This is a genomic window from Cryobacterium melibiosiphilum, assembly GCF_003602235.1.
In the GTDB taxonomy this organism is placed as follows: Bacteria; Actinomycetota; Actinomycetes; order Actinomycetales; family Microbacteriaceae; genus Cryobacterium; species Cryobacterium melibiosiphilum.
In genome coordinates this window covers 1-56,238 of record NZ_QZVS01000070.1, presented here as the reverse complement: position 1 = coordinate 56,238, position 56,238 = coordinate 1, and the positions used below count along the sequence as shown (strand labels likewise).

54 protein-coding genes are annotated in these 56,238 nt (G+C 68.8%); 33 read left to right on the top strand and 21 right to left on the bottom strand.

Annotated features, from left to right (window positions below):
* Positions 1–159: 159 nt before the first annotated feature.
* Positions 160–1,209 (bottom strand): iron ABC transporter substrate-binding protein, encoded by a 1,050-nt coding sequence (locus tag D6T64_RS06230; protein WP_233550866.1) that lies wholly within the window; start codon positions 1,207–1,209, stop codon positions 160–162.
* Between the two features lie 120 nt (positions 1,210–1,329).
* On the opposite strand from D6T64_RS06230, the gene D6T64_RS06225 reads away from it, so the two are divergent.
* The 6 genes from D6T64_RS06225 to D6T64_RS06200 all read left to right on the top strand — a co-directional run bounded on the left by D6T64_RS06225 (position 1,330) and on the right by D6T64_RS06200 (position 7,396).
* On the top strand, positions 1,330–2,571 hold the full coding sequence (locus D6T64_RS06225; RefSeq protein ID WP_119973223.1) for an MFS transporter: 1,242 nt from the start codon (positions 1,330–1,332) through the stop codon (positions 2,569–2,571).
* Between the two features lie 95 nt (positions 2,572–2,666).
* A complete protein-coding gene (locus tag D6T64_RS06220; protein WP_119973221.1) occupies positions 2,667–2,927 on the top strand; it encodes a ribbon-helix-helix protein, CopG family in 261 nt (86 codons plus the stop codon).
* Positions 2,909–3,163, top strand: a complete 255-nt coding sequence (locus tag D6T64_RS06215; protein WP_119973219.1) for a hypothetical protein — start codon at positions 2,909–2,911, stop codon at positions 3,161–3,163. The genes D6T64_RS06220 and D6T64_RS06215 overlap by 19 nt, the downstream gene beginning before the upstream one ends.
* A gap of 65 nt (positions 3,164–3,228) precedes the next feature.
* Positions 3,229–3,924 carry an endonuclease NucS gene (gene nucS, locus D6T64_RS06210; protein WP_119973216.1) on the top strand — a complete coding sequence of 232 codons (696 nt, stop codon included), beginning with the start codon at positions 3,229–3,231 and terminating at the stop codon, positions 3,922–3,924.
* A 577-nt stretch (positions 3,925–4,501) separates the two neighbouring features.
* Positions 4,502–6,613: a glycogen debranching N-terminal domain-containing protein gene (locus D6T64_RS06205; RefSeq protein WP_119973214.1), complete on the top strand. Its 2,112-nt coding sequence runs from the start codon at positions 4,502–4,504 to the stop codon at positions 6,611–6,613.
* A gap of 114 nt (positions 6,614–6,727) precedes the next feature.
* Positions 6,728–7,396: an HAD hydrolase-like protein gene (locus tag D6T64_RS06200; RefSeq protein ID WP_233550865.1), complete on the top strand. Its 669-nt coding sequence runs from the start codon at positions 6,728–6,730 to the stop codon at positions 7,394–7,396.
* 41 nt (positions 7,397–7,437) lie between these two features.
* Here the strand turns inward: D6T64_RS06200 and D6T64_RS06195 are convergent, their stop codons facing one another.
* From D6T64_RS06195 to D6T64_RS06165, 7 genes are all read right to left on the bottom strand, one after another.
* Positions 7,438–8,436, bottom strand: coding sequence for a sugar phosphate isomerase/epimerase family protein (locus D6T64_RS06195; protein WP_119973212.1), 999 nt, complete (start codon positions 8,434–8,436; stop codon positions 7,438–7,440).
* 42 nt (positions 8,437–8,478) lie between these two features.
* A complete protein-coding gene (locus tag D6T64_RS06190) occupies positions 8,479–9,642 on the bottom strand; it encodes a Gfo/Idh/MocA family protein (RefSeq protein WP_119973209.1) in 1,164 nt (387 codons plus the stop codon).
* 1 nt (position 9,643) lies between these two features.
* The gene (locus D6T64_RS06185; RefSeq protein WP_119973207.1) at positions 9,644–10,483 is read right to left on the bottom strand and encodes a carbohydrate ABC transporter permease; all 840 of its coding nucleotides are present in this window, start codon (positions 10,481–10,483) and stop codon (positions 9,644–9,646) included.
* Entirely contained in the window at positions 10,476–11,474 is a 999-nt protein-coding gene (locus tag D6T64_RS06180; protein WP_119973205.1) for a carbohydrate ABC transporter permease, read from the bottom strand. Before D6T64_RS06180 ends, D6T64_RS06185 begins: the two co-directional genes overlap by 8 nt.
* A 141-nt stretch (positions 11,475–11,615) precedes the next feature.
* Entirely contained in the window at positions 11,616–12,938 is a 1,323-nt protein-coding gene (locus D6T64_RS06175; RefSeq protein WP_119973203.1) for an extracellular solute-binding protein, read from the bottom strand.
* Positions 12,939–13,003: 65 nt separating this feature from the next.
* Entirely contained in the window at positions 13,004–14,131 is a 1,128-nt protein-coding gene (locus D6T64_RS06170) for a Gfo/Idh/MocA family protein (RefSeq protein WP_119973201.1), read from the bottom strand.
* Positions 14,128–14,904, bottom strand: a complete 777-nt coding sequence (locus D6T64_RS06165) for a sugar phosphate isomerase/epimerase family protein (RefSeq protein ID WP_119973199.1) — start codon at positions 14,902–14,904, stop codon at positions 14,128–14,130. The genes D6T64_RS06170 and D6T64_RS06165 overlap by 4 nt, the downstream gene beginning before the upstream one ends.
* Before the next feature lie 189 nt (positions 14,905–15,093).
* Here D6T64_RS06165 and D6T64_RS06160 point away from each other — a divergent pair, with 189 nt between their 5' ends.
* Together D6T64_RS06160 and D6T64_RS22555 are read left to right on the top strand one after the other, a co-directional pair.
* Positions 15,094–16,332: an ROK family transcriptional regulator gene (locus D6T64_RS06160; RefSeq protein ID WP_119973197.1), complete on the top strand. Its 1,239-nt coding sequence runs from the start codon at positions 15,094–15,096 to the stop codon at positions 16,330–16,332.
* Positions 16,333–16,508: 176 nt separating this feature from the next.
* Entirely contained in the window at positions 16,509–18,182 is a 1,674-nt protein-coding gene (locus D6T64_RS22555; RefSeq protein ID WP_158594832.1) for a hypothetical protein, read from the top strand.
* A 75-nt stretch (positions 18,183–18,257) separates the two neighbouring features.
* Here D6T64_RS22555 and hxlA read toward each other — a convergent pair whose 3' ends face one another.
* Entirely contained in the window at positions 18,258–18,881 is a 624-nt protein-coding gene (gene hxlA, locus D6T64_RS06150; protein ID WP_119973195.1) for a 3-hexulose-6-phosphate synthase, read from the bottom strand.
* Between the two features lie 63 nt (positions 18,882–18,944).
* Complete coding sequence (gene hxlB, locus D6T64_RS06145) at positions 18,945–19,571, bottom strand: 6-phospho-3-hexuloisomerase (protein ID WP_233550864.1); 627 nt, start codon at positions 19,569–19,571, stop codon at positions 18,945–18,947.
* Between the two features lie 137 nt (positions 19,572–19,708).
* On the opposite strand from hxlB, the gene D6T64_RS06140 reads away from it, so the two are divergent.
* On the top strand, positions 19,709–20,554 hold the full coding sequence (locus D6T64_RS06140) for a LuxR C-terminal-related transcriptional regulator (protein WP_119973193.1): 846 nt from the start codon (positions 19,709–19,711) through the stop codon (positions 20,552–20,554).
* Positions 20,555–20,629: 75 nt separating this feature from the next.
* Entirely contained in the window at positions 20,630–21,073 is a 444-nt protein-coding gene (locus tag D6T64_RS06135; RefSeq protein WP_119973191.1) for a hypothetical protein, read from the top strand.
* 55 nt (positions 21,074–21,128) lie between these two features.
* On the opposite strand, the gene D6T64_RS06130 is transcribed toward D6T64_RS06135, so the two are convergent.
* On the bottom strand, positions 21,129–21,962 hold the full coding sequence (locus D6T64_RS06130) for an SDR family NAD(P)-dependent oxidoreductase (protein WP_119973189.1): 834 nt from the start codon (positions 21,960–21,962) through the stop codon (positions 21,129–21,131).
* A 178-nt stretch (positions 21,963–22,140) separates the two neighbouring features.
* Here D6T64_RS06130 and D6T64_RS06125 point away from each other — a divergent pair, with 178 nt between their 5' ends.
* The 5 genes from D6T64_RS06125 to D6T64_RS06105 all read left to right on the top strand — a co-directional run bounded on the left by D6T64_RS06125 (position 22,141) and on the right by D6T64_RS06105 (position 28,504).
* Complete coding sequence (locus tag D6T64_RS06125) at positions 22,141–23,076, top strand: ABC transporter ATP-binding protein (protein ID WP_233550863.1); 936 nt, start codon at positions 22,141–22,143, stop codon at positions 23,074–23,076.
* Between the two features lie 50 nt (positions 23,077–23,126).
* Positions 23,127–24,170, top strand: coding sequence for an aliphatic sulfonate ABC transporter substrate-binding protein (locus D6T64_RS06120; protein ID WP_119973187.1), 1,044 nt, complete (start codon positions 23,127–23,129; stop codon positions 24,168–24,170).
* Between the two features lie 89 nt (positions 24,171–24,259).
* Entirely contained in the window at positions 24,260–25,087 is an 828-nt protein-coding gene (locus tag D6T64_RS06115; protein ID WP_119973185.1) for an ABC transporter permease, read from the top strand.
* 5 nt (positions 25,088–25,092) lie between these two features.
* Positions 25,093–27,219, top strand: a complete 2,127-nt coding sequence (acs, locus tag D6T64_RS06110) for an acetate--CoA ligase (protein WP_119973182.1) — start codon at positions 25,093–25,095, stop codon at positions 27,217–27,219.
* A 118-nt stretch (positions 27,220–27,337) separates the two neighbouring features.
* On the top strand, positions 27,338–28,504 hold the full coding sequence (locus D6T64_RS06105) for a cation:proton antiporter (RefSeq protein ID WP_119973180.1): 1,167 nt from the start codon (positions 27,338–27,340) through the stop codon (positions 28,502–28,504).
* Here the strand turns inward: D6T64_RS06105 and D6T64_RS06100 are convergent.
* Positions 28,501–28,911 carry a DUF3592 domain-containing protein gene (locus D6T64_RS06100; protein ID WP_119973178.1) on the bottom strand — a complete coding sequence of 137 codons (411 nt, stop codon included), beginning with the start codon at positions 28,909–28,911 and terminating at the stop codon, positions 28,501–28,503. The genes D6T64_RS06105 and D6T64_RS06100 overlap by 4 nt on opposite strands.
* Before the next feature lie 242 nt (positions 28,912–29,153).
* Here D6T64_RS06100 and D6T64_RS06095 point away from each other — a divergent pair, with 242 nt between their 5' ends.
* From D6T64_RS06095 to D6T64_RS06085, 3 genes are read left to right on the top strand one after another with little or no spacing between them, the layout of a single operon-like run.
* Positions 29,154–29,954 carry a DUF222 domain-containing protein gene (locus D6T64_RS06095; RefSeq protein ID WP_119973176.1) on the top strand — a complete coding sequence of 267 codons (801 nt, stop codon included), beginning with the start codon at positions 29,154–29,156 and terminating at the stop codon, positions 29,952–29,954.
* Positions 29,854–30,606 (top strand): HNH endonuclease signature motif containing protein, encoded by a 753-nt coding sequence (locus D6T64_RS06090; protein ID WP_158594831.1) that lies wholly within the window; start codon positions 29,854–29,856, stop codon positions 30,604–30,606. Before D6T64_RS06095 ends, D6T64_RS06090 begins: the two co-directional genes overlap by 101 nt.
* Positions 30,607–30,651: 45 nt before the next feature.
* Positions 30,652–31,644: an LLM class F420-dependent oxidoreductase gene (locus D6T64_RS06085; protein ID WP_119973171.1), complete on the top strand. Its 993-nt coding sequence runs from the start codon at positions 30,652–30,654 to the stop codon at positions 31,642–31,644.
* A 104-nt stretch (positions 31,645–31,748) separates the two neighbouring features.
* Here the strand turns inward: D6T64_RS06085 and D6T64_RS06080 are convergent, their stop codons facing one another.
* Both D6T64_RS06080 and D6T64_RS06075 read right to left on the bottom strand, forming a co-directional pair.
* Positions 31,749–32,252: an SRPBCC family protein gene (locus D6T64_RS06080; protein WP_119973168.1), complete on the bottom strand. Its 504-nt coding sequence runs from the start codon at positions 32,250–32,252 to the stop codon at positions 31,749–31,751.
* 17 nt (positions 32,253–32,269) lie between these two features.
* The gene (locus D6T64_RS06075) at positions 32,270–32,653 is read right to left on the bottom strand and encodes an ArsR/SmtB family transcription factor (protein ID WP_119973166.1); all 384 of its coding nucleotides are present in this window, start codon (positions 32,651–32,653) and stop codon (positions 32,270–32,272) included.
* An 82-nt stretch (positions 32,654–32,735) separates the two neighbouring features.
* Here D6T64_RS06075 and D6T64_RS06070 point away from each other — a divergent pair, with 82 nt between their 5' ends.
* Entirely contained in the window at positions 32,736–33,917 is a 1,182-nt protein-coding gene (locus tag D6T64_RS06070) for a methyltransferase (RefSeq protein WP_119973163.1), read from the top strand.
* Here the strand turns inward: D6T64_RS06070 and D6T64_RS06065 are convergent.
* From D6T64_RS06065 to D6T64_RS06055, 3 genes are all read right to left on the bottom strand, one after another.
* Positions 33,904–34,893 carry an endonuclease/exonuclease/phosphatase family protein gene (locus D6T64_RS06065; protein WP_158594830.1) on the bottom strand — a complete coding sequence of 330 codons (990 nt, stop codon included), beginning with the start codon at positions 34,891–34,893 and terminating at the stop codon, positions 33,904–33,906. The genes D6T64_RS06070 and D6T64_RS06065 overlap by 14 nt on opposite strands.
* A gap of 49 nt (positions 34,894–34,942) precedes the next feature.
* A complete protein-coding gene (locus D6T64_RS06060; protein WP_119973158.1) occupies positions 34,943–35,437 on the bottom strand; it encodes a rhodanese-like domain-containing protein in 495 nt (164 codons plus the stop codon).
* Positions 35,438–35,642: 205 nt separating this feature from the next.
* On the bottom strand, positions 35,643–37,256 hold the full coding sequence (locus D6T64_RS06055; protein ID WP_147364494.1) for a hypothetical protein: 1,614 nt from the start codon (positions 37,254–37,256) through the stop codon (positions 35,643–35,645).
* 317 nt (positions 37,257–37,573) lie between these two features.
* Here D6T64_RS06055 and D6T64_RS06050 point away from each other — a divergent pair, with 317 nt between their 5' ends.
* The 11 genes from D6T64_RS06050 to D6T64_RS06000 all read left to right on the top strand — a co-directional run bounded on the left by D6T64_RS06050 (position 37,574) and on the right by D6T64_RS06000 (position 49,851).
* The gene (locus D6T64_RS06050; protein WP_119973153.1) at positions 37,574–39,004 is read left to right on the top strand and encodes a DUF6421 family protein; all 1,431 of its coding nucleotides are present in this window, start codon (positions 37,574–37,576) and stop codon (positions 39,002–39,004) included.
* Positions 38,997–39,662: an SDR family oxidoreductase gene (locus tag D6T64_RS06045; RefSeq protein ID WP_119973150.1), complete on the top strand. Its 666-nt coding sequence runs from the start codon at positions 38,997–38,999 to the stop codon at positions 39,660–39,662. The genes D6T64_RS06050 and D6T64_RS06045 overlap by 8 nt, the downstream gene beginning before the upstream one ends.
* A gap of 67 nt (positions 39,663–39,729) precedes the next feature.
* Positions 39,730–41,094, top strand: a complete 1,365-nt coding sequence (locus D6T64_RS06040; protein ID WP_119973148.1) for a sensor histidine kinase — start codon at positions 39,730–39,732, stop codon at positions 41,092–41,094.
* Positions 41,091–41,789: a response regulator gene (locus tag D6T64_RS06035; RefSeq protein WP_233550862.1), complete on the top strand. Its 699-nt coding sequence runs from the start codon at positions 41,091–41,093 to the stop codon at positions 41,787–41,789. The genes D6T64_RS06040 and D6T64_RS06035 overlap by 4 nt, the downstream gene beginning before the upstream one ends.
* 101 nt (positions 41,790–41,890) lie before the next feature.
* Entirely contained in the window at positions 41,891–42,775 is an 885-nt protein-coding gene (locus D6T64_RS06030) for an ABC transporter ATP-binding protein (RefSeq protein ID WP_119973230.1), read from the top strand.
* The gene (locus D6T64_RS06025; RefSeq protein ID WP_377011221.1) at positions 42,772–43,923 is read left to right on the top strand and encodes an ABC transporter permease; all 1,152 of its coding nucleotides are present in this window, start codon (positions 42,772–42,774) and stop codon (positions 43,921–43,923) included. Before D6T64_RS06030 ends, D6T64_RS06025 begins: the two co-directional genes overlap by 4 nt.
* Before the next feature lie 78 nt (positions 43,924–44,001).
* Positions 44,002–44,898: an ABC transporter ATP-binding protein gene (locus tag D6T64_RS06020; protein WP_119973146.1), complete on the top strand. Its 897-nt coding sequence runs from the start codon at positions 44,002–44,004 to the stop codon at positions 44,896–44,898.
* A 116-nt stretch (positions 44,899–45,014) separates the two neighbouring features.
* Entirely contained in the window at positions 45,015–46,118 is a 1,104-nt protein-coding gene (locus tag D6T64_RS06015; protein WP_119973225.1) for an ABC transporter permease, read from the top strand.
* Positions 46,119–46,164: 46 nt separating this feature from the next.
* The gene (locus D6T64_RS06010) at positions 46,165–47,235 is read left to right on the top strand and encodes a threonine aldolase family protein (RefSeq protein ID WP_119973144.1); all 1,071 of its coding nucleotides are present in this window, start codon (positions 46,165–46,167) and stop codon (positions 47,233–47,235) included.
* Positions 47,232–48,998: a long-chain-fatty-acid--CoA ligase gene (locus D6T64_RS06005; RefSeq protein WP_119973142.1), complete on the top strand. Its 1,767-nt coding sequence runs from the start codon at positions 47,232–47,234 to the stop codon at positions 48,996–48,998. Before D6T64_RS06010 ends, D6T64_RS06005 begins: the two co-directional genes overlap by 4 nt.
* A gap of 238 nt (positions 48,999–49,236) precedes the next feature.
* Entirely contained in the window at positions 49,237–49,851 is a 615-nt protein-coding gene (locus D6T64_RS06000; protein WP_119973140.1) for a nitroreductase family protein, read from the top strand.
* A gap of 368 nt (positions 49,852–50,219) precedes the next feature.
* Here D6T64_RS06000 and D6T64_RS05995 read toward each other — a convergent pair whose 3' ends face one another.
* The 4 genes from D6T64_RS05995 to D6T64_RS05980 all read right to left on the bottom strand — a co-directional run bounded on the left by D6T64_RS05995 (position 50,220) and on the right by D6T64_RS05980 (position 54,262).
* Complete coding sequence (locus D6T64_RS05995) at positions 50,220–50,450, bottom strand: hypothetical protein (RefSeq protein WP_119973138.1); 231 nt, start codon at positions 50,448–50,450, stop codon at positions 50,220–50,222.
* 24 nt (positions 50,451–50,474) lie between these two features.
* Positions 50,475–50,954 (bottom strand): hypothetical protein, encoded by a 480-nt coding sequence (locus tag D6T64_RS05990; RefSeq protein WP_119973136.1) that lies wholly within the window; start codon positions 50,952–50,954, stop codon positions 50,475–50,477.
* Between the two features lie 9 nt (positions 50,955–50,963).
* Positions 50,964–52,013: a zinc-dependent alcohol dehydrogenase family protein gene (locus tag D6T64_RS05985; protein WP_119973134.1), complete on the bottom strand. Its 1,050-nt coding sequence runs from the start codon at positions 52,011–52,013 to the stop codon at positions 50,964–50,966.
* A 65-nt stretch (positions 52,014–52,078) separates the two neighbouring features.
* Positions 52,079–54,262, bottom strand: coding sequence for an ATP-dependent Clp protease ATP-binding subunit (locus tag D6T64_RS05980; RefSeq protein ID WP_119973132.1), 2,184 nt, complete (start codon positions 54,260–54,262; stop codon positions 52,079–52,081).
* Positions 54,263–54,439: 177 nt separating this feature from the next.
* Between D6T64_RS05980 and D6T64_RS05975 the strand changes: the two genes are divergently transcribed.
* The 3 genes from D6T64_RS05975 to D6T64_RS05965 all read left to right on the top strand — a co-directional run.
* Positions 54,440–55,264, top strand: a complete 825-nt coding sequence (locus D6T64_RS05975; RefSeq protein WP_119973130.1) for a hypothetical protein — start codon at positions 54,440–54,442, stop codon at positions 55,262–55,264.
* 13 nt (positions 55,265–55,277) lie between these two features.
* The gene (locus tag D6T64_RS05970; RefSeq protein ID WP_119973128.1) at positions 55,278–55,673 is read left to right on the top strand and encodes a hypothetical protein; all 396 of its coding nucleotides are present in this window, start codon (positions 55,278–55,280) and stop codon (positions 55,671–55,673) included.
* Between the two features lie 97 nt (positions 55,674–55,770).
* Positions 55,771–56,238: SWIM zinc finger family protein (locus D6T64_RS05965; RefSeq protein WP_199719081.1), on the top strand; the 468-nt coding region annotated here is incomplete at its 3' end.

Sequence of the window (56,238 nt, the reverse complement as noted above, 5' to 3'; positions counted from 1 at the left end):
CCGGCGGCGCGGGCGGGCAGCGGTCGCGCTGGTCGGCGCAACCCAACCGCCGGGGCCGGCGGGCTTGCGGGCACCCGCGGGCACACCAGCCCCCCGCGACCCCTCGCGGGGAGCGCGTTCGATGCGGGGTGCGCCCACGGCTGCCGTTGTCGGAGACCTCTAGATCAGGCCGTGCTTGCCGAGCAGCGCCTGGGTGGTCTCGAGCGATTCGAGGTCGGCGAGGTCGAGCTCGGAGTTGACGAGCGAGTCGAGGGGCGGCACGCCCTCGGGAGCGTCGATGCCCTCGATGAGCGGGTACTCGAAGGTCTCATCGACGAAGTACTGCTGGGCTTCGGCGGAGACCAGGAAGTCGATGAAGGTGAGCGCGTCGGCATCCGTCGCCCCGCTCTGCAGCAGACCGGCGCCGGTCACGTTGACGATCGACCCGGCATCGCCGGCTTCGGGGTAGCTGAGCTGGGCGCGCATGTTCTCGGCGCCGGTTTCGGCGGCCTGGGCGAACCAGTAATAGTGGTTGAGCAGGCCGACGTCGATGACACCCTCGTCGACCGCGGCGAGGATGGCGCGGTTGTTGTCGAAGATCTGCGGATCGTTCGCGGCGATCGCTTCGACCCAGGCGTCGGCGGCGTCTTCGCCGTTCAGCACCCGGTAGGCGGTGACGAAGCTCTGAAAGCTCGCGTTGGTGGGGGCGACGCCGAGGCGTCCGGCCCATTCGGGCTCGGTGAAGGCGTCGACGGATGCCGGCACCTCGTCGGCCGTCATTTCCTGGCCGTCGTAGGCGATCACTCGGGCACGGCCCGTGACGCCGACCCAGGTGTCGTCGGTCGAGGTGAAGCCGGCGGGAACCTTGCTCGTCGTGGCGTCGGGGAGCGTCGCGAACAGGTCGGCGTTGCTGAGCGCGCCGAGGGCGCCGGCGTCCTGGGCGAGGAACACCTGGGCCGGGGTCGCGTCGCCCTCTTCGAGCAGCAGCGCGCCGAGTTCGGCGGTGTTGCCGTAGCGCACCTCGACCTCGATGCCGCTCTTCTCTTCGAACTGGTCGATGAGGGGCTGCACGAGCACCTCGTCGCGGCCCGAGTAGAGGGTGAAGGCCCCGTCTTCCTCTGGGGCCGAGGTGCCGGCCGCATCGTCGGTGTCGGCCGGGGCGGTGCAGCCGGTGAGGGCGAGCACGGAGATTCCGGCGGCAAGGGCGAGAAAGCGGGGTGACATGCGCATGGACGGTCTCCAGAAGGGTGGGTACGAGTGCGGGTGTAAGTACTAAGGTAAGCCTAACTTAAGTGGCGGGGCAGTGCATCCGCTCGCCGACGAGACATGGGAACGTCGTAGGCTTAACGGATGCCTCCCGCAACCCTTCGAGCCTGGCGCAACGCCGTCTTCGCGATCTTCTTTCTGAGCGGCCTGGGGCTGGCGAGTTGGGTGTCGCGCGTGCCCGCCGTGCGGGACAGCCTCGACCTCTCGACCGCCGACGTGGGCATCGTCATCTTCGGGCTGTCCGGTGGATCCGTGCTCGGCCTCGTGATTGCCACACCGATGCTCGCCCGTTTCGGCGCCCGGCGCGCCATGGTGCTCGGCATCGGGGGCGCGGCGCTCGGACTCGTGGTCGTCGGACTCGGCACCAGCGTGCTGCCGGCGGCCGCGGTCGTCATCGTCGGGCTCGCCCTGTTCGGGCTCGGCACCGGATCGGTCGACGTGATCATGAACGTCGAGGGCGCCGCCGCGGAACGCGCCATCGGCAAGACGCTGATGCCCCTCATGCACGCCTGCTTCAGCCTCGGAACCGTCGTCGGCGCGCTGCTCGGCGCCGGTGCTTCCCACCTCGAACTCTCGGTGCTCGCCCACCTCGTGATCATGGCCGTGCTCGTCTTCGGCACGGTTCTCGTCGCGGTTCGCTTCATCCCCGTGATCCCCGAGCTCGGCGACGAAGGGCCCACGCACACCGGCGCCATTCCGGTGGCGAAGCCGGTGAGCGGATGGCGCGACCGCCTGCGCGAGAACCTCACCGTCTGGCGCGACATGAAACTGCTGCTGATCGGGGTGATCGTGCTCGGCATGACCTTCGCCGAGGGGTCGGCGAACGACTGGCTGGCCCTCGCCGCCGTCGACGGCCACGGCCTGAGCAACACGCTCGCGGCGATCGTCTTCGGCGTCTTCGTCGCCGCGATGACCGTGGGCCGCGTGCTCGGCGGCCCGCTGCTCGACCGGTTCGGACGGGTAGCCGTGCTGCGCGCGTGCGCTGTCACGGGCGTCGCGGGCCTCGTGCTCTTCATCTTCGCGCCGAACGACGGGCTGCTTTTCGTGGGCACCGTACTCTGGGGCCTCGGCGCCTCGCTCGGGTTCCCGGTGGGCATGTCGGCCGCCGCCGACGACACCAGGCACGCCGCCGCCCGGGTCAGCGCGGTGGCCATGATCGGCTATTTCGCCTTTCTCGTGGGCCCTCCGGTGCTCGGCCTGCTCGGCGAGGCCTGGGGCATCCTGAACGCCCTGCTCGTGATCCTGGTGCTCATGGTGCTCGCCGGTTTCGCCGCGCCGGCCGCCCGCAAGCCCGTCGCAGCGCCCGCGCCCGCGCACACCTCGTAGCGGCCGGGGGGGGGTGAAGTCCTCCGAGGGTCCTCCGAGCGACGAGGCAACATGTCGCGTTGAGTAAGCGAAGAGTTTCGTATGACGATGAGCGCATGAAGCGGATCATTCAGGGTCGCGAAGTCAAGGAACCGCAAATCGACGAGTGGGTTGCCGAGGCCGAGACAGGTTACGACGTCGAACAGCTCCGTTCCCGCTGGGGTCGCGCACCTCGGGGCACGGAAGCCGCTCAAGTCATTCCCGTGCGTCTGACGCCGGCTGAGCTCGCCGCGGTCATGGCCCGCGCCGAGCGCGAAGGGCTGAACCGCTCGGAGGCAATCCGCGCGGCACTCGACGCTTGGGCACACGTCGCGTGATCGTTCGGGCGTCGGCCCGCAAACACGGCATCGGTGACGAGGATGCCATTGCGGCGGCCGAGTCGCCATTGGTTTCGGGCCCGCTCGACGATGGGCACCCGCAGCGTCAGTTGCGGGTCGGTTGCGATTCCCGGGCGCGGCTCCTCGAAACCGTTGTGCTCGTCTGGGACGACGGCACCGAGGAAATCATCCACGCAATGACGTTCCGGCCGCAGTACCTCGGTCTGCTCCACTAGTCCACGAACGTCACGAACGAGGGTCGGGCGCGACCGCATCGACCTCGAGCGATTAGGCTGCTCGAGTGCGCCTTGTGATTGCCGAATGTTCCGTTGACTATGCCGGTCGCCTCAGCGCGCATCTGCCGCTGGCCACCCGCCTGCTGATGATCAAGGCCGACGGCAGCCTGCTCGTGCACTCCGACGGCGGCTCGTACAAGCCGCTCAACTGGATGAGCCCGCCGTGCAGCATCTCCCTCAGTGAGCCCGATTCCGATCAGACGGATGCCGGCGTCACCGCCCTCTGGACGGTCACCCACCTGAAAACCCTGGACCAGCTCGTCGTGAGCATCTTCGAGGTATTCCACGACTCCGCGCACGAGCTCGGAATCGACCCGGGACTGATCAAAGACGGCGCCGAGTCGCACCTGCAGAAACTGCTGGCCGAACAGATCCACCTGCTCGGCGAGGGCTTCAGCTTCGTCAAGCGCGAGTACATGACCGCGATCGGGCCGGTCGACATTCTCGCGCAGGACGCAAGCGGTGCCAGCGTGGCCGTCGAGCTCAAGCGCAACGGCGACATCGACGGCGTCGAGCAGCTCACCCGCTACCTCGAGCTGATGAATCGCGACCCGCACATCGCCCCGGTCTCGGGCGTCTTCGCCGCGCAGACCATCAAGCCGCAGGCCCGCAAGCTGGCCGAGGACCGCGGCATCCGCTGCCTTCTGCTCGACTACGACGCCATGCGCGGCGCCGACGACACCGCGACCCGCCTCTTCTAGTCCGGCGCGCGGCCCGAACGATCCCCTATCAGGGCGCGGCCGCGAAAAGTTCTCCACAGATGACGCGGATGCCGCCCGCACCGTCGCATCCGCTGCCACTCGTGCCGCCATGGACCCTCTCGAGCTCGCCCGCCAGTCCCTGATCTTCACCTGCGACTCCGTCGCCATCGGGCGCGATGACGTGCACGAGTTACCTCGTCGACCCGGCCCGGCTGCTGCGCCTGCTGACTCAGGCCGGGCTCGTCCCCGTGCGGGCGACCCGCAGCATCCGTCGCCACTGGCTGTGATGCGGCCCTCGTCCAGGCCCGGTCGCCGCGGGTCGGGTCCGTCATGCGCCCACAACCTGCTGCTGCGCCCAAACCCTGCACCCGCCGGTGCGCCCAGACGCTGCACGTGCGCCCAGAACCTGCACGCCGCTGCGGTCATGCGCCCTGCACGGCACAGGACACACCAGCCGCTATTCGCCGTCCGCGGTAGTGTTCTTGATGCGCTGCCGAAAGAAGAGGACCAGCACGGCGACCGGGATCGTCACCGCCGTCGGTTCCGTCACCGACCAATGAGGAGTCGGGACCAACCCATGACCGCAGAAACCATCGTCGCCGAAGCCCCCACCGCCCCGCGCCAGCCGCTCATTCACGGCGAGACCCTCGTGCTGCGCGCCCCGACCCAGGCCTGGTCCTCCGCCGACGGCAGCATGGGTGCCTCGCCCATTCACGGCTACTTTTTCTCGGATACCCGACTGGTCGCATCCGTCGCCGTGCGCGTGGGCGCCGAAGCCGGCGAGCTCATCGCGACCGTGCCGCGCGGCGCCGATTCCGTGACGTTCGTGAGCCTGCAGCGCCACCTCGACGACGCGCTGCCCGACGCGCGGGTGCGCACCCTGCACACCCGCACCGCCACCATCACGGGGGTGACGGATGCCATCGTGGTCTCGAGCGACCGGCGGGAGCCGATCGATACGGTGATCGAGGTGACGCTCACCGCCGACCTCAGCACCATGGACCACATCAAGAGCGGGCTGCCGGCACTGCCGATGCCCGTGGTCACGCTGAACGACGACCGGGCGACCTGGGCGAGCGACACGCTGACCGTGAACCTGACCGCAGACCCTGGGGCCACCCTGTCCCAGCTGCCCACCGGCGAACTGCTGCTGAGCTGGCCCACGACCGTTCCCACCCGCGGCGAGATCATCGTCGGCTGGCAGCTCGACGCCACCGACACCCGCGCGGTCGTGCGCGGTGTCGAGGGCGCACCGAGCTGGAGCGTGCCGGCCGTCACCTGCGCCGACGACCGGCTGACCCGCTGGGTCAGCACCGCGCTCGGCGACCTCGACGCCCTGCGGCTGACCACGACCGCGCACCCCGACGAGGTCTTTCTCGCCGCCGGGGCGCCCTGGTTCTTCACCCTGTTCGGCCGGGATTCGATCTGGGCCGCCCGCATGATGCTGCCCCTCGGCACCGAACTGGCCGGCGGCACCCTGCGCGTGCTCGCCGCCCTGCAGGGCCAGGCGGCCGTGCCGGAAACCGCCGAACAGCCCGGCAAGATCATGCACGAACTGCGCCGCGACACCCTCGAAATCCACGGCGAGGGCCTGCACCTGCCGCCCCTCTATTACGGCACGGTCGACGCGACGCCGCTCTGGGTCTGCCTGCTTCACGACGCATGGAAGTGGGGCCTGCCGGAGGACGAGGTGCGCGCCCTGCTGCCGAACCTCACCGCCGCGCTCGGCTGGATGCGCGACTTCGGCGACGCCGACGGCGACGGGCTGCTGGAAGACCGGCCCCTGAACTGCGCCGACGAAACCGGCCAGGGCCTCTCGAACCAGGGCTGGAAGGATTCCGACGACTCGGTGCAGTGGCAGGACGGTTCGCTCGCCGAGGGTCCGATCGCACTCTGCGAGGTGCAGGCCTACGCCTTCGAGGCCGCCATGCACGGCGCCGACCTGCTCGACCACTTCGCCCGAATCGATGGCACCGCGCCCGGCGGCGCGGAGTGGCGAGCGTGGGCATCCGCCCTGCAGAAACGCTTCAACGAGGCCTTCTGGGTCGATTCGCCGCAGGGCGCCTATCCGGCAATCGCCCTCGACGCCGCCAAGCGCCCGGTCGACACGCTCACGAGCAACCTCGGCCACCTGCTCGGCACCGGCCTGCTGACGGCGCAGCAGGCCGCGCTCGTCGCCCGCCGCCTGGTCAGCCCCGAGATGAGCAGCGGCTTCGGGCTGCGCACCCTGAGCACCGATTCGGTCGGCTACTGGCCGCTCAGCTACCACGGCGGCAGCGTCTGGACCCACGACACCGCGATCGCCATCACCGGGCTCGCCCGCGACGGCTTCACGGCCGAGGCGAATACCCTGATCAGCGGCCTGCTCGCCGCCGCGGCAGGCTTCGAGTACCGTCTGCCCGAGCTGCACTCCGGCGACAGTGCCGCGGCGTTGTCACGCCCGATCCCCTACCCGGCGGCCTGCCGGCCCCAGGCCTGGTCGGCGGCGTCGGCGGTGGCCGTGCTGTCGAGCGTTCTGGGCCTGGCAGCGGATGCCCCCGGCGGCGTTCTCGGCGTCTCCCCCGCCGCCGGCGTGCTCGCGCCCCTCAGCGTCGAGGGCCTGCGCTTCGGCGGCGCCGCGGTGTCGCTGAGCATTAATTCCGACAATGAGGTGTCCGGGGCGTCGGGCGCGGCCATCGAGGTGCGCTGACCGGCCTTTTAGTCCGGCTCTGACCCCCTTGAGCGGATGCGGCCAGCACGGGGGGCATCCGCTCTCGACGCGGAGGGTGCGGGGGTTCACCGCGAGTGCACCTAGGATAGGCGAGTGAATCCCACCCTGACGCGCACCTGGAGCGCCATCCTCTTTGACCTCGACGGAACCATCACCGATTCCGCCCCGGCCATCACCAGCTCACTGGCCCGCACCTTCGCTCTGCTCGGCCGCCCCGTTCCCTCCGCACCCGAACTTCTCGCCTACGTCGGCCCGCCCATGATCGCGGCCTTCCAGGAGTATGCCGGAATGACGCTCGCCGAGGCCACCGCGGCCCGCGCCGTCTACCGCACCGAGTACCAGGGCGCGGCCTCACTCGACACGGCCGTGTTCCCCGGCATCGCCGGACTGCTCGAACGCATCCACGCGGCCGGCATCCCGATCGCGCTGGCCACGAGCAAGCCCGAACTCAGCGCCATCGAGATCCTCACCCACTTCGAACTCACCCAGTACTTCAGCGTCATCGTGGGAGCCTCCGAAGACGAGGTGCGCAGCGCCAAGGCCGACATCGTCGCCGAAGCGCTCACCCGCCTCGGCGCCGCCGGCGTCGACATGAGCGCCCCGGTGCTCGTCGGCGACCGCATCTACGACGCCGAAGGCGCCGCGGCGAACGGCATCCCGGCGATCCTCGTCGAGTGGGGCTACGGCTCCCCCGCCGAAGCCGGCGAGGCCACCGCCGTCGTGCACTCGACCGACCAGCTCGCCAAACTGCTGCTCGGCTAACCGCCCCGCACCAGCGCCCGAACGGGCCCGCGACCCGACAGCTACTGTTTAAAGGCCGCGTCGAACGAGTCCGTCGGCGGCTGAAAGTCGAAGCTCTTCAGAAACGCCAGCGCCTCGGGCGCGCCCCGCAGGCGGTCCATGCCGGCGTCTTCCCACTCCACCGAGAGCGGCCCGGTGTAGCCGATGGCCGTGAGCGCCCGAAAGCTCTCCTCCCACGGCACATCGCCGCGGCCGGTGGAGACGAAGTTCCAGCCCCGGCGCGGGTCGCCCCAGGGCAGGTGCGACGAGAGGATGCCGTTGCGGCCGCCGCCCATGCGCATCTTGGTGTCCTTGCAGTCCACGTGGTAGATGCGGTCGGCGAAGTCCGAGATGAAGGCCACCGGGTCGATCTGCTGCCACATGAAGTGGCTCGGGTCCCAGTTCAGGCCGAAGGCCGGGCGGTGTCCGATGGCCTCGAGGGTGCGCACTGTCGACCAGTAGTCGTAGGCGATCTCCGAGGGGTGCACCTCGTGCGCGAACCGCACGCCGCACTCGTCGAACACGTCGAGGATCGGGTTCCAGCGATCAGCGAAGTCCTGGAAGCCGGCCTCGATGACCTCCTCCGACACCGGCGGGAACATGGCCACGTACTGCCAGATCGACGACCCGGTGAACCCGACGACGGTGTCCACGCCGAGCTTCTTCGCCAGCCGGGCGGTGTTCTTCATCTCCTCCGCGGCGCGCTGGCGCACGCCCTCGGGGTCGCCGTCGCCCCAGACGCGCGGGCCCACGATGCCCTGGTGCCGAAAGTCGATCGGGCTGTCACAGACGGCCTGGCCCTTCAGGTGGTTCGAGATCGCCCAGACCTTGAGATTGTTGCGCTCGAGAATGTCGAGGCGATTCTGAATGTAGGCGTCGTCATCCCAGCGCCAGGCGTCGAGGTGATCACCCGAGACCGCGATCTCGAGGCCGTCATAGCCCCACTGGCCGGCCAGTTCGGCGACCTTCTCAAAGGGCAGGTCGGCCCACTGGCCGGTGAACAGCGTGTATTTGCGTGACAAGAGTCTCTCCCGTTGCTGCTGAATGTTGGGTTGCTGGGTGGATCAGGGCCGGTCGGCGCACACCGCGACGCGGGCCCCGCCGGCGGCGGCGCTCTCTTCGATGGCCGCGAGCACCCGCTGCACGGCCAGTCCGTGCTCGAACGAGGGCTCGGCCGGGCGCGACTCGGCGATGCCCACGAGAAAGTCGCGAATCTGGTGGGTGTGGCTGTGCTCCCAGCCAATCACATGGCCCTGCGGCCACCACGCTCCGACAAACGGATGCTCCGGTTCGGTCACCAGGATGCGGCGAAAGCCCTGCGTCACCACCGATTCGGTGCCGTCGAGAAACTGCAGCTCGTTGAGGCGCTCGAGGTCGAAGCTCAGGCTGCCGGCGCTGCCGTAGACCTCGATGCGCAACGAGTTCTTCGCGCCGAGGGCGACCCGCGACACCTCGACGCTGGCGATAGCGCCGCCGGCCAGCCCGAGGGTGGCCCAGGCCGCATCGTCGACCGTCACCGGCTCCGGGCCGTCGGGGCCCTCGCGCTCGGTGACGAACGTGTGCAGGCGACCCGAGGCATCCGTCACCGCGTCGCCGAGCAGAAACTGAACCTGGTCGATGGCATGCGAGGCGATGTCGCCGAGGGCGCCGGAGCCGGCGGTTTCGGCGCGCAGCCGCCAGGTCATCGGGGTGGCCGGGTCGACGAGCCAGTCCTGCAGGTAGCAGGCGCGCACCTGGCGAACGGTGCCGAGGCGGCCGTTCGCGATGAGTTGGCGGGCCAGTTCGAGCGCCGGTACCCGGCGGTAGTTGAACCCGATCATCGAGAACACGCCGCGGGCCCGGGCGGTGGCGGCCGCCTCGACCATGGCTTGGGACTCGGCGAGGGTGTTCGAGAGCGGCTTCTCGACGAGCACGTGCTTGCCGGCTGCGAGCGCCGCGATGGCGATCTCGGCGTGCAGCCAGCCGGGTGCGCAGATGTCGACGATGTCGATGTCGTCGCGGGTGATGACCTCGCGCCAGTCCGTGGCCCACTCCGCCCAGCCGTAGCGGGCAGCGGCAGCGGCGACCGCGTCGGGGGTGCGGCCCACGACCACCGTCATCGAGGTCGCCGGCACGTCGAAGAAGCTGCCGACCGAGCGCCACGCGTTCGAGTGCGCCTTGCCCATGAACTCGTAGCCGATCAGGGCCACGCCCAGCGGGCGGGTGGCCGGGGGCGTGTCCGGGGTCATCTCACTTCACCGACCCGGCGGCGAGCCCGGCCACGAGGTGCTTCTGCACCAGGATGAACCCGATCAGTACCGGCAGCGACACAACGACGGATGCCGCCATCAGCTGGTTCCAGAACACGTCCGTCTGGCTGGCGTAGTCCTTCAGCCCGAGCGAGAGCGTCTTGGTGGACTCATTACTGAGCACCGACGCGAACAACACTTCGCCCCAGGCCGCAATGAAGGAGTACACCGCCACGGCGATGATGCCGGGCTTGGCCACCGGCAGCACGACCCGGATCAGGGCACCCATGCGGCCGGTGCCGTCGATCATGGCCGCCTCCTCGAGCTCGATCGGGATGGAGGCGAAATAGCCGGTGAGCATCCAGATCGCGAACGGCAGGGTGAAGGTCATGAACGTGATGATGAGGCCGAGGTAGGAGCCCTGCAGCTGGATTCCGGTCACGTTTCGAATCTGCGTGTAGATCAGGAACAGCGGCAGCAGAAACATGATGCCGGGAAACATCTGCGTCGAGAGCACGATCAGGCTGAACGCCCGCTTGCCCTTGAAGGCCAGCCGCGAGATGGAATAGGCGGCCAACACGGCGACGATGACCGAGAAGAAGGTGGCCGAAACGGCCACGATCAGGCTGTTCTTGAAGTACTCGGCCAGCGGCACGGTCGACCAGATGTCGATGTAGGGGGCGAGGGTGAACGACCGCGGGATCCATTCGAACACGCCGGAGACATCCGCCAGCGGCTTCACTGAGGTGGAGACCACGACGTAGAGCGGAATCGCGACCCAGAGGGTCAGCAACGTGAGCACGATGTTGCGCAGCACGCGAAAATTGCGGGTCTCAATCATTGTTCTTGCCCTTCGGCAGCACCATGCGGATGTAGAAGGCCGACGCCACCAGCAGCACGAGCAGCAGCAGCACGCTCATCGCGCCGCCGAGGCCGAAGTTCCAGCTTCCGAAGGAGTTCTGGTAGATCAGCGGCGAGATCAGGGTGGCACTCTCTGGTGATGTGGCGCCGAAGAGCACAAACGGCACGTTGAACTGGTTGAAGGTCCAGAGGCTCATCACGAGCAGTAGCACGCCGTTGGCCGGCTGCACCATCGGCAGGGTGATGGTGCGAAACTGCTGCCAGAGCGAGGCGCCATCCAGCGCGGCGGCCTCGTAGACGTCATTGGGCACGTTCTGCAGGGCGGCCATCAGCATGAGGAACGCGAACGGCCAGAGCTGCCAGACATTGACGATGACCATGGCACCGAAGGCGTTGTCGCCGAGCAGCCAGAACGGCCGGTCGCCGTCGAAGAGGCCCATCGTGTCGACGAGCACCTGGTTGATGGCGCCGTCGCGGTTGTTGAACATGAACGCCCAGGCGATCGTGCCCACGTAGGCCGGCAGCGCGTAGGGCACCAGGAAGAAGGTGCGCAGCAGTGCGCGCCCGCGAAACTTGGAGTTGAGAAAGACCGCGGCGGCCATGCCCAGGGTCCAGGAGAACCCGACCACGAGCACCGTGTAAAGCAACGTGCGGCCGATCGTGGCGAAGAATGCCTGGCCGATCGAGCTGTTCGGGTCGAGCCCGTTCATGAAGTTCTGCAGGCCCACGAAGGGGGCGTTCACCCAGTTGGTCAGGGTGAGCTGGTTGAGCGAGATGAAGGCGATCCAGACGCCGAGCACCATGGGAATGAGGTGCACGAGCAGTTCCAGCAACACTGCGGGAAGGATCAGCCAGTACGCAAGCGGCGACCGGCGACGGCGGCGTCGCGGCGGCAGGGGAATGCGGGTTTCGGGGGCCGACACCGAACTGTCGGTGGCAGCCGGGGTGCTGTCAATCACAGAGCGTGACATGGGAGCTCCTTAGGGCTCTGGTAGTGCTGATGCTGATGCTGATGCTGCGAGCGGATGCCGCTGGTGGGGTGTGCGGGCCGGTGGCGGCCCGCACACCCCGAGCAGCGCGGGTGTGCGCTGCTGCTTTCGTCGCTGCGTTGCTTACTGCGCGGCGAGCATCTGGTTGTTGGCGTCCGTCAGCGCATCCTGCACGTCGGCCTCGGTGACCGTGCCGGTCGCGGCCTGCGCGAAGAGGTTCTTCAGGGCTGTGCCCACGAGGGTTTCCATCTGGCCTTCTTCGGGCACGAGCGGCATCGGCAGCGCGTGGTTGGCCAGGGTGTCCTGCTTCTGCTTGATCACGTCGGTCTGGAAACGCTCGTCGTCGTAGGCGGCGTCGACGACCGGAAGCGAGGAGTAGGCATCGTTCAGCTGTGCCTGTTCTGCGTCGCTCGTCAGCCAGTTCATGAGCGAGTAGGCGCCCTCTTTGTTGTCGCTGTTCTTGAAGACGCTGAGGTTGATGCCGGCTACGAAGCTCTCCGTCGCCTTGTCCCCGGTGTCGCCGGCCTCATTGAGCGGCATCGGAGCAACGGCCCAGTCGGTGAAATCGCGCGAGGCGAAGTTCTTCAGCGGGCTCTGCGAGAAGATGATCCCGGCTTTTCCGTCAATGAGGTTGGTGACGCCCATCGCCTCCTGGGTGAGCTCGGCGTCGGAGGGCGCCATCACCTTGTCGACGGCCATCAGGTTCACGAACTGCGTGGCGCCGGCGACCTGCTCGGCGCTGTCGAAGGTGCCCTGGCCGTCACTGTCAAACGTGGAGCCGCCGTTCTGCACACCGCGGATGAAGCCCTGGTGGGCGTTCTGGGTGACGCTGGCACCCGCGTGGGTGACGCCCCACTGGTCGATCGTGCCGTCGCCATCGGTGTCCTTGGTGAGGGCCTTCGCGGTGGTGACGAGTTCGTCCCAGGTCGTGGGCGCGGTCGTGATGCCGGCGTCGGCGAACAGTGCGGTGTTGTAATACATCGAGTAGGCCTGCCCGTAGATGGGCACCGAGGTCGGGGTCTCCCCCTCGGCTCCCGTGGTCGCCCAGCTCGGGGCCAGAAAACGGTCGGCGCCGCCGACGGCTTCGAGCAGGTCACCCTCGACCGGGTCGAACGCGCCGGTCTGCTGCAGGGTCACGGCCCAGGTGTTGCCGATGTTGAGCACGTCGGGGCCGTCGCCGCTCGTGACGGCGGTGAGGATGCGGTTGTAGAGGTCGGTCCAGGAGATGACCTCGAGGTCGACCTCGACGCCGGTCTCTTCCGTGAAACGGTCGAGCGACTCGGTGAGGACTTCTTCGTCCACGGTCAGGGATTCGCCCTGGTTGGAGGCCCAGTAGGTGATGCGTTCGGAGCCCGCTCCGGAATCGGAGGAGGCGCAAGCGGAGAGGCCAATCGTCATCGCGGCGACGGCGGTGACGCTCGCGAAGAGTTTGAACTGCTTGTTCATGGGATTCTTTCTTGGTTGCGTGGGATGGGCAGGGATGGTGCGGTGCAGAAAGTGCGCGGCTGAAGTCAAGGCTGGTTTACGGGCACGAGCAGGGTCGCCTCGGTGGGGTCCCATTCCTCGGGCAGGGCGGGAACGGGGGCACTCGTGCTGTCGACGTTCACGAAGGCACCGGTTGCGGCGGATTCGCTGATCGCGATCATGGTGTCGAGAACGTGGAAGGCCTGTTCGCCCTGAGCTCGGTGCGGTGCCCCCGAGCGGATGGCGCGGGCCATCTCGAGCACGCCGGTGCCGCGCCCGGCGGTGGAACCGGTCGCCGGCACGGTCGTCCAGTCCTCGTCGTCGGCGCGCTGCAGCCGGATGTCCCCGTCGAACATGTTGGGGTCGGGCAGCGAGATGGTGGCGTCGAGGCCGGTGATCTCGAGGAACCCGGCCCGCTTGCGCGGCGACTCGAAGCTGAAGATGCTCTGCGCCGACTGGCCGCTCTCGAACTCGACGAGCGCACCGACGTGGGTCGGTACGGTGACAGCGAAGGACTCGCCCTCTTTCGGACCGCTGCCGATGACGCGGGTGTCGCGAGAGCGGGAGCCGATCGCCGCGACGCGACGCACCGGGCCGAAGATCTGGATCAGCGCGGTCAGGTAGTACGGCGCCATATCGAACAGCGGGCCGGCGCCGGCCTGGTAGAGAAAGGCCGGATTCGGGTGCCAGGACTCGGGCCCGGGTACCTGGAACAGGGTGAGCGCGGTCAGCGGGGTGCCGATCTCGCCGCGTTCGATCAGGCGCCGGGCCGTTTGCAGCCCGCCGCCGAGAAAAGTGTCGGGGGCGCAGCCGAGGCGCAGGCCCGCGGCATCCGCTTCGGCCAGCAGGGTGCGGCCGCTCTCACGGTCGAGGGAGAAGGGCTTCTCGCTCCAGACGTGCTTACCGGCGCGCACGGCGGCGAGGGCGACCTCGACGTGGGCGGCCGGGATGGTCAGGTTGATGACGATTTCGACGTCGGGGTGCTCGAGCGCGGCGGCGACTCCGCCGTGGCCTTCGATGCCGTACTCGGTGGCGCGAGCGGCCGCAGCGTCTTCGAAGAGGTCGGCGATGACGTGCACCTTCACGTCGGGAAAGGTGACCAGGTTGTCGAGGTACTGCGTGCTGATCACGCCGGCGCCGATAATGGCGACACCGACGGGGCCGGTGCGGGTCATTCGGCGACCGCCGCGTGGCTCACAGCAGCCTCGGCGCCGGTGAGGAAGGCGAGGCTCTGAGCCAGGCCGTCGAAGATGTCGCCGGCGTAAGAGTCGAACTCGACGACGCCGACCTCGAGCGATGCGGCGGCCGCGATGACCGCGGGCACGTTCATGCTGCCCTGGCCGGCCGGCTGCTGGGCGTTGACGTCGGTACTGATGGGGCCGTCCTTGATGTGGATGAAGCGCACCCGGTCGCCGAGCCGGGCGAGCAGCTCGACGGGATCGGCGCCGCCGACCGCCGCCCAGTAGGTGTCGACCTCGAGCAGAACGCGCGGGTCGAGGTGTTCGGCGAGCACCTCGAGGCCGGTGCGACCGTCGATCTGGTTCTCGATCTCCCAAGCGTGGTTGTGGTATCCGACACGGATGCCGTACTCCTCGCCGAGGGCGGCTGCGGCGTTGAGCTTGCCCGCCGTGGCGCGAATGTCAGCCTCGGTGGTCCAGTTCTCGGCGGCCAGGAACGGGTCGATGACCGTCGTGATACCGAGGCCGCGGGCCGCCTCGAAGATCTCTCGCTGGTCGTCTTTCATCAGGGGGGCGTGACCGGTCGGCGCCGTCAGGCCGTTCGCGTCGAGGGCGACGCGCAGGGCAGAAGCGGTCGCGACGAAGTTGTAGGGCTCAACCCGGGTGAAACCGATGGCGGCCAGCTTGGCGATGGTTCCCGGCAGGTCGGCCTCGAGTGCGTGACGCACGCTGTAAAGCTGAACGGAATAGGCGTTCGAATTTTCTGACACTGTCTCTCCTCATTGCGAGCGGTCGTCCAATCAGCCTGGGCTGTCGGGCATCTTTGTCCTGTCAAGCACGTTCGTGGAACTGGAGCAAGCATGCCTCCACTTCTGCCGAATGTCAAACATAAGTTGCGAGTTGTTCGCTATTTGTTGCTTTGTCGTTACCGCGAAGCCAGAAGTGGTAAAACTAAAGTCATGTCCGTCATTCCGCTCCCGCTCCCGATTCGGAGCGTCGCCGCCGGGAACGGCAGCGCCGTTTTTTCGCAGGCTGCGGACCTTTTCCAGCTCCTTCGCGACGGCGAACCGCGCACCCGCGCCGAGCTCGCGGCCATCACCGGGCTCGCCCGGTCGACGATCGCCGCGCGGGTCGAGACCCTGCTCGCGGCCGACCTGATCAGCCCGGTCGGCGAGGCCGCCTCGTCGGGCGGGCGTCCCCCGTCTCGAATCGCCTTCAACCCGGCAGCACGCGTGGTCATCGCCGCCGACATCGGCGCCTCGCACGGCGTCGTGGCCCTGACCGACCTCGCGGGCACGGTCCTGGCCAGCACGACGGCTGACCTCAGCATTGCAGACGGCCCCGAAACGGTACTCGCCTGGGTGGCCGCGACGGCCGGGAAGCTCTTGGCCGACACCGCGGGAGGCGCCCCTGACGTGGCCGGAATCGGAATCGGGCTGCCGGGGCCCGTCGAACACACCACCGGGCGTCCGACGAACCCGCCCATCATGCCCGGCTGGGACGGCTTCGACGTTCCCGGCTTTCTGCAGCGCTCCTTCCTGGTGCCGGTCCTGGTCGACAACGACGTGAACATCATGGCGCTCGGCGAGCAGAGCACGCAGTGGCCCGGCGACGACAACCTGCTCTTCGTCAAGGTCGCGACCGGCATCGGTGCGGGCATCATCGGCGGCGGCCAGCTGCAGCGCGGTGCCGTCGGCGCCGCGGGCGACCTGGGCCACGTGCGCGTGCCGAACGCCGACCACGTCATCTGTCGCTGCGGCAATACCGGATGCCTCGAAGCCCTCGTCGGTGGGCCGGCGCTGGCGGCGCAGATGCGCGAGCTGGGATTTGAGGCCCGATCGGTTCGGGACGTGGTCGCCCTGGCCCGCGGCGGCAACGGCACGGCCATCGCCGCCGTTCGGCAGGCCGGCCGTGACATCGGCACCGTGCTGGCAACCTGCGTCAACCTGCTCAACCCGTCGACGATCGTGATCGGCGGGGCGCTGGCGGAATCCGGCGAACACCTGCTCGCCGGCATCCGCGAGGTGGTGTACCAACGGTCCCTGCCGCTGTCGACCGCACGCCTGCGCATCGTGGCGTCGCGCGCGATGGAGTCTGCGGGCATCCTCGGGGCCGCCATGATGGTCGTGCAGCACGTTCTCGGGGCCGCCATGATCGAAGCCACCCTCGCCCAGGCGACCGCGTCGGCGCAGCACTAGGCCCTGCCCGGGCGTGCGTTCCTGCCCGGTTCTGGGGGTGTCGGGCCGGGAAGGGGTGCCCCTAACCTCCGACTAGTCCTCATAAAGGGGGACCATTTTCGGCTCGGTTCGGGCACGCACGCCAGCACGCGGCGGGCTGCGCCGTCGAACCGTGCCCTCGAAGAAACGGTTCCGTCGTGAGAGCACCGCGCGTTCCCCGCACCCGCCCCCGCCCTTCGCAGAGCACCCCGCACCGCACTCGGGGGCGCGCTCATGCGCGCACCGCGAGCGTCGTCGTCGTGACCGCGCTGCTCGGCTCGGTGGGAGTCTCGCCGGCCCTGGCCGAACTCGCGGACGTGGCCACGGCATCCGTCAATTGGCGCTTTGTCGACGACGCCTACGGCATCATCGGCGATGCCGCGGCCCACGACAATCCGGCGAACCTCACGGGGTGGACCTCGGACGCGTTCGACAGGTTCGGGCAGTTGCGGGTCACCGAACCGGGCTCCGGCCTGTCCTGGGACTTCGTGGCCGACCGCCGGGCGCACACGATCATCGACGGCGAGACCGCCGAATGGGTGCTGACGGGCAGTCCGGTCTGGGCCGGCTTTGACTATGACGTGACCCTGACGCTGAGCCTGCAGGGCAACTCCGCCCGCTGGGCGTATGCCATCACCGGCGGCGCCGTCGCGCCGGAGCCGCCGGAGCCGGGCCTCGAAGGTTCCGGTGAAACTGAGCCGGGCGTCGAGCCGATCGCACCCGCCCCGGAACCCGCGCCGGCACCCACGTCCGACGCCGGCCTGACCGTCAGGTTCGGCGGCGAGCTGGGGTCAGACGCGGAGAGCCGGTACACCGTCAATGGGACCACGCTCATGTCCGATGACGGCGGCGGCGGCGACCTGAACGCGACCGACCCGGTGCTCGGCTACGCGGTCACCACCGATGGAGACTTCACCGGGTGGGACGCCGTAGCCGGCACCGATACGCCGCGGGCCGGTGCGACCGGGGTGACAACCTTCACCGTCGACCTCGTCTATGCCGACTACAACTCCTGCGGTTTCCCGGCGGCACAGGGCCTGGTGACGTCGCTGCTGCCGACCCTGCCCGCCCGATTCGGCGCGGTCTACCCGGCGACGGGCGATTGCCTCGCCTTCGACCCCGTGACCCTCGAGCTCGGAGTCGCCGTCGACCAGGTGCTGGCCTTCCAGGTCGACCCGCGACTCGCCCTCGATGACTTCTTCCTGGACCCGATCGAGGTCGTCGTCGACGGACTGCCGGCCGGACTCGACTACGCCGCGGAACAAGACCCGACTGACGGCGCGATCATGATCCACCTGGTGGGCACCCCGACCGAACTCGGCGAGTTCACGGCATCGACCATGTTCGCGGTTCCGGGCGTGATCGGCAACCAGCGTGCCGCCGTGACCCCGCCCGGGGCGACGCCCGTGTACGGCTCGATCGCGTTCCGCATCGTGCCCGCGGCGGCCGTGGTCGTGCCGCCGCCCGCCACGCCCAGCGCGACGCCGGCGCCCACGCCCCCGCCCACGCCGACCGACGCATCAACGCCTCCGCCCGTGGACCCGGCGACAACGCCGCTCACGCCGATCACGCTGCCGTCGGACGGGTCTGCCAGCAGCGCGACCAGCGGCTCGAGCGTGAAGCCCGTGGTCACCCCGACGGCGACCCTCGTGACCGCACTGCCGACGCCGAGAGCGGCGGCGGCATCCACTGTGCGGGCACTACCGACCACCGGGATCGACCTCGGCCGCAGCCTCGGGTTCGGCCTGCTGGCGATTCTCGGCGGAGCCCTCGCGCTGACCGCGCTCGCGTTGCGGTCTTATGCCCGGGTAGTCCGGGGCGAGCGCCCATAGCCGCACCCCGCCCGCACACACAGAAGCGCCGCCCCCGACGTAGCGGGGGCGGCGCTTCTGTGTGTGTGGTGTGGCCTAGATGATCGCGGCGCGCAGGGCGGCAGCGGCAGCGGCCGGGTCTTCAGCACCGTAGATGGCGCCACCGGCGACGGCGACGGATGCTCCGGCGCGCTGCACCGCGGCGATGGTCGCCACGCTCACGCCACCGGCGAGAGAGAACGGGACCTTGGCGGTCTCGCCCTGGTTCAGCAGGCCCTCGAGCGAGAAGCCGGCTTCGGCCTGCTCGTCGAGACCCGCGTGCATCTCCACGAACTGGGCGCCGAGCGCGGTGACCTCGCGGGCACGGGTGACCTTGTCGGCGACGCCGATGAGGTCGACGACGATGCCCTTGCCGTGCTTGGTGGCCGCGGCGACAGCGCCGATGATGGTGCTGTTGCCGGCGGTGCCGAGCACGGTGACGAGGTCAGCACCGGCGGCGAAGGCGATGTCGGCTTCGAGCTCGCCGGCATCCATCGTCTTGAGGTCGGCGAAGACGATCTTGTCGGGGTGCGCGGCCTTGATCGCGGTGACGGCGCGCAGGCCCTCGGCCTTGATCAGCGGGGTGCCGAGCTCGATGATGTCGACGTAGGGGGCGACCTGCGCGGCGAGGGTGAGGGCGGCGTCCGTGGTGAGAACGTCCATTGCAACCTGAAGCTTCATGGGGATCTTCTTTCTGTTTTGCGTTGTTCGTGCGAAATTGGGGAAAACGGGAAAAATTGGGGGTTACTCGAGGTTGGCGTGGCGCGGCCACAGCTCGTCGGCGGTGGCACCGGATGCCTGCCACAGGCTGTGGAACAGGGCATCACCGAGCAGTTCGACGACCTGCTCGAAGAGACCGCCGGAGTACTGCGCGCTGATCGCGCCCTCGTGGTCGGTCTTCTGGGCGGCCGGAACGACGATTGTCACACCGGCCAGCTCGGCCAGGCGGGAGCCCGGCGCGGTCGTGATCGCCACGATTTCGGCACCGACGGATGCCGCGGTCTCGGCCGCTCGCACGATCACTCCCGTCGTGCCCGAGCCACTGGCCACGAGTAACACGTCGCCGGCCGCGATCGCCGGGGTGGTCACGTCGCCGACGACGTGCACGTCGAGACCGAGGTGCATGAGCCGCATCGCGGTCATGCGCAGGGCCAGCCCGGAGCGGCCGGCGCCGAGTACGAAGACCCGGTCGGCACTGCGCAACTGCACGGCGGCCGCGTCGAGCGCCGGGTCGTCCTGGGCGACGAGCTCGGCGACCACTCCGCGTACCTCGTCGGCGATGAGCGCGAATGATGCGGCGACCGAGGGGGTCGGTGCCGTGCCGGATGCGCTCATCGTGCCGGGGGTCGGGGTGGTGCTCTGCGTTGCCATGTACCCATCCTCAATCTTTTCGAGTGGGCTCGCAGCCCATCGAATGAGTGGTTTACCTAACCGAATGGGTAGGTTTTTGGGTCGAGATCAGTCCCTGCGGGTAGTCAGGGTGGGTGGTGGCCGGATAGGGTCGAGCCATGACCTCTGCAGCCGCGACCACGCATCCGCTCGAACATCACCCTCTGGATGCCCGGGCAGCCGCCGCCGAACGCACGAAGGTCATCGCCGATCTGACGGATGCCCACTCCACCACCCTGGAATCGCTGCTGGCCATTCTGCGCTCGCGTGACACGGGGGACGCGGCCGCCCGACAGCAGGCCACCGACCTGGCCGCCGCTGCGATGGTGCAGCTGCGGGCCGTGTCTGACCGCGACCGGGTGCTGACCGAGGAGCCGGTGGCCCGGGCCTTCGAACGACTGCGCGACGACCTGCGCCCGCTCGTGCGCTTCGGCGACCTCGACGTGCAGTTCATCGAGCCGCCGGTCAACGGCCGCGCGCTGCCCGGCGAAGTGGCCCAGGCGGCACGGGCGATCGTGCGGGGAGCCGTGCTGGCTCTGGTCGAGCAGCCCGGCGTGGCCCGGGTGCGCGTGCAGTGGGACTGCGACGGCAGCAACCTGCTGATCCACATTCGCGACGACGGCCCCGGAGCCCTCACTCCCGAAACGCCGAGCGTCAGCCAGCTTGCGGCGCGCGTGCAGGCGCTCAACGGCAGCCTGCAGATGGAGGCGACACCCGGCTGGGGCTCGGAGATGTCCGTGGGCCTGCCGCTCGACGCGCCGGCGGCGACCGTGACGGCCGCAGCGGCCTGGGGCCTCAGCCCTCGCGAGCAGGGTGTACTCGCGCTCGTGGCCTCGGGAGCCCGCAACCGCGCGATCGCCGAAACGCTGCTGATCAGCGAGAACACGGTGAAGTTCCACGTGGCGAACCTGCTGCGCAAGGTGGGCGCTTCGACCCGGGCGGAGCTCGCCGCACTCGCCCGCTGACCGCTTCGGGGGCGGCTTCGGGGCTCGCTTCCCGAGAAGAAATTCAGTGTCGGAGGCGTGTGGAACCCTGCTCGCATGACAACCCACACTCCCCTCATCGATGAGATTCTGACCGCCTTCTTCGCCCCTCGGGTGGAGCTCGCCACCGGCATCACCCGGCGACGTATCCAACAGGTCGAGCACCGCTTGCGTGCCTGCTGCGAAGCCGAGGGCGAACGCGTCCTCGTGACCGACGACCTCGCCATTGTCGCCGTCGAGCGTGAATTCGACCCCGTGGCCGTTATCACCCGCACGATGCACGCGCCGGACCTGGTCTTCATCCTGACGCTCTTCGCCGAGCCGCCTTGGCTGTTCGTTGACCGGCTCGCCTGCCGAGCACAGCTCCGGCTCAGCGGCGAACTCGCCAACTTCCTAGTGAATCAGCGACTCGTCAACTACGACGACTACGTCTGCCCGATCCTCGACATCGGCGCGAGCGTGCGAAACGGGCTCGAGGCCCTGCGCCAGCAGACCCGCTGAGGCAGCGGATGCTGCCCCCGGAGTTACACGGTGAGCCGAGTGAGCGCGCGCCGCCTCAGGGCCTGTGGCGCGCCGAAGACGGGCCGACGCCCAGCACGAGGGCGTCGAGCACCGGCCGCGGCAGCACACCGCGCAGGGCGCGGGCGAGTCCAACCGTCCACGGCAGCACGAGCATCGGGGTGCCCGCGAGCATCGACTTCCAGACCCGGCCCACGACGTAGGCCGGGGCGAGCCGCGGCATCAGCCAGGTGCTGCGCGGCACGTTGTGGAGCCCCGCCACCATGCCCGTCGAAATATAGCTCGGGCACACGGTCGTGACCTTGACGTGCCCATAGCCCTCGGTCTCCAGCTCGAGCCGCAGGGTGTCACTCCACGCGATCAGGGCGGCCTTGGACGCGGCATAGACGCTCAGTTGTGGGGCGCTCAGCACGCCCGCGGCCGAGGCGATGTTCACGATGCGGGACTCGCGCGACGCATCCGTCAGCATGGCCGGCAAAAATTCGCGGGTGATATACATCGGTGCCAGGGCGTTGATCTGCATCGTCGCGCGGGTGTCATCGCCGTTGCTGTGGTCCCAGAACAGCGCAGCGCGGGCGATGCCGGCGTTGTTGATCACGATGTCGGGGTCGCCGATCTCCGTGCGCACGCGCTGCGCGGTTTGGGCGATCGCGCCGAGGTCGCTGATGTCCAGCACATAGGGAGCGATCTGAGTCGCTGTGCCGGCCCGCTGCACGAGGGCCGCGGCCGTGGCGGCCAAGGCGGCGGAGTCACGGTCCCAGAGAATGACGGCGGCGGCGCCCTCGGCCACGGCACGCTCGGCATACAGGCGGCCGAGGCCCTGGGCAGCTCCGGTGATCAGCACGCGGGCTCCGGAAACAGTTCGACTCATACCCCCATCATCGCAACAGACGACCCCCCTTCGCAGCCAGAGTTCTACCCCCGGCGGCCGCTGCCGGGAGGCACCGCTCTGTTACGCCCCGTTTCGCACCTCACAGCACCGAAACACGCTCCTGAGTACGGTCGAACACAGCCCCGCACTGCCGACCTGTTTTGTGAGAGGAAGTCCCGTGTCCACCGTTTCCACCTCGATTGCGCCCGCAGCGGCCCCTGCTCGCACGAGCGCGCCGGCCGACAACACCTCCTTCTCGGTCGACTTCTCTGACATCGGCCGGTCCTTCACCGCAAAGCCCGAGCGCGGCGCCGCCCGTGGCTCCACCGTTGCCCCGCGGCCCGTGCTGCGCGACGTCTCGCTGACCGTGCAGCCGGGCGAGGTGCTCGCCATTCTCGGCACGAGCGGATGCGGCAAGTCCACCCTGTTGCGCATCGCCGGCGGGCTCGATGAGCCCAGCACCGGCAGCATCCGCATCGATGGATCACCGCTGAACGGCATCGACGCCCGCTGCGCGGTCGGCTTTCAGGAACCCCGGCTGCTTCCCTGGCGCACGATCGCCGACAACGTGGCGCTGGGCCTGCCCCGCCGCATCGGCCGGGCCGAAGGCAAGAGCCGCGTCGCCGCCCTGCTCGAGCTGGTGGGGCTGACCAGCTTCGCCGACCACCGCCCCCGCGCGGTCTCCGGCGGAATGGCCCAGCGCGCCTCACTGGCCCGGGCCCTCGCCCGCAACCCCGGAGTACTGCTGCTCGACGAGCCGTTCGGCGCCCTCGATGCGCTCACCCGGCTGAAGATGCAGGACCTGCTGCTCGACGTTCACGCGGCGGCGCCGACCACGATCCTGCTCGTCACCCACGACGTCGACGAAGCCCTGCAGTTGGCCGACCGCATCATCCTGCTCGGAGCCGACGATGACGCCGACGACATGGCCGGCGGCCGCACCGGGGCGACGATCGTGCAGGAGCTCGTGGTGCCGGGCGGCCGACCGCGCGACCGTGGATCGGCCGAGCTCGCCGAACTGCGCGGCCGCCTGCTGGCCGGACTCGGCATCGACCGGCACGGCCAGGCCCGCGGCGTGGCCGCAACACACACCATCCCCCACTTTCCGTACTGAACCCCGCACCCCGCACCCCGCACCCCTTCCGCACAGCCAGAGAGATTGACATGACCACACGCATTTCCGCCGCCCTCATCGCCGGCGCCGCCGCAGCCGCACTGCTGTTGACCGGCTGCGTGGCCGGCGAGGACGCTCCCGCGGCCGACGCCGCCGCATCCACGGGCGACGCCACGGTCACGACCGGCGGCGCGCTCAACATCGACTTCGCCACCTACAACCCCCTCTCACTCGTGATCAAGGAAAAGGGCTGGCTCGAAGACGCCCTCGCCGAGCAGGAGATCACCGTCAACTGGATCCAGTCCGCCGGTTCGAACAAGGCCAACGAGGCCCTGCGCGCCGGCGCCATCGACGTGGGGTCCACGGCCGGATCGGCGGCGTTGCTGGCCCGCTCCAACGGATCGGAAATCCAGGTCATCGACATCTACTCGCAGCCCGAATGGGCGGCGCTCGTGGCCGCGGATGGCTCCGAGATCACGTCGGTCACCGACCTCAAGGGCAAGCAGGTCGCGGCGACGACCGGCACCGACCCCTACTTCTTCCTGCTCCAGGCGCTCGAGGCCGAAGGACTCAGCCAGGACGACGTCACGATCCAGAACCTGCAGCACGCCGACGGTTGGTCCGCCCTGCAGAGCGGTTCGGTTGATGCCTGGGCCGGACTCGACCCGATCATGGGCGCTGCCGAGGGCGCCGGCGCCGAACTGTTCTACCGCGACGTCGACTTCAACAGCTACGGCTTCCTGAACGCCACCGAGGCCTTCATCGCCGAGAAGCCCGATGTGGCCCAGACCGTTGTGAACGTCTACGAGCACGCCAGGGCCTGGGCGCTCGAGAACCCCGAAGAGACCGCCCAGATCCTCTCCGAGGTCGCCGCAATCGACCTCACCGTCGCCACGACGGTCATCACCGAGCGCAGCAACCTCGACGTGGACAACATTCCCGGTGACGCCCAGATCTCCGTCCTGGAGAAGATCGGCCCGATCTTCGTCGAGAACGGTGATGTGCTGACCCAGGAACAGGTCGATGAGGCCCTCGAGACGATCGTGAACGACACCTTCGCCACGCAGGCCGACCCCACGGTCGTCGTCGACTAGTCGCGCGACCCGCAGCACCGACGCGCCGCGCGCCCGCCCGCCCGCCCGCCCGCCCGCCCGCAGTCATCAGATCAGTGAAGGACAGAACCGTGACGCAGACGCAGATCCCCAAGCCGGGCACCGCCGCGGCCGTGCGGCCCGCCCGGCGGCCCATCCGCCTCACGTCGCGTCGCGGTTTTGTCATCTTTGGCGGTGCGTTGCTGCCGCTGGCCATTCTGCTGGTCTGGCAGCTGAGCATCACGCTCGGCGTGGTCAGCGTCTCACAGCTGCCATCGCCGGCGATGGTCTTCCTCGCCGCGATCGACCTCTACGAGCGTGGCCAGCTCACCCTCTACGTCGCCATCTCCACCCAGCGGGTGCTCATCGGCTTCGCGATCGGCGCCTCCCTCGGCGTGGCCGCTGGCGCCCTGGTCGGGCTCTCGCGCGGGGCGAACGTGCTGCTGTCACCAACGCTCGGCGCCATTCGCGCCGTGCCGTCGCTCGCCTGGGTTCCCCTGCTGCTGCTGTGGCTCGGTTTCGGCGAACAGTCCAAGATCACGCTCGTGGCCATCGGCGCGTTCTTCCCGGTCTACACGACCGTCTCGCTCGCCCTGCGCCACGTCGACCAGCACCTGGTCGAGGCCGGGCGCGCGTTCGGGCTCGGCGGCATCCGCCTGTTCACCGCGGTGCAGCTGCCCGCGGTGATTCCGTCGGTCATCTCGGGGCTGCGCCTCGCCCTCGCCCAAGCCTGGCTGTTCCTGGTCGCCGCCGAACTGCTCGGCGCCTCGATGGGCCTCGGCTTTCTGCTCTCGGAATCCGGCGGCAACGGGCGCATCGACCGCATCATCCTCGCCATCGTCTTATTGGCCGTGATCGGCAAAATAACGGATGCCGTTGTCGGCATATTCGAAAAATGGGCCAATAAGAAGTGGGCATAAACAGCATGACCAGCAGCACCGACACCACAGCCGCCACAGCCGCGACCGACGCGAGCACCCACCCGGACCTCACCGCCCACACCATTCGCAACCTCTCCACCGAGCACCGCCGCTACCCGGCGCCGGCCGCTTTCGCCGCGCAGGCCAACGTCGATGCGAGCGAGTGGGACCACGCGAGCGCCGACCCGATCGCCTTCTGGACGAAGCAGGCCGCCCGCCTCGACTGGGCCGCACCCTGGCACACCGACCACACCTGGCAGCCCGCAGTGACCGGCGCCGACGGCGAGCTCTCGGTGCCGCGGGCCGAGTGGTTCGCCGGCGGCAAGCTCAACGTCGCCGTGAACTGTGTCGACCGGCACGTTGCCGCCGGCCGCGGCGACAAGGTCGCGTTCTACTTCGAGGGCGAACCCGGCGACCGCCGCACCCTCACCTACGCCGACCTGGAGATCGAGGTCAAGAAGGCCGCGAACGCGCTGACCGCGCTCGGCATCGTTCAGGGTGACCGGGTGGTGCTCTACCTGCCGGTGATCCCTGAAACCATCATCATCACACTCGCGATCGCCCGCATCGGCGCGATCCACTCGCTCGTCTTCGGCGGGTTCTCGGCCGAGGCACTGCGGTTTCGGGTTGAAGACACCGGCGCCAAGCTGCTCGTCACGACCGACGGCCAGTATCGCCGCGGCCAGGCGGTGCCGGTCAAGGCCGCCGCCGACGAGGCCGTGGCCGGCGTCGCGTCGATCGAGCACGTGCTCGTCGTGCGCCGCACCGGCGACGAAACCCCCGACATCCCCTGGACGCCCGGCCGCGACGTCTGGTGGCACGAGACCGTCGATGTCTCCTCCGAAATACACGAGCCCGAGTTCTTCGACGCCGAGACACCGCTGTTCATCATCTACACCTCGGGAACCACCGGCAAGCCGAAGGGCCTCGTGCACACGAGCGGCGGCTACCTCGTGCACGCGAGCTGGAGCCATTGGGCGGTTTTCGACGCCAAGGACACCGACGTGCACTGGTGCACCGCCGACCTCGCCTGGGTCACCGCGCACAGCTACGTGCACTACGGGCCGCTCAGCAACGGCACCACCTCGGTGATCTACGAGGGCACCCCGAACACCCCGCACCCGGCCCGGCACCTCGAAATCATCGAACGCTACGGCGTCACGACCTATTACACGGCGCCGACCCTGATCCGCACGTTCATGACCTGGTTCCCCGACGGCCTGCCTGCCGAGTACGACCTGTCGAGCATCCGCCTGCTCGGATCGGTCGGCGAGGCCATCAACCCCGAGGCCTGGGTCTGGTTTCGCGAGAACATCGGCGCCGGCACAGCCCCGATCGTCGACACCTGGTGGCAGTCGGAGACCGGCGCGACGATCATGTCGCCGCTGCCCGGCGTGAGCACCCTCAAACCCGGCTCAGCCCTGCGCGCGATCCCCGGCCTGACGACCCTCGTCGTCGACGACGACGGAAAGCAAGTGCCCTACGGATCGGGCGGCTACCTCGTGATCGCCGGCATGTGGCCCGGCGTCGCCCGCACGGTCTGGGGCAACCCCGAACGCTACCGCGACTCCTACTGGGCCAAATTCGCCGATCAGGGCTACTTCTTCTCGGGCGACGGCGCCAAGTATGACGAAGACGGCGACATCTGGCTGCTCGGCCGGGTCGACGACGTGATCAACGTCTCGGGCCACCGCCTGTCGACGATCGAGATCGAATCGGCCCTGGTCGCGCATCCGCTCGTGGGCGAAGCCGGCGTGGTCGGTGTGGCCGACCCGACCACCGGCGAGGGAATCGCGGCGTTCGTGATTCCGGCCACCGCCCCCGACAACGAGCACGAGGTGACCGCCTGGCTCGCCGCCGCCGCCGAACTCGCCCCGATTTTGCGCGCCCACATCACCCACGAGATCGGCGCGATCGCCAAGCCCCGCGACGTGTTCATCGTGCCGGACCTACCCAAGACCCGCTCGGGCAAGATCATGCGCCGCCTGCTCGGCGACATCGTCGACGGTCGACCGCTCGGTGACGTCTCCTCGCTGCAGGAGGAGTCCGCCCCGCGCCGCATCGCCGAGATCGTGCGGGCCGCGCAGTCCGGAGCGCGGGCGCCGAGAACGACGGGACTACGCTCGTCCTAAAAGGGGTGAGCATGTCGCACGACGTCACGCCGCATGCCGGCACCGAGCGGATGCCCCGCGCCGGCTCCGGCACCGTCGGCGAACGTGGCGTCCGCCGTCGCGACGGTCGGGTGCGGCAGTGACGTTCCTGGCCCTCGCGCTCATCTCGATCGTGGCGCTGCTCGGCCCGCTGCTCGCGTTGCCCCGGCGCTGGCGTCTGCCGGTCGTCGTGGGCCAGCTGCTCGCCGGCGTGCTCATCGGCCAGACCGGCTTCAACCTGGTCGATGCCGGCGACCCCACCTTCACCCTGCTCGCCAATGTCGGGTTCGCGCTGATCATGTTCGTCGCCGGCAGCCATGTCCCGATGCGCGACGGGGCGATCCGCCGGGCACTCGGCCACGGAGCGATCCGGGCCGGCGGGGTCGCCGTCGTCGCGGTGGCCCTCGGGGTCGCGATCGCGCTGCTGTTCGGCACCGGCCACGCGCCGCTCTACGTCGTGCTGCTGGCCTCCTCGTCGGCCGCGCTCGTGCTGCCGATCGTCGATTCGCTGCGCCTCGGTGGGCCGCAGGTGCTTGCGATGACGGCGCAGGTCGCCCTCGCCGACATCGCGGCGATCATCGCCCTGCCGCTCGCGATCGACCCGCCGAACGCGGGCCGGGCCGCCGTCGGCGCGGCCCTGGTGATGGCGGCGGCCGTGCTGCTCTACTTCGGGCTGAGCCGCCTGGAACGCAGCGGGGCACGGCAGCGGATGCACCACCTCTCGTCCGCGCGCAAATTCGCCCTCGAGCTGCGCATCCAGCTGGCGGTTCTCTTCGCCCTCGCCGCCCTCGCCGTGTACACCCAGGTGTCGATCATGCTCGCCGGCTTCGCGTTCGGCCTGGCCGTCGCCGCCGCCGGCGAACCGCGCCGGCTGGCCCGCCAGCTGTTCGCCCTGGCCGATGGCTTTCTCGGTCCGCTCTTCTTCGTCTGGCTCGGGGCCTCACTCAATCTGCGCGATCTCGTCGGACACCCACAGATGATCCTGCTCGGGCTCGCGCTCGGCGGCGGTGCCCTGCTCACCCATGCCAGCACCCGGCTCGCCCGGCTGCCCCTGTCGCTCGGCCTGCTCAGCGCCGGTCAGCTCGGGGTTCCGGTCGCCGCGGTCGCGATCGGCACGGCCTCGAACCTGCTGCTGCCGGGTGAGGCCGCGGCGCTCATTCTCGGCGCGCTGATCACGATCATCGCGGCCGCGGCGAGCAGTTCCCGAGCCGCCGACGACCCGCGTTTCCAGGTCGACGATGCGCCGGCATCCGCCTCAGCCGTCTAAGCGGGCCCGGTCGGGAGAAACATCATCACGACGCCGAGCACCGCGGCGACGATGCCGATGCCGAGCAGCACGAGTCCGATCACCCGAAACGCCTTGCCGTCGAGGGCGGGGTCGTGGGTGCGGCACCGATCCGGCGAGCGGCGGCGAAACCAGACCAGAACGTCTTCGCCCGGCGCGAGCTCGTGGGTCTCATGGGTGTCGGCGGGGCGCTCATGCACGTCGCCCTCATGGTCGTACCAGCGGATGACGTGGGTCGGCAGCGCCGCGGCGATCACGGCGTCCGTTCGCACCCACCGCCCGCTGATGCCGCGCACCGAGAGGCCGACCAGATAGAGCCCGCCACCGACGAAAAGCCCGATTAGCGTCAGGATTTCGCTGATGATGCTGGCGAATTCGAGCCCGCTCACGTGACCTCTTCTAAATTATCAAGACTGGTGGGTGCAGCCCGGGCCGCACGGCCCGGTAGCTAAATCGTAGTCTGCGGCAGCGGCCGGGCGTGCGCACCGCATCCCCGGTGCAACGTCGCGTGAGGCGACTCTGGCGCATCGGGAGTATCCACAGGCGCGAGTTTCACGAGTTGTCCACAGCGACCTCTGACCGCGGGGCTCTTGTCGGAGGCAGTGTCGGTGGTGGGTGAGAAAATTTCACTATGACAACCTCCACCGACGCCCTGCAGAACAGCACCGCGCTCGTCGCCGCTGCTGTTGCCGCGGCGGTCGGTGGGCGGTTCGTCTGTGACAGCGACGAGGGCCCGAGCGCGGCCCGCGATCTGCAGGGCATGACTGACGCCGAGCTGCTCACCACGACCGACGCGATCTTCGCCGCGAAACGGCAGGTGGAGGCCCTCGCGGCCCGGGCGGCAGGTGAGCTGGCCGACCGCTTCACACACGACTCGGGCGCGCACGGCATCGCGGCGAAAACCGGGTGCCGTAACGCGCGCGTGTTGCTGACCGACGTCGGACAGATTTCGATGGGCGAAGCCAGCCGGCTGTGCCGGGTCGGGTCGGCGACCCGGCCGCGGGTGAGCCTGCTCGGTGAGCGGATGCCGCCCGAATACCCGCAGGTGGCCGCGGCCCTCGATGCCGGAGCGGTGACCGTGGATTCGGCCGGTTACATCACCCCGGACCTGGCCCAGGCCTCTCCGCGGGCCACCGGTGACGCCCTGGATATGGCCGAGCAGGCCCTGGTCGATTTTGCGACGGATAATCCGGTGGATTCGGTGCGCAAGTTGAGCATCCGCTACCGCGATGCTCTCGACGTGGACGGGATCGAGCCCCACGAAGAAGTGCTCGTCGGCCGCCGTTCATTGGTGCGCACGNTCATTGGTGCGCACGGTGCTGCCCAACGGCATGAAACGGTACGTGCTCGAGGCCGACCCGGTCTCGGCGGCGTTCTTCGACACCGCGATCGATGCCCTCGTCGGCGCCGAACTGCGAAAGCCCCGGTTTGAACCGACCGAGACCGCACCGTCCACCGATGAGGATGAATGCGGCGAACCACACCTGCAGCTGGTCGAGACGCGCACGATCCAGCAGATGTGCTTCGACGCGTTCGTCGAGATCGTGCGGCACGGCCTCAGCTGCACCCAAGGCCCCGGGCCGCTGAACCACACCACCGTCATCGTGCGGATGACCCTCCAATCCCTGCTCGACGGCCTCGGTGAAGCCCACCTCGACGGCATCGAACAGCCCATCTCGGCCGGAACCGCCCGCCGCATGGCCGCCGACGCCCACATCATCCCGATGGTCCTCGGCGGCGACAGCGAAGTGCTCGACTTCGGCGTCGGCCGACGCCTGTTCAGCCGGGCCCAGAAACTGGCCCTGGCCGAACGCGACGGCGGCTGCGCCACCCCCGGCTGCAACCGACCACCCAGCTACACCCAGGCCCACCATATTTTGTGGTGGAAAGCCCACGGCGGACCCACCGACCTCACAAACGGTGTTCTGCAGTGCGGCCCCTGCCACCACCGCATTCACGAGGAGGGATGGGACGTCGTCGTCACACACAACGTGGTCTGGTTCATTCCGCCGACGAGCATCGATCCGAACCGCAGACCACACCGCGGCGGCCGCCCACCTGCTCCACGCCCCACCGGCCGATAGCGTGCGGCCAATCATCTCCGCCAGGCACGACAATAGGCTCGAGGAATGAGATTCGGACTGTTCGTTCCCCAGGGTTGGCGTCATGACCTGGTCGGCATCGAGCCGGCCGCGCAGTGGGCGGCGATGAGCGGCCTGGCCGCACACGCCGACGCGAGCGACTGGGAATCGATCTGGGTCTACGACCACTTCCACACCGTTCCGGTGCCGAGCGAGCAGGCCACCCATGAGGCGTGGTCACTCATCGCCGCCTTCGCCGCGACGACGACCCGGGTGCGCCTCGGCCAGATGTGCACGTGCATGAGCTACCGCAACCCGGGCTACCTCGCGAAGGTTGCCACGACGGCCGACATCATCTCGGGCGGCCGCGTTGAGATGGGCATCGGCGCGGGCTGGTACGAGCACGAGTGGCGCGCCTACGGCTACGGCTTCCCGCGGGCCGGCGAGCGCCTGGCCCGCCTCGACGAGGGCGTGCAGATCATGAAACAGGCCTGGACCACCGGCACCGCCACCCTGAACGGCGCGCACTACCAGATGAACGGTGCCATCTTTCAGCCCCTGCCGCTGCAGCCGGGCGGCATCCCGATCTGGATCGCCGGCGGCGGCGAGAAGGTCACGCTGCGCATCGCTGCGCAGCACGCGAACTACACGAACTTCGACGGCACCCCCGAGGGTTTCAGCCACAAGAGCGAGGTCTTGCGCGGGCACTGCACCGCCCAGGGCACCGAATTCGACGCGATCACCCGATCGGCGAACTACAACACCGTGATCGGCGCGACCGAGGCCGAGGTCGCCGACCGCCTCGACGCGATCGAAGCCCGGGTGACCCCGTACCTCGGCGCCGACGGCGCTGCGGGGTTCATGGCCGAATATCGCACCGGCACCGCGCTCGGCGTGGGCACCCCGGAGCAGATCGTGGAGCGCCTGACCGATATGCGAGCCCGGGGGCTCGGCTATGCCATCCACTACTTTCCGGAGGCCGCCTACGACCGATCCGGCATCGAGCTCTGTGAACGCGAGGTCATGCCGGCCCTGCGCTGACCAGACCTGCGCTGACCAGACCTCCACTGACCAGACCTGCACTGACCGGCCCGGCGCTGACCCGGGCGACACGACCGCTCGGGTCCAGCATCCGCTTCGAGCGGTCAGTGCATCGCGCGCTCGGAGTCGAGCACCGCGTCGAGCACCGCGTCGAGGCGTTCATAGCCCTCGCTCATGCCGCCCTCCATGTCGCTCTGGGCCATGCCGTCGCGGGCCTCCTGGCTCGGGTAGGTGCTGTGGCCGGTGAGCAGGGTGCGGCCGTCGCCGACGTCTTCGAAGCGAAGCGTCTCGATGCTGACCACGTCGGGGTAGCCCTCGAACTCGAAGGTCTGAATGATCAGCTCATTCTCGCGGGCGACGTGGAAGACGCCGTTGAACGAGTAGCGGTTTCCCTCGGCGTCACTCTGCGCGAAGCGAAAGTGGCCGCCGGTGCGGAGGTCCCAGGCGTCGATCTGCATGTCGTAGACCGCCGGGCCGAGCCACTGCTTGACCAGGGCAGGGTCGGAGTGCGCCCGGTAGACGGCGTTGATCGGAGCATCGAACTCGCGGGTCCAGTCGATGAACGGGACACCGGCGGGAACGGTGAGGTTGAGCACGTGTTCGGTCATTTCGGGTCTCCTTGTCGTCATGTTTCCTGGGTTGTCGACTTCTGGGTTGTTGATTTTTCGGGTGTGCTGAGCGATTCGAGCAGGCCGTCCAGGCGGCGGAACTGCCGTTCGTGGATGAGCCGATAGGTGTCGATCCAGGTTGTGAGTTGTTCGAGCGCGTGAGGGTCGAGGTGCACGGGCCGGCGCTGCGCATCGCGCGTACGGGTCACGAGGCCGGCCTGCTCGAGCACCTGGATGTGCTGGGAGACCGCCTGCAACGACACCTGAAAGGGCTCGGCCAACTCGGTGACGGATGCTGGCCCACGGCTCAGGCGGGCGATCATCCGTCGCCGGATCGGATCGGCCAGGGCCGTGAACGCCCGGTCGAACCGGTCCTCCTCGGACTCCGACTGACCGTTCATTATTCAATCAACTCCTTGATCAACCTTGTGCTTGAAGACAAAGTAAAGCGATGTCCCGGACCGGTCAAGGGACAATAGAGAAATGTCTTCCGCCACGCCCACCACCGCCGCGCCCCGCATCCACTGGACCGAGGCCGGCGACGAGCGCAGCGCGCTGTGGCGCTCGGAGAGCGGGTTCGCGGCGCCGACCCGGGTCGCCGTCGTCGACGACACGCTGACGGCGGATGCCGCCTTTCGCTTGGTGAAGGCCGGCACCGGCCTGCTCTGGCGCGGCGATTACCACCAGGCCCGGCAGTTGCTGCAGGCCCTGGGCCGCCGCATCGACGGTGGCGGCCGACGCGGTCGCCGCCCGACGAATGTCGACCTCACCCAGGCTTTTCGCCGGCACCGCGCCGAGGCCGCCCGCCGTGCCGAACTGCTCGGCCTGCTGCTCGTGCCGCTCGATGCCGATTTCGGCGTGCCCCTGCGCCGCGCGCCCGACCTGCGCGCGGCCTGCGCCGAAACCTGGGGCGCGAGCGGCGACGGCGAGTCGGTCACCTCGCTGCGCGAACTCATCGGAATCGTCGGCGCGCACGAATGGCGGCGCACGGGCGTCGCGATTGCCGCCCTCAACGACCGGATCTACGCACACTACGGCGTGTTTTCCCCGGTGCGGGGCGAATACCTGGATCTGGTGGCGGCCGCGCCGCTGCCCGAGCACGCACACCCGTTGCGCGCGTACGACATCGGCACCGGCACCGGGGTGATCGCCGCGATCCTCGCCCGCCGCGGGATCGCCCACGTGGTCGGCACCGACCAGTCACCGCGCGCCCTGGCCTGCGCCCGCGACAACCTCGACCGGCTCGGGCTCAGCGACCGGGTCGAGGTCGTCGACGCCGACCTGTTTCCCACGGGCCGGGCCGACCTCGTGGTCTGCAACCCGCCGTGGATTCCCGCCTCCGCCGTCACCGCGACCGACCATGCCGTCTACGACCCGGACAGTCACATGCTGCGCGGGTTCCTCGATGGCCTGGCCGAGCACCTCGAGCCCGGCGGCGAGGGCTGGCTGATCATCTCCGACATCGCCGAACGGTTGGGACTTCGATCCCGCAGCGCGCTGCTCGACCTGATCGAGGCCGCGGGGCTGACCGTGGTGACGCGCCTCGACACTCGCCCGACGCATCCTCGGGCCGCCGACCCGAGCGACCCGCTGCACGCCGCCCGCGCCGCCGAGATCACCTCGCTCTGGCGCCTCGCCGCCGCAGCCCCGCTCAGCGCAGGGTGACGAGGATGCCGCGGTGGTCGCTGCCGTTGGCCGGCATCACCACGCTCGACACGGAGGTGAGCCCGCGCACGAGCAGATGATCGAGGCGGGCCAGGGGAAACGCGCTCGGCCAGGTGAAGCCGAGGCCCACGGTGCTGGTGCCGACATCCGTCACCGTGTCGCTCAGCCGGGCGAAGGCGCGGTCGGTCGTGGCGCTGTTGAAGTCCCCGACGACCACGATGCGCTCGGCAACGTCAGCGGCGAGCGTCGTGCGCAACTCGCGCAGCATTTCGTCGCGCTGCGAGTCCTGGCCCGGCCGAATCGAGTCGAGGTGCACGACATAGACGCGGGTGCGGCCGGCATCCGTGTCGACGTCGACCCAGAGCGCGCGCGTCCAGCCGAGCCCGAGGTCGAGGTTGCGCGAGTCCAGGATCGGGGTCGTGCTCCAGACTCCGACGGTGCCCACGACCGTGCTGAACGGATGCGTCGGGTCGAGCCCCGCAGCGACGGCCGCCTGCGATCCCGAGTCGAGTTCCTGAATCGCCACGACGTCGGCGCCGGTCGCCGCGAGACTCGCCGCCACGTCGCCGACACGCGGATTGCCGGCTTTGACGTTTTCGCTGGCGACCGTGAACGTGCCACCGGATGCTGCAGCCCCTGCCCCCGGATCACCGGCTCCCTGATCACCGTGGGGCAGGATCGACGGCACGAATAAGAGCGCCCAGACGAGCGCCGACGCCGCAACGGCGAGCGCGGCGAGCCGGGAGAACCGGCGCAGAACGAGGGCGGCCAGCACGATGATGGGCAGGCCGAGCCAGGGCAGAAAGGATTCCGCGAGCGAGGCATAGCCGTCGAGGTTGGGGACCAGGCCGTGCAGCAGCAGCAGCTGAATCACCACGAGCGCCAGCACGCTGATCGCGATGCCGGGTTCGCGGCGGCGCAGCCCGAAGCTTGGCACCCGCTGGTACACCGAATCGGGCACGGGGTCAGGGGTCACGTCGGGCACCCGTCAGCCTTCACCCACTCGGTATTCACTCATTTAGTATTCACTCCACAGCGGGTGTCTCCGCGCACCCCGCCGTCGGAGTGTCCGAACCCACCGCGGGAATGTCTGCGGCACCGGGTGTCTCGGTGACCACGGCGAGCCCGGTCAGGGCTGTGGCGTTGTCGAAGCTGCCGGCATCCGTCACGTCGGTGAAGCCGAATTCGGCCAGACGGGTCACGGCGGTCGCGGCACGCCCGCCGCCCTGGCAGTGCACCACGTACTCGCCGTCAAGCGGCAGCGCCGAGACGAGCCAGTCGAAGTCTGCAGCCTTTACGTCGATGTTGAGGGCCCCGGCGAGGTGGCCGGCGGCGTATTCCTCGGGCGTGCGCACATCGAGCACGACGAGGCCGGCCGGCTCGGCGGTGGGCGTCGGAGTCACGGCGCCAGCCGTAGCCGTTGGGGAGGAACCGGCGACCGGACCTGAGTCAGCGACTGCGCACCCGGTCAGAACGAAGGCGGCAAGGACCAGGACGACGGATGCGATCAGTCTTTTCATGATGCGGCTTTCTGCAGTGCAGCAGGGCCACCGAGCCGCACACCTTCACGCTAGCGCTGTCGACCCCCACGTGCCGAAGGTGTTGTTATATGCCCAGCGCATCATCCTCGGGTTTAGGCCAAGGACTTCACCAGACAGCTTTCTGCCCCGCACTGGGGGCAGTGCGGGGCAGAAGGCGAGAGGAGGCTAGGTAGCTGCCATGCCGTCAGCTCTGCTCAGGCCCGGTGTCGTCGTCCGCGTCCGCGTCGGGGTCCTCCAGCTGAAACCCGCTCAGCCCAGCCGCACCACCGACGATGTAAATCCCGTCGTCGGCATGGATTCCGGCGTCGCGTACGCTGCCCCGCGAGAACGCAGACACTTCGCCGGCTGTGCTGTGCGCGTCACAGGGAAAGACGTTCTCGCCGGCATTGAAGGGGTAATCGACTGCAGCCCGACTCACCGACTCGAAGAAGTTGGGATTGAGACCCACACGATCCGCGGCACACGAGAAGATTCCGTCCTTCGGCGCGGGTTGACTTTCTCCGGTGGCAAGGTCGACCAGGGTCGCGACCGTTCCGACCATCAGGACTCTTGAGGGCGTGCGGCTGAAGAAGGCGCTTTCGCGCGCGAAGAGACTCCCCTCTTCGGCACCGAGGGGAACAGTCCAGCGGATCTCTCCGGTTTTACCGTCGACGCCGATGAGGTCGATATCGAGGTTGTCAATCGGCGGCGCCTGATCGGGGCCGTCGGCTTCTCTAAACGTGATGCTCCCGGAATTGATTCGACACATCGGCACGATGCTGTCGACCTCGACCTCGGCCTCGCCGTCGCCGTTTTCGCCGCCATCGACGTCGGACTCGACCACGGCGTAGGAGAGTCCCGCTGCGGTGCATGCCGGGTAGACACCGTCGAGCGTCCACACCATCTCCCCGGAGTCACGACGAATCCCGACCGTGGTGAACGCCGTCAGGTCGCGCGTGAACGCGGCCGCTCCGTCGTGCTCCGGGTCGGATTGACGTCCCTGTCCGATGACGATGTCGCTGGAACTTCCGTAGCCCCAGGCCCACCCTGCGTCGGAGCTGGAGTTCGGCCCGAAGTAGTCCTGATACGGCTTCTGCCAGGCAATCACACCATCGGCGCTGTAGCCGAGCATCTCAGTCCCATCCGGCGCTCGGTCGTCGGTGGCAAAAATGCCGTCTCCCAGGCTGCGGCCGGCCGCCGGCGGCCGCTCCTCCGTGTTGACGCTGAGCTCTCCCGTCTCGACGTCAACGCGAAATGAGCGCTGGTCTGCGTCGCTCTCGGCATCGGTCCACCCGGTGAAGCACACCCCCTCCGCTCCGGAACAGGCGCCCGGCCGATTCGAGGCCCAGATAAGGCCCCAGTCGTGAGGCAGCGGCTTTCCGGTCAGGGCTTCGGCGATGACCAATTTTTGCCAACCGTAGTAGCTGCTGGGGTCGTCGCGCAGGTAGGGCACGAACAGGGCATCCCCCACGACCACGGTTTTGGCGCTGACTTCCACTCCGTGGGTTTGCGCCCCCGGAACCGCAGCGTGCCGCCACAGCTCGGCGCCGGAGTGGGCATCCCACGCCCCGATCTGCATCCCGCCATGTACCCGAATGTAGGAGACAACGACGTCCTCGGTGACGGCCGGGGTTCCCACGAGCTCGGTGTCGATGCTCCACAGTGGTTCGACAGGGGTGGTGTAGTCGGCCGCGAGAGCCAGCACGGCCGCTCTCTCGGCCTCCGCTTTCGCGTCGGAACAGCCGCTGAGGGCCAGACTCGCCAACAGGCCGATGGCGAGGAGCGTTGCCGCTCGTTTGAGGGGGAAGGGTCTGGGCACGGTACCTCCGAGTTTTGTGAGCCGGGGATCGTCGACGGATGCGATCGTGGCAGGTTCGAAGCATCAGAAACCGGCGCCAACCCAATCTGTGGATAACTCATCTGCGGATAACTTTCACAACCAACCGGCCATCGCCATTTCGCGGCCGACGCCGTAAATCGGCGGATACCGGCGAAAAACAGCGCGTCCACCCGGCTCGGCACACGAATACCCGCACCGATCCACAAGAAAACGCCGGGCCGCGCCGGATAGCCTGAAGCTGGCCCCACACGGCCGCCCCGCCGCATCCGCGGCATCCACGAGGACGGGAGGTTTCCATGTCGATATCTGTTGAAAAAACACACATTGCCGCTGCACTGAACGCAGACGCTCTGATCGGTGAGCCCGAGGTTCTCGAGGACGAAACACTCGCCGCCGACGCGGACCTCGCCCAGCAGCCCGCCTGGCTCGCGTTGAAGGCCGCGGCCACCGCGCTGCAGGCGCTCCAGGCGCAGGACGGCTCGATCCCGGACGCCGACACGCACGCGGATGCCGCGGCATCCGTCGCCATCATCGCCGCCGCGATCGACGAACTCGCGCCGCTCTTTCCCCACGACGCCGACTACCTCGAGGCCGCCGTCGTCGACTTCGAGAAGTGGGTCGCGGCCGGTTTCGGCGTGCCCGACTTCTTCGACGCCCTGCAGGCCTTCCAGCCGCAGAAGCACCGGGTCAACGGGCTGCGTCACCTCGTCGTTTTTCCGATGTACACGCAGAACGGCAGCACCAGCCGCCTGGTCGAGGCGGTGCTGATCGAGGTCATCTGGCCCGAATTCATCGCCGAACTCGAGCAGCAGTACACCAACGCCCTGTTCGTGCCGATTCGGTTCCTGGACTTCACGCCCGGCTACGACACCAACTCGGCCGTGCTGTTTCCCGAAACGGTCGCGATGCGCGAGGTGCCCACCTTCACCTGGGGCGCCATCTTCGCCGACCGCGAAGCCGCCCGGTTTCGCCGGGTAGTGGGCACGGCCGCCGAGATCACCCGGCTGCAGCTGCCGGCGGATGCCGCGGTACTGCTGCACAACCAGCACCTCACCGAAGAGACCTTCGTGATGTGGGACCTCATTCACGACCGCACGCACATGCGCGGCGACCTGCCCTTCGACCCCTTCATGATCAAGCAGCGGATGCCCTTCTTCCTCTATTCGCTCGAGGAGTTGCGCTGCGACCTCACCGCATTCCGCGAGTCGGTGAGCATCGAACGTGACGGCAACGCGAGCCCGGAAGCCCGCCAGCACGCGAAACTCGTGCAGTATGCGGTCATCTTCGATCGCATCTTTCGCTTCGCGATCACCGGCAGTCGGGTGCGCAACTACGACGGTCTCGGCGGGCAGCTGTTGTTCGCGTGGATGCACCAGCACAACGTGCTGCACTGGACCGACACCCGACTGACCGTCGACTGGGACGCCGTTCCCGAATGCGTCATCGCCCTCGGCGCCCGCATCGACGAGCTGTACTGGGCGTCGATCGACCGGCCGAAGAAGGCGCACTGGCTCGCGGCCTACACGATGATCGCCGAGACCCTCACGCCGAACCCGGCCTCGCACTGGGCCCGCGGGCTGAGCGAGGAGGTGCTTGCCGGAGCGCCGAAGGGCTACACCGACGAGGTGCTCGACGACGAATTCCCGCTGTCGATGTTCTTCGAAGCCCTCGAGAAGAAGATGAAGGCCGTCATCGCGTCGACCGTCGGCATCACCGCGCATGACTGACGCGGGCGGTGGTGCTGGCGTCGCTGGTCGTCTCGTGCTCCTCGCCGGGGCGAGCAGCACGGCCGGGCGGGCCGTCGCATCCGCCCTGACGGATGCCGGCGCCCGTGTCATCGCCGTCGGGTCCAGCGCCGAGCGCCTCGAAAAAGTGGCATCCGCGGCCCGCTACGAGTGCGATCTCGCCGACCTCGCCGCGGTGCAGGGCCTGGCCGACCGGGTGCACGCCGAACATGGACCCGTCGACGGCCTGATTCACCTCGTCGGCGGCTGGCGCGGCGGCGGCGGACTGGCCGGCCAGACCGATGAGGACTGGGATTTTCTGCACACCCACGTGCTGACCACCCTGCGCAACACCACGCGGGCCTTCACCTCCGACCTGCTGGCGTCGCCGGCCGGTCGGCTCGCGATCGTGTCGAGCGTGAGTGTCGACAAGCCCACCCCGGGCGGTGCGAACTATGCCGCGGCGAAGGCCGCCGCCGAGACCTGGGTGCGGGCGATCGGCCAGGGCTTCGCGAAGGCCGGGGACGCCGCCGCGGCGGCCATCTTCGTCGTGCGCTCCCTCGACGGGCTCGAGACCGAGCTGGCGACCCGGGTGGTGGGGCTCTGGGCCGAGCCCGCGGCATCCGTCAACAACACCCGCGTCACCCTGGCTGCCCCATAGCGGTGCGTCCTGCGCCTCCGCCGCTCGGCGGAGGCGCAGGGCTAGACACAGGGTCTACCCTTGACAGATGACCCCCGTGGCCCGCTCTGCCGAACCGCTCGACCCCGCGTGGCGTCGCCCGCGGCCCAGCACCCGGGGCTATCGCCGCGACAGCGTGCTCGCCCTGGCCATGCTCGGCGGTACCGCCCTGAGCGTGACGCTCACCCGCGCCGCCGGGGTGATGAGCGAGTCGCCCTGGTGGCAGGTCGCGATCTGGGTGGTGCTGATGGCCGGCCCCCTGGCCCTGCGACGCCGCCTTCCCGAGCTCGTCGCGCTCGTGATCGCCCTCGTCTTCGGGGTCGGCGCCATGTTCGGCGTCGGTGACGGTTTCTTCGCCAGCATCTGCCTCTACCTGGCGATCTACGCGGTCGGAGCCTGGAGCCACAACCAGGTGCTGTCCCGCTGGGTGCGCCTCTGCATCATCGCCGGTATGTTCATCTGGCTCTTCTGGCAGCTCATCGTGCAGGCCAACCAGGCCACCGCGATGCCGGATCTGTCGCGTGACGGCTTCTTTTCCCCATATGCCGCTTTCGGCATGCTTCAGGTACTGATCAACCTCCTCTATTTCTGGGCGGCATATTACTTCGGCGACACGGCCTGGCAGTCCGCCCAGCGGTCCGCCGCCCTCGCCGAGCGCACCCGGGAACTCGCCGCCGAACGCGAACGCACCGCCGCCCAGGCCGTGACCCTCGAGCGCGTGCGCATCGCCCGCGAGCTGCACGACGTGGTCGCCCACCACGTCTCGGTGATGGGCGTTCAAGCCGGAGCCGCCCGCCGCATCCTCGACCGTGACCCGATAGCCGCGGCCGCCGCGCTCGGAGTCATCGAGCACAGCGCCCGCAGCGCGATCGACGAGCTGCAGACGATGCTCGGCACATTGCGCGCCGACGACGACCAGGCCGGGGCCAGCCAGAGCCCGAGCACCCACACCGTCGACCATCTGTCTGACCTCGCCGACGAGAGCCGGGCCGGCGGCGTGCCCACCGCGCTCAGCATCATCGGCGATCCCCGGCCAGTGCCGGGCACCATCGGCCAGAGCATCTACCGGGTCGTGCAGGAATCCCTCACCAACACCCGCAAACACGCCGGTCGCGGAGCGAGCGCCGAGGTGCGGCTGCGCTACGAGACGGATGCCGTGGAGGTCGAGATCACCGACACCGGCAGCGGCCCGCGGGTTACCGCGAGCAGCGCCCTGCCCACACCCGCGGCGAGCGGCTGCGGGCTCGGCCAGCGCGGCATGCGGGAACGGGTGCTCGCCGTCAACGGGCAGCTGCACCTCGGAGCCCGCCCGCGCGGTGGCTACATCGTGCGCGCCCGGTTCCCGCTGCTGTCGACCCAGCCCATCCCGCAGCCGCTCGGCGCGACCGCCCCCGAACCGGAGCCCGCCGCGTGAGTGCGCCCCTCTCGCTGACCGAGCGGGCCGCGCCGATCCGGGTGCTGCTGGTCGACGACCACGCGATCGTGCGCGCAGGCTTTCGCACCATTCTCGAATCCGAGACCGGCATCGTTGTCGTCGGCGAGGCCGGCGATGGCGCCGCGGCCATCGCCGAGGCGCGCCGGCTCACCCCCGAGGTCATCTGCATGGACGTCGAAATGCCCGGCGTCGACGGACTCACCGCGACCCGCACGATCGTGGCGGATCCCGCCATCCGCTCGGCCGTGCTGATGCTGACCACCTTCGACCGCGAGGACTACCTGTTCACCGCGCTTCAGCACGGGGCGAGCGGGTTCCTGCTGAAGAACTCCAGCCCCGAGGCACTCATCGACGCCGTGCAGGTGCTCGCCCGCGGCGACGCGCTGCTGTCCACCGATGTCACGCGGCGGGTGATCGAGCGCTTCGTGGGCCGACCGGCGGCATCCGTCGCCGTGTCCGTACCGGCCAACCTGGCGCCGCTCGCCGACCTCACCGACCGCGAGCGCGAGGTCTTCCTGCTGCTCGCCCGCGGCCTCAGCAACCAGGAGATCGCCCACACCCTCTATGTCGGCGACGCCACCGTGAAATCCCACGTCTCCAAGGTGCTGCTCAAGCTCGTGCTGCGCGACCGCGTTCAGGCCGTCGTCTTCGCCTACGAGCACCAGCTCGTCTGAGCTGAGGGTTTCTCTCCCCCCAGCGACGGATGCGCCCCCTCCGCCCTCTGCGTACCGTGAAGAGTACAGATAGACGCGGGACACACAACGAGAGGGTGCACATGCTCGACATCAGGGGCGTCAGCAAAAGCTACGGGGCCCGGCAGGTGCTCAGCGACGTGAACTTCACCGTCGCCGACGGCCGCATGACCGGTTTCGTCGGCGCGAACGGCGCCGGCAAGACCACGACGATGCGCATCATCCTGGGCGTACTCACCGCCGACGCCGGCACCGTGCTCATCGACGGCACGCCCGTCACCGCGAGCGACCGCCGCCGCTTCGGCTACATGCCCGAGGAACGCGGCCTGTACCCGAAGATGAAGGTCGCCGAGCAACTCGTCTACCTGGCCCGCCTGCACGGGCTGTCCCCGGCATCCGCTCAGCGCAACACCACCGACCTGCTCGACCAGCTCGGTCTCGGCGAGCGCCGCAACGACCTCGTCGAAGCCCTCTCACTCGGCAACCAGCAGCGGGCCCAGATCGCCGCCGCCCTCGTGCACGACCCCGAATTCCTCGTGCTCGACGAACCCTTCTCGGGCCTCGACCCGATCGCGGTCGAAACGGTGATGACCGTGCTCGCCGGCTACGCCGCCGGCGGCGCCCCGGTGCTGTTCTCCTCGCACCAGCTCGACATCGTCGAGCGGCTCTGCGACGACCTCGTCATCATCGGCGACGGCAGCATCCGCGCCGCCGGCTCCCGGGAGCAGCTGCGCGAAGACCACACCAGCCCGCGCTTCGAAATCCAGACCCTCGGCGACGCCGGCTGGATGCGCGACCTTCCCGGCATCGATGTCGTCGACTTCGACGGCGGCTGGGCCGTCTTCGAAGCCGAGACGGATGCCGCCAGCCAGCACGTGCTGGCCCAGGCCGTGTCCCGCGGCCCGGTCACCGCTTTCACCCGTCAACGGCCGAGCCTGGCCACCATCTTCAAGGAGGTCGTGCAGTGAGCACCCAGGCAACACCGACCGCCACCCAGGCCTCACCCGCCAGCGCCCGACCCACGCACGCCGCTCCGACCGTCGCCCAGAGCGTCTGGCTCGTCGCGACCCGCGAAATCATGGTGCGCCTGCGCAGCAAGGCCTTCCTCATTTCTACCGGCATCCTGCTGCTCATCTCTGTCGGCTCCGTCGTCGCCGGCGGCATCGCGAGCCAGAACACCACCCTCGACACCGTCGCCGTGGTCGGCTCCGCCGAAGCCGTGGTCGAAAGCACCGGCGCGTTCGAGATCATGGCCGTCGACGATGTCGCCGCCGCCGAGGCCCTCGTGCGCGACGGCACCGTAGAGGCCGCCGTCGTGCCGAACGAATCAGCGGATGCCCTCCTCCCGGTCACCGTGATCGCCCTCGAATCCGCGCCCCTCGGCGTGACCGGTGCCCTGAGCGTCAGCCCGGACGTGCAACTGCTCGACCCGGCCGAGACGGACGGCGGCAACCTCGCCTACCTCATCGCGTTCGCGTTCGGCATCGTCTTCCTGATGAGCGCGACGACCTTCGGCGGCACGATCGCTCAGAGCGTCGTCGAAGAGAAGCAGACCCGCATCGTCGAGATCCTCATGTCCACGATCTCGGTGCGCGCCCTGCTCGCCGGCAAGGTGCTCGGCAACAGCATCATGGCCTTCGGGCAGATCGTCGCGATCGGGCTGTTGGCTGCGGGCGGCATGGCCGTCACCGGCCAACGGGTGCTCCTCGCCGATGTCGGGCCGGCGATCGGCTGGTTCGTGGTGTTCTTCGCCTTCGGTTTTGTGTTGCTCGCCTCGCTCTATGCCGCGACCGCCTCCATGGTGTCCCGGCAGGAAGACGTCGGCTCGGTGACGAGCCCCGTGCTGATCCTCACGATGATCCCGTATTTTCTCGTCGTCTTCTTCAACGACAACCCGCTCGTGGTCGCGATCATGTCTTACGTGCCGTTCTCGGCCCCGGTCGGCATGCCGCTGCGCATCTTCACCGGCAGCGCGGAGTGGTGGGAACCGCTCGCCTCCCTGGTGATCCTGGTCATATCGACCCTCGTGGTGATCCTGCTCGGCTCGCGCATCTACTCGAATTCCCTGCTGCGCATGGGCGCCCGGGTCAGCCTGCGCGACGCCCTGAAGCGGTAGCCGAACCACGCGAACGCCCCCTGCCGCCGCCGCCCCCGTCGCGCTAGCGTTGACCCCACGGCGACGAAGGGGCGGGGCATGCTCGACATCAGGGGTATCACCAAGCGATACGGCACCCGGCAGGTGCTCACCGACGTGAGCTTCACGGTCGGCAACGGCCGCATGACCGGCTTCGTCGGCGCCAACGGCGCCGGCAAGACCACCACGATGCGCATCATCCTCGGGGTTCTCACCGCCGACGCCGGCACGGTGCTGATCGACGGCGAGCCGGTCACCGCGGGCGACCGCCGCCGCTTCGGCTACATGCCCGAAGAGCGCGGGCTGTACCCGAAGATGAAGGTCGCCGAGCAGCTCATCTACCTGGCCCGGCTGCACGGCCTCACCCCGCACGCGGCGCTGCGCAACACGAGCGACCTGCTCGAGCGCCTGGGCCTGTCCGAACGCAGCACCGCGCTCGTCGAATCCCTGTCCCTCGGCAACCAGCAGCGCGCCCAGATCGCCGCCGCCCTCGTGCACGACCCCGAGTTCCTGGTGCTCGACGAACCGTTCTCGGGCCTCGACCCGATCGCCGTCGAGGTGGTCATGGGCGTGCTCGCCGAATACGCGGCCGGCGGCGCCCCGGTTTTGTTCTCCTCACACCAGCTCGACATCGTCGAACGCCTCTGTGACGACCTCGTCATCATCGGCGGTGGCGAAATCCGCGCCCACGGCCCCCGCGAAACTCTCCGCGACGCCTACAGCAGCCCGCGCTTCGAGATTCGCACCCATGGCGACGCTTCCTTCATCCGCGACGTTCCCGGCATCCGCATCGTCGACCTCACCCTCGATTCCGCGGGCGGCCACGTGGTCTTCGAAGCCGAGACGGATGCCGCCAGCCAGCTCGTTCTGCAGCAGGCGATCGCGCGCGGCCCGGTCTCGGCCTTCACCCACCAGCGCCCCTCCCTCGCCACGATTTTCAAGGAGGTCGTACAGTGACCGACCGAGTGACTCCCCCGAGCCCCGCCGCCGGCAACAACGACCCGGAACGCACGAGCACCGGCAGCATCAGCACCGGCAGCATCAGCACCGAGCTGCACGCCGCCGCGCACCACGTGGGCCGCCGCGTACACACCGCGCCGACCCTCGGCCAGAGCGTGTGGCTCGTCGCCAGCCGGGAGATCATCGTGCGGCTCCGCAGCAAGGCTTTTCTCATCTCGACCGGCATCCTGCTGCTGATCAGCGTCGCTTCCGTCGTCGTCGGCGGCATCGCCGGCCAGAACGCCACCCTGCCCAAGGTCGCCGTGGTCGGCAACGCGGCGATGGTCGTGGACCAGACCCAGGCCTTTGACACCATCGCGGTCGATACCCAGGCCGCCGCGGAGGCCCTCGTGCGCGACGGCACGGTCACGGCCGCCGTCGTTCCTGCGGAGGGCGACAGCTCCCCGCTCGACGTCACCGTGATCGCCCTCGACACCCCGCCGACCGAGGTGCTGACCGCCCTGAGCGTGAGCCCCGCCCTGCAGCTGCTCGAGCAGGGTGCCCCGAACGGCGGCCTCGCCTACCTCGTCGCGATCGGGTTCGGCCTGGTGTTCCTGATGTCCGCGGTCACCTTCGGCTCCACGATCGCGCAGAGCGTGGTGGAGGAGAAACAGACCCGCATCGTCGAGATCCTGATGTCGACCATCTCGGTGCGCGCCCTGCTCGCCGGCAAGGTGCTCGGCAACAGCATCATGGCCTTCGGACAGATCGTGGCGATCGGCCTGCTCGTCTCCCTCGGCATGGCCGTGACGGGCCAACAGGCGTTGCTCGGCGACGTCGGCCCGGCGATCATCTGGTTCGGCGTCTTCTTCGCGTTCGGGTTCGTGCTGCTCGCCGCCCTCTACGCGGCGACCGCGTCGATGGTCTCCCGCCAGGAGGACGTCGGTTCGGCGACCGCCCCGGTGATGGTGCTCGTGATGATCCCCTATTTTCTGGTGATCTTCTTCAACGACAACCCGGCCGTGCTCGCCGTCATGTCGTATATTCCGTTTTCGGCACCCGTCGGCATGCCCATGCGCATCTTCCTCGACAGCGCCCTCTGGTGGGAGCCCCTCGTGTCGCTGGCCATTCTGCTGGTCTCGACCGGCATCGTGATCGTGCTCGGCGCCCGCATCTACGCCAACTCGCTGCTGCGGATGGGCGCCCGGGTGCCACTGCGCGAAGCCCTCAAACGCTGAGGCGCGCGCACAGACGCGGCGCAGCCCGGTGTAGCAGACTAGAGCCGTGACCCAACTTCATGATCTGCACACGCGTGGTTTCGCCTCTGACAACTACTCCGGCATTCATCCGGAGATCCTCGCCGCGATCGCGTCCGCGAACGGCGCGCACCAGATCGCCTACGGCGAAGACGTCTACACCGCTCGCCTGCAGCAGGTTTTCACCCGGCACTTCGGTGAGGGCGTCGAAGCCTTCCCGGTGTTCAACGGCACCGGCGCGAACGTCACCGGCCTGCAGTCGATGCTCCCACGCTGGGGCGCCGTGATCTGCGCCGCCACCGCGCACATCCACAACGACGAGGGCGGCGCCCCCGAGGGCGTCGGCGGCTTCAAACTGCTGCCCGTCGTCACCCCCGACGGCAAGCTCACTCCCGCCCTCATCGACCAGGAGGCCTGGGGCTGGGGCGACGAGCACCGCGCCCAGCCGCTCGTCGTCTCGATCACCCAGAGCACCGAACTCGGCACCGTCTACTCCGTCGACGAGGTGCGGGCCATCGCCGACCATGCCCACAGCCGCGGCATGACCCTGCACATGGACGGCGCCCGCATCAGCAACGCCGCCGTGAGCCTCGGAGTGCCGCTCGCCGCGTTCACCCGCGACGCCGGCGTCGACGTGCTGAGCTTCGGCGGCACCAAGAACGGAATGATGCTCGGCGAGTGCATCGTGGTGCTGAACCCCAGCGCATCCGTCGGCCTGAAATACCTGCGCAAGTCGAACATGCAGCTCGCCAGCAAGATGCGTTTCATCTCCGCGCAGCTCATCGCCCTGCTCGACGGCGACCTCTGGCTGCGCAACGCCACCCACGCCAACACCATGGCGGCCCGTTTACGCAGCGCCGTCGAGCGCGGGCAAGCGGATGGCTCCCTCAGCGGCATCCGCTTCACCCAGGCCACGCAGGCCAACGCGATCTTCGCCGTGTTGCCGCCCGGAGTCGCCGACCGGTTGCGCGAATCGTTCCGTTTCTACGACTGGGATCCGGCCACCGGCGAGGTGCGCTGGATGTGCGGTTTCGATACCACCGAAGATGACATCGACGCCTTCGTCGCCGCCCTCAGCCAGGAACTGGTGTCCGCATGAGCCCCGACCCCGTCTTCGCCGACGACCACACCCCCGACACCATCTCGGCCGGGCACCCCGTCGCGGCTGCGCCCACCGTGACCTTTGGGGACAAGCCCTGGCTCGCCGCCTACGCCGAGGGGGTTCCCGACTCGATTGCCGAGACCACCCAGACCCTGACCGACATGATGGATGCCTCGGTCGCCCGGTTCGGCGCATCCGTCGCCCTCGATTTTTTCGGCGCCACCACCACCTACGACTCCCTCGGCGAGCAGATCTCCCGGGTCGCGAACGGCCTGCGCAAGCTCGGCGTGCAGAAGGGCGACCGAGTCGCCCTGGTGCTGCCCAACTGCCCGCAGCACGTCGTCGCCTTCTACGCGGTGCTGCGCCTCGGGGCGATCGTCGTGGAGCACAACCCGCTCTACACGGACCGCGAGCTGCGGCACCAGTTCGAAGACCACGGCGCCCGCGTCGCGATCGTCTGGGACAAGGTCTACGACACCGTGGCCGCGTTCCCGAAGGACATGGGGGTGACGGATGTCGTCACCATCGACCTCACGCGCGCCATGCCCCTCTCCAAGCGGCTGCTGCTCAAGCTGCCGATCACGAAGGCCCGCACCTCGCGCGACGCCCTCACCGCCGGGCCCCGCAAGGGCGCAATCGAATGGGCGTCGCTGACCGGAGCCCGCAAGCTGCGCGCGAATCACCCCCACCCGATTCTGACCGACACCGCCGTGCTGCAGTACACGAGCGGCACCACCGGCACCCCGAAGGGCGCCATCCTCAGCCACTACAACCTGCGGGCCAATGCCGCGCAGGGCGCCGCCTGGGTCGTCGGCTTGCGCCCCGGCGGCGAAACGGTCTATGCCGTGCTGCCCATGTTCCATGCCTACGGGCTCACCCTGTGCCTCACCTTCGCCATGAGCATGGGCGCCCGCCTGGTGCTGTTCCCGAAGTTCGACGTGGACCTCGTGCTCGACGCGACGAAGCACGCGCCACCCACGTTCCTGCCGGCCGTGCCGCCGATCTACGACAAGCTCGTCGCCGCCGCGGCCAAGCGCGGGGTGAGCCTGCACGGCATCCGCTTCGCCATTTCGGGCGCGATGAACCTGCCCGTGTCGATCGTGACCAAGTGGGAAGACGCCACCGACGGGTTGCTCGTCGAGGGCTATGGCATGACCGAGGCCTCTCCGATCGCCGCCGGCAACCCGATCGGCCCGACCCGTCGCCCCGGCACGGTCGGCGTGCCGTTCCCGAGCACCGACATTCGCGTCGTCGATCCGCAGAACCCGACCACCCTGCGCGGCTTCAACGAGGAGGGCGAGCTGCTCATCCGCGGCCCGCAGGTCTTCGCCGGGTACTGGGATCGCCCGAGCGAGACGGCCCAGGTGCTGCTGGCCGGCGGCTGGCTGCGCACCGGCGACATCGCCACGGTCAGCGACGACGGTTTCATCACGATCGTCGACCGCATGAAAGAGCTCATCGTCACCGGCGGTTTCAACGTGTCCCCCTCGGAGGTCGAGGAGGCCCTGCTCTCCCACCCCGACGTGGCGGATGCCGCCGCCGTCGGCCTGGCGAGCGCCACCGGCGGCGAAGACGTCGTCGCCGTCGTGGTCATGACGCCCGGCGCCAAGCTCGACGTGGACCTGCTGCGGGGCTACTGCCGCACCCGGCTCTCGGCGTACAAGGTGCCAAAGCGCATCGTGGAGGTCGACGACCTGCCGCGCTCGCTGATCGGCAAGGTGCTGCGCCGCGAGGTGCGCAACCGCCTGCAGGGCAACTAGTCCGCCCGCCCCGGCGTGAAGATCTCGCTGGTTGAGTAGCGGGCACGCCGGTTACTGAGCCTGCCGAAGTGCGCCCGCGTATCGAAACCCCGCGAGCCGATCCTCGGACTCGGCGCACGGTCTTTCACGCCCGAACGGGGGTGGCCACACGCTGGAATATCCTTCCGCGAGCAACGGTTGCTTCCGGTGGGTCAGCGTCGCCCCGAACCCATTCGTGTTCGGCAGGCAAAGGACCACCATGACCCTCACCACCTCCACCCGCAACGCGGTGACGGATGCCCCGCTCCTCTCCCCGCTCGCCGAGCGGTGGAGCCCGCGCGGCTACAACAAGACCGCCGTGATCGATGAAGCCACCCTCACCACGGTGCTCGAAGCTGCCCGCTGGGCGCCGTCGGCCAGCAACATGCAGCCGGCCCGATTCATCGTCGCCCGCCGCGGCACGGCGAGCTTCACCACGATCAACGATGCACTCATGGGCTTCAACCAGGTCTGGGCCGATTCGGCATCCGTTCTCATCGCCAACATCACCCAGTTGAACCTGCCGGCAAAGCCCGATGCTGAGCCCGGAGCCGAGCCTGCCGAGAACCCGTGGGCCCGCTACGACCTCGGCCAGGCGGTGGCTCACCTGTCGATCCAGGCCCAGCACCTCGGCCTGCACACCCACCAGATGGGCGGCATCGACGGCCCGGCGATCGCCGCGGCCTTCGACCTCGCCGCCGACCAGGTGGTCGTCACCGTGACCGCGCTCGGCGTGCTCGGTGAGCTCGCCGAGCTCGCCCCCGAGCTGCGCGAGCGCGAGATCGCCCCGCGGGTGCGCAAGCCCCTCGCCGAACTGCTGCTCGTCAACGACTGACCCGGCTTCCGCGAAGCAGTCCCGAGGCGGCCCGCGGCCGTTCGCGGCCGTTCTCGGGTCGCGCGCAGCTCCACCGGGCTGGTGCCGACCGTCGGCGGCAAGCGGATGACTGCAGCACCCCAGCGTCGTCGTGCGCCTGACAGCTGCTGCTGCGCCGACACCTGCAGCTGCGCCGACTACCGGCACACCGCCGGGCGCCGCAAAGCTGCACCCGCGCTCAAAACCTGCACCCGCCGATGCTCATGCGCCCAAAAACTGCTCGTGCGCCTGGCAGGCCAAGCGCACGAGCAGTTTTTCGGCGCACGAGCAACGTGCAGGGCAACTTCCGGGCGCATCAGCGGATGCCCGCGGTCAACGTGCGCGGATCGCTACGGCTGGTGGCGGTTGTCAAACATGGGCAGAAACCGCCCGCGATTGCCCACCGTGATCAGCCCGGCGAACATCACCGTTACGAGGCCGATCAACGCTCCGGGCCAGAGGCCGTTCTCCTCGATGCTGCCTACCGCCTGCAACAGGCTCATGGCCGCCAGCACCAGGTAGAAGTAGTCGCTCAGCTGCTCCCGCGCGCGCCGATCGGGTGCCTGCCTCTTCTCGACCATGAAACAATCCAACCACACCGTTTCTTAGGCCGCGCGCCCCGGCACGGCACGGCGGCGCCCCGTCAGGGCGGTCGAGACCAGTACCCCGACCACGATCACCGCGGCAAGCCACCCGAGGTGAACCACGAGCGGGTACGGCCAGTACATCGTCACGCCCACACCGACCAGCGTCACGGCCAGGAGCACCAGCCCGGGCCACCACACCCGGCGCCAGGCCAGCAGCAGCAGCGCCGCCGGAACCCAGTAGGCGACCTGGCTGACGCCTCCCATCGCGTTGACCTCCGCCGCGAGCGGTCGCAGAAAACTGATCGCATTCACCCACGGCTCGAAGAACATGGCCGAGCAGTGAAAGACCAGCGCGGCCACACTCAACACCGCGACCGTGCGGGCGACCGGCCCGAGGCGCACCGCCCGCCCGGGCAGGAACGGCCCGCGAACCGCCCGCACGACACCCACGGCGATCGCGAACGCGAGCAGTCCTCCCCAGAGAAATGGCTGGTTCACGAGCGAGCCCTACGGGCGCAGCAGTACCTTGATGGCGCGGCGCTCGTCCATTGCGGCGTACGCCTCGGCCACCTCGGCGAGAGGAAGCTGCAGGTCAAAGACCCGGCCGGGGTTGATCGCACCGCTGAGCACCTCGGGCAGCAGCTCCTCGATGTAGCCGCGAACGGATGCGACGCCGCCGTTCACACCGACGTTGTTTCCGAATAGGGTGCGAATCGGCAGCTCGGCGCCGCCGTTGGGCACGCCGACGTAGCCGACCATGCCGCCCGGGCGAGCCGAGCGAATGGCCTGGTCCATCGACTCCTGGGTGCCGACGCATTCGAGCACGAAGTCCGCCCCGATACCGTCGAAGAGCGCCTTGACGGCGGCGACACCCTCATCGCCGCGCAGCTCGATCACGTCGGTGGCGCCGAACTCGCGGGCGACGGCCTGGCGGTCGGCGTGGCGGCTCATGGCCACGATGCGGCTCGCGCCGAGGCGCTTCGCGGCGATGATCGCGCAGAGCCCCACGGCGCCGTCGCCGACCACGACAACAGTGCTGCCGGGCGTGACGCCGGCCGAGACCGCGGCGTGGTGGCCGGTGCCCATGACATCGGCGAGGGTCAGCAGGCCGGGAATCTGCGCGTCGTCGGGCAGGGTCGGGGTGGCCACGAGCGAACCGTCGGCGTGCGGAACCCGCACCTTCTCGCCCTGGGCGCCATCGGCAAAGCCGCCCTGACGGTCGTTCGCGCCCCACCAGCCGCCGTTCAGGCAGCTCGTGCTGACGCCGTTTTTACAGTTGGCGCAGGTGTTGTCACAGTCGTAGAACGGGGCGATGACGAAGTCGCCGACCTTCACCGTCGACACGTCGTCGCCGATGGACTCGACGATGCCGACGAACTCGTGGCCGATGCGGTGCGGCTCTTTCGTCTCGGTCACGCCGCGGTAGGGCCAGAGGTCCGAGCCACAGACGCAGGCCGCGACGACGCGCACGATGGCGTCGCCCCCGCTGCTGAGCTGCGGCTCGGCAACGTCGTCGAGTCGAATATCGCGTTCACCATAAATCACAGTTGCAAGCATGATTCGACTCTAACCCGGCGACCCTGAGCGCTCCCCGGCGCGTTCGCTGCCCGCGAAAGCGCTCGCTAGAGCAGGTCGTCGTCGAGGGCGTCGTCCGACGCCGCCGGGACCGACGCGGCCACCGAGAGCGAGTCGCCGTCGGCCGCGAGGTCCACCCGCACGACGTCGCCATCACGGATGCCGCCGCCGAGCAGCTCGCGCGCCAACCGGTCGTCGATTTCCCGCTGCATCAGGCGTCGCAGCGGGCGCGCGCCGTAGATCGGGTCGTAGCCGCGCTCGGCGAGCCAGCTGCGGGCATCCGGTGTCACCGCCAGTTCGAGGCGACGCTCACCGAGCCGGCGCTGCAGCCGGTCGACGTAGAGCTCCACGATCTGGCCGAGGTCCTCGGTCGAGAGCGAGGAGAACACCACGATATCGTCGAGCCGGTTGACGAACTCGGGCTTGAAGGCCTGCCGCACCATGAGTTGCACGGCCTCCTCCTTCTCGTCGGCCGAGAGGGTCGGGTCGACGAGGTACTGCGAGCCCAGGTTCGAGGTGAGCACGAGGATCGTGTTGCGAAAGTCCACCGTGCGGCCCTGGCCGTCGGTGAGGCGGCCGTCGTCGAGCACCTGCAGCAGCACGTCGAAGACCTCGGGGTGCGCCTTTTCGACCTCGTCGAACAGGATCACCGAGTATGGCCGCCGGCGTACGGCCTCGGTCAGCTGCCCGCCCTGCTCGTAGCCGACGTAGCCGGGAGGCGCGCCGACGAGCCGGGACACCGAGAACTTTTCGCCGTACTCGCTCATGTCGATGCGGATCATGGCCTTCTCGTCGTCGAAGAGAAACTCGGCGAGCGCCTTGGCCAGTTCGGTCTTGCCGACGCCGGTCGGCCCCAGGAAGAGGAACGAGCCGGTCGGCCGGTCGGGGTCGCTGATGCCGGCCCGCGAGCGGCGCACCGCGTCGGCCACCGCGCGCACGGCCGGCTTCTGGCCGATCAGCCGGTGCGCGAGCTCGGCTTCGAGGTGCAGCAGCTTCTCGGTCTCGCCCTGCAGCAGCCGGCCGACCGGAATACCGGTCCAGGCGGCGACAACGGCGGCGATGTCCTCGGCGGTGACCTGCTCGTTGACCATGCGCGGCCCGTCGGACTCCTCCCGCTCGGCGGCGGCGAGCTCACGCTCCATCACCGGAATCTCGCCGTAGAGCAGGCGCGAGGCCTTCTCCAGGTTGCCCTCGCGTTGGGCGCGTTCCGATGCGCTGCGGGCGGCGTCGAGGCGCTCTTTGAGCTCGCCGACGCGGTTGAGCGAGGCGCGCTCCTTGTCCCAGCGCTCCTGCAGGGCGGCCAGCTTGGCCCGCCGTTCCTCCAGGTCGCCGCGCAGCTTGACCAGGCGCTGCTTCGAGGCGTCGTCCTTCTCCCGCTTGAGGGCGAGCTCTTCGAGCTCGAGGCGCTGCACCCCGCGGCGCAGTTCGTCGATCTCCACCGGCGAGGAGTCGATCTCCATCCGCAGCCGGCTCGCAGCCTCATCGATCAGGTCGATGGCCTTGTCGGGCAGCTGCCGGGCGGTGATGTAGCGGTTCGAGAGGGCCGCGGCGGCGACGAGCGCGGCATCCGCGATGGTCACCTTGTGGTGCGCTTCGTAGCGCTCCTTCAGCCCGCGCAGAATGGCGACGGTGTCTTCAACGGATGGCTCCCCCACGTACACCGGCTGGAACCGACGCTCGAGCGCGGCGTCTTTTTCAATGAATTCCCGGTACTCGTTGAGGGTCGTGGCGCCGATCAGGCGCAGTTCGCCGCGGGCGAGCATGGGCTTGAGCATGTTCGCGGCCGCGACCGATCCCTCGCCGCCGCCGGCGCCCATCAGGGTGTGCAGCTCGTCGACAAAGGTGATGATCTGGCCGTCGGCGTCGTTGATCTCCTTGAGCACCGCCTTCAGGCGTTCCTCGAATTCGCCGCGGTACTTTGCGCCGGCCACGAGCGCGGCGAGGTCGAGGGCGACGAGCTGCTTGCCCTTGAGCGACTCGGCCACGTCGCCGGCCACGATGCGCTGGGCCAGGCCCTCGACCACGGCAGTCTTGCCGACGCCGGGCTCGCCGATGAGCACCGGGTTGTTCTTCGTGCGCCGCGTCAGCACCTGGCTGATGCGGCGGATCTCGGCGTCGCGGCCGATGACCGGGTCGAGTTTGCCGCTGCGGGCGATCTCGGTGAGGTTGAGGCCGTACTGCTCGAGGGCCGTCTTGGCCTTCTCCTGGGATGGTTGCTGCCCTGCCTGCATGGAGCTCTCCTTCAAACTTGAGTCGCCGTGGCTCAAGTTTAGCCCTCGGCTGTCCTGAGCGCCAGACGTCCCAGAGCCTCACGATTTCGATTAGAAACCAACCGTGCGGTTTGATACGATGAGACCGTCGGCCACAGTGCCGGATTTCACCGAGGGGGACCCATGAGAATTTCACAAATGATCGACATTCGAGCTGGCCGCAGCATCGCCAAGGTGGCTCTGGTCGGTGTGCTCGGGCTCGTGCTCACCGCTGGAGCACTTCCTCCTGCCGATGATGCGGCTGCCACTGACGACACGCTCCCCGCGAGCTTCGTTATGGTTCCCGGACAACAGAAGACCGTTCACACCGACGCTTCCGCCGGCGCCCTCGGGATTGAGATTCCCGGGACCAGGTCCGTTGAGGCCGTTCCAGTCGAGAATATTCCGAGCGGGTATTTCACCGGCCAGGGGGCGGCCCTGTTGAGCACGGAGTTGCCGGGCGCGCAAGTCAGCACATTTCGCACGTTCTCCGGCAGCCAGTCAGTGATCCAGATCAACGAACCAGACGCAACGACGGAGTTCCGCTTTCCGCTCGATTTGCCCCGAGACGCGTCGGCATCGATCGCGGCCGACGGTTCCGTGACGATCTCGGACCCAGCGAACCATACCCTTGGCGCCTTCGACATTCCCTGGGCATTCGATGCCGATGGTGAAGCCGTCCCGACATTCTTCGAGATCGACGGTGAGGATCTGGTCCAAACAGTCGCCCATTCACCCGAGATGTCCTTCCCGATCGTGGCGGATCCCACGACCGCATGGGGATGGACCGTCTGCGTCGCGAGCGTCGGGGCTCTTGTGGCCGGAAATATGCTCGTTGCCACGAAGATCACCAAACTCGGTGGGGTGGCCAAGGTGATTATCAAACTCAAGGCCGCCAAGAACGCCGACACGCGATGGTCGGCATTGCTGACCTTCTTCGGCGAGTTCACCGGGATCGGTGCCGTACTCACCAACTGCCGATAAGGATCCAGCACGCATGACTTTCCTCGAAATCAGCGCCCTCTCCTTGCTCGTGACGAATACCGGGCTCACGATCGCCCTGGTCCTGATGCTGGTGGCCAAACGCCGATCGACTACGCCGTTCACGGTCTCCCACGCGGCGTTTCCGGGCGCGCTGTTCCTTCTGACGTTGGTGATCACGTCCCTGCTGGCGGGCTCACCCGATCTGGCTTTCAACGTGACCGAAACGGCGGTCTACACGGCCGCGGCCGGGTTCGGCGCGGCCACCCTCGTTTGGTCAAGCCGGTTCTCGACCGGCACGGCCGGAAAGCCGACCGCAGCAGGGAGAGTGTGCGAGCTGCTGGGATACGTCTTGCCCGTGGCCAGCGCCGTGACGTACGCGCTCTCCGTGGCCGCGGCCGCGGTCGGGTAGCTACAGCCAGTCGCCGGGCGGGCGCCCCAACGAAAGGTGCGACAATAGAGGTTGGTTTTTCCCTACCTTCGACGATTCATGACGGACACCTTCACCTATGGCCCATACCCTCAGCACCCACGAGATTGCCCGTTTGGTCGGCAGCCAGGCTTTCTCTCGTGGTGAGCGGTACGCGCGCAACGGCAACGTGACTGAACAGTCCTGGTTCGGCGACGGCACCCAGCTATTCGGCACCGTGCAGGGCACCGAGTCACGGCCGTACTCGGTGACCATCTCGTTCACGGTGAACTCCGTCGGGCTGCCGGTGCGGGCATCCGGGGTCTGCACCTGCCCCATGAAGAGCAACTGCAAGCACGTCGCGGCCCTTCTGATCGCGAGCGCGACAAACCCGGCGAAACCGGCCGCCCTGACCCCCTCGGGCACCCGGTCTCTCGGCGAACGACGGATGCCGACCTTCGAACCCACGGACCGGCCCGCCGCCCCGGCCGAGACCGGGCCCCCCTCGCCGCCGCCCGCCCCACCCGTGCCGGCCTGGCAGGCCGCCCTCGGCCCGCTCGCCCGCCCC

What these genes read in the sequence shown, in the direction of transcription:
- D6T64_RS05980 (WP_119973132.1), bottom strand. Translation starts at nt 54,262, where the DNA reads ATGCAGGCAGGGCAGCAACCATCCCAGGAGAAGGCCAAGACGGCCCTC.
- D6T64_RS06070 (WP_119973163.1), top strand. Translation starts at nt 32,736, where the DNA reads ATGTCTTCCGCCACGCCCACCACCGCCGCGCCCCGCATCCACTGGACC.
- D6T64_RS06160 (WP_119973197.1), top strand. Translation starts at nt 15,094, where the DNA reads ATGTCCGTCATTCCGCTCCCGCTCCCGATTCGGAGCGTCGCCGCCGGG.
- D6T64_RS06180 (WP_119973205.1), bottom strand. Translation starts at nt 11,474, where the DNA reads ATGTCACGCTCTGTGATTGACAGCACCCCGGCTGCCACCGACAGTTCG.
- D6T64_RS06190 (WP_119973209.1), bottom strand. Translation starts at nt 9,642, where the DNA reads ATGACCCCGGACACGCCCCCGGCCACCCGCCCGCTGGGCGTGGCCCTG.
- D6T64_RS06060 (WP_119973158.1), bottom strand. Translation starts at nt 35,437, where the DNA reads ATGAAAAGACTGATCGCATCCGTCGTCCTGGTCCTTGCCGCCTTCGTT.
- D6T64_RS06170 (WP_119973201.1), bottom strand. Translation starts at nt 14,131, where the DNA reads ATGACCCGCACCGGCCCCGTCGGTGTCGCCATTATCGGCGCCGGCGTG.
- D6T64_RS06090 (WP_158594831.1), top strand. Translation starts at nt 29,854, where the DNA reads ATGAAACGGTACGTGCTCGAGGCCGACCCGGTCTCGGCGGCGTTCTTC.
- D6T64_RS06205 (WP_119973214.1), top strand. Translation starts at nt 4,502, where the DNA reads ATGACCGCAGAAACCATCGTCGCCGAAGCCCCCACCGCCCCGCGCCAG.
- D6T64_RS05970 (WP_119973128.1), top strand. Translation starts at nt 55,278, where the DNA reads ATGACTTTCCTCGAAATCAGCGCCCTCTCCTTGCTCGTGACGAATACC.
- D6T64_RS06230 (WP_233550866.1), bottom strand. Translation starts at nt 1,209, where the DNA reads ATGCGCATGTCACCCCGCTTTCTCGCCCTTGCCGCCGGAATCTCCGTG.
- D6T64_RS06120 (WP_119973187.1), top strand. Translation starts at nt 23,127, where the DNA reads ATGACCACACGCATTTCCGCCGCCCTCATCGCCGGCGCCGCCGCAGCC.
- D6T64_RS06225 (WP_119973223.1), top strand. Translation starts at nt 1,330, where the DNA reads ATGCCTCCCGCAACCCTTCGAGCCTGGCGCAACGCCGTCTTCGCGATC.
- D6T64_RS06140 (WP_119973193.1), top strand. Translation starts at nt 19,709, where the DNA reads ATGACCTCTGCAGCCGCGACCACGCATCCGCTCGAACATCACCCTCTG.
- hxlA (WP_119973195.1), bottom strand. Translation starts at nt 18,881, where the DNA reads ATGAAGCTTCAGGTTGCAATGGACGTTCTCACCACGGACGCCGCCCTC.
- D6T64_RS06175 (WP_119973203.1), bottom strand. Translation starts at nt 12,938, where the DNA reads ATGAACAAGCAGTTCAAACTCTTCGCGAGCGTCACCGCCGTCGCCGCG.
- D6T64_RS06040 (WP_119973148.1), top strand. Translation starts at nt 39,730, where the DNA reads ATGACCCCCGTGGCCCGCTCTGCCGAACCGCTCGACCCCGCGTGGCGT.
- D6T64_RS06080 (WP_119973168.1), bottom strand. Translation starts at nt 32,252, where the DNA reads ATGACCGAACACGTGCTCAACCTCACCGTTCCCGCCGGTGTCCCGTTC.
- hxlB (WP_233550864.1), bottom strand. Translation starts at nt 19,571, where the DNA reads ATGGCAACGCAGAGCACCACCCCGACCCCCGGCACGATGAGCGCATCC.
- D6T64_RS05975 (WP_119973130.1), top strand. Translation starts at nt 54,440, where the DNA reads ATGATCGACATTCGAGCTGGCCGCAGCATCGCCAAGGTGGCTCTGGTC.
- D6T64_RS06220 (WP_119973221.1), top strand. Translation starts at nt 2,667, where the DNA reads ATGAAGCGGATCATTCAGGGTCGCGAAGTCAAGGAACCGCAAATCGAC.
- D6T64_RS06020 (WP_119973146.1), top strand. Translation starts at nt 44,002, where the DNA reads ATGCTCGACATCAGGGGTATCACCAAGCGATACGGCACCCGGCAGGTG.
- D6T64_RS06130 (WP_119973189.1), bottom strand. Translation starts at nt 21,962, where the DNA reads ATGAGTCGAACTGTTTCCGGAGCCCGCGTGCTGATCACCGGAGCTGCC.
- acs (WP_119973182.1), top strand. Translation starts at nt 25,093, where the DNA reads ATGACCAGCAGCACCGACACCACAGCCGCCACAGCCGCGACCGACGCG.
- D6T64_RS06075 (WP_119973166.1), bottom strand. Translation starts at nt 32,653, where the DNA reads ATGAACGGTCAGTCGGAGTCCGAGGAGGACCGGTTCGACCGGGCGTTC.
- D6T64_RS06050 (WP_119973153.1), top strand. Translation starts at nt 37,574, where the DNA reads ATGTCGATATCTGTTGAAAAAACACACATTGCCGCTGCACTGAACGCA.
- D6T64_RS06005 (WP_119973142.1), top strand. Translation starts at nt 47,232, where the DNA reads ATGAGCCCCGACCCCGTCTTCGCCGACGACCACACCCCCGACACCATC.
- D6T64_RS06030 (WP_119973230.1), top strand. Translation starts at nt 41,891, where the DNA reads ATGCTCGACATCAGGGGCGTCAGCAAAAGCTACGGGGCCCGGCAGGTG.
- D6T64_RS06045 (WP_119973150.1), top strand. Translation starts at nt 38,997, where the DNA reads ATGACTGACGCGGGCGGTGGTGCTGGCGTCGCTGGTCGTCTCGTGCTC.
- D6T64_RS06085 (WP_119973171.1), top strand. Translation starts at nt 30,652, where the DNA reads ATGAGATTCGGACTGTTCGTTCCCCAGGGTTGGCGTCATGACCTGGTC.
- D6T64_RS06000 (WP_119973140.1), top strand. Translation starts at nt 49,237, where the DNA reads ATGACCCTCACCACCTCCACCCGCAACGCGGTGACGGATGCCCCGCTC.
- D6T64_RS05995 (WP_119973138.1), bottom strand. Translation starts at nt 50,450, where the DNA reads ATGGTCGAGAAGAGGCAGGCACCCGATCGGCGCGCGCGGGAGCAGCTG.
- D6T64_RS06135 (WP_119973191.1), top strand. Translation starts at nt 20,630, where the DNA reads ATGACAACCCACACTCCCCTCATCGATGAGATTCTGACCGCCTTCTTC.
- D6T64_RS06185 (WP_119973207.1), bottom strand. Translation starts at nt 10,483, where the DNA reads ATGATTGAGACCCGCAATTTTCGCGTGCTGCGCAACATCGTGCTCACG.
- D6T64_RS05985 (WP_119973134.1), bottom strand. Translation starts at nt 52,013, where the DNA reads ATGCTTGCAACTGTGATTTATGGTGAACGCGATATTCGACTCGACGAC.